Origin of the sequence: Bacillus piscicola, assembly GCF_022458745.1 — a bacterium.
Taxonomy (GTDB): domain Bacteria; phylum Bacillota; class Bacilli; order Bacillales; family Marinococcaceae; genus Alteribacillus_A; species Alteribacillus_A piscicola.
The window spans coordinates 402,828-460,498 of sequence record NZ_JAJJJF010000002.1 but is presented as its reverse complement, the minus strand read 5'-3'; the positions used below and the strand labels follow the sequence as shown (position 1 = coordinate 460,498).

General features: G+C 43.4%; 49 protein-coding genes and 1 riboswitch (2 of these 50 cut by a window edge). Of the genes, 32 read left to right on the top strand and 17 right to left on the bottom strand.

Annotated elements, in window-relative coordinates:
* Positions 1-1,197, top strand: the final stretch of a protein-coding gene (locus LOR49_RS06935; RefSeq protein ID WP_240375551.1) for a dynamin family protein. Its footprint begins 2,382 nt before the window's first position; 1,197 of the gene's 3,579 nt are visible here — the last part of the coding sequence; its start codon lies off the left edge, out of view; the stop codon is at positions 1,195-1,197.
* Between the two features lie 378 nt (positions 1,198-1,575).
* On the opposite strand, the gene LOR49_RS06930 is transcribed toward LOR49_RS06935, so the two are convergent.
* Both LOR49_RS06930 and recU read right to left on the bottom strand, forming a co-directional pair.
* Positions 1,576-4,296, bottom strand: coding sequence for a transglycosylase domain-containing protein (locus LOR49_RS06930; protein WP_240375550.1), 2,721 nt, complete (start codon positions 4,294-4,296; stop codon positions 1,576-1,578).
* Positions 4,297-4,360: 64 nt separating this feature from the next.
* A complete protein-coding gene (gene recU / locus LOR49_RS06925; protein ID WP_240375549.1) occupies positions 4,361-4,945 on the bottom strand; it encodes a Holliday junction resolvase RecU in 585 nt (194 codons plus the stop codon).
* 196 nt (positions 4,946-5,141) lie between these two features.
* Here recU and LOR49_RS06920 point away from each other — a divergent pair, with 196 nt between their 5' ends.
* From LOR49_RS06920 to LOR49_RS06905, 4 genes are all read left to right on the top strand, one after another.
* Positions 5,142-5,405 carry a DUF370 domain-containing protein gene (locus tag LOR49_RS06920; RefSeq protein ID WP_240375548.1) on the top strand — a complete coding sequence of 88 codons (264 nt, stop codon included), beginning with the start codon at positions 5,142-5,144 and terminating at the stop codon, positions 5,403-5,405.
* Between the two features lie 219 nt (positions 5,406-5,624).
* Positions 5,625-6,110, top strand: a complete 486-nt coding sequence (locus LOR49_RS06915) for a helix-turn-helix domain-containing protein (protein WP_240375546.1) — start codon at positions 5,625-5,627, stop codon at positions 6,108-6,110.
* A gap of 52 nt (positions 6,111-6,162) precedes the next feature.
* Entirely contained in the window at positions 6,163-6,528 is a 366-nt protein-coding gene (locus tag LOR49_RS06910) for a YppE family protein (RefSeq protein ID WP_240375544.1), read from the top strand.
* Positions 6,529-6,560: 32 nt separating this feature from the next.
* Positions 6,561-7,397, top strand: a complete 837-nt coding sequence (locus LOR49_RS06905; protein WP_240375543.1) for a sulfurtransferase — start codon at positions 6,561-6,563, stop codon at positions 7,395-7,397.
* Positions 7,398-7,443: 46 nt separating this feature from the next.
* Here LOR49_RS06905 and LOR49_RS06900 read toward each other — a convergent pair whose 3' ends face one another.
* The 4 genes from LOR49_RS06900 to LOR49_RS06885 all read right to left on the bottom strand — a co-directional run bounded on the left by LOR49_RS06900 (position 7,444) and on the right by LOR49_RS06885 (position 10,445).
* Positions 7,444-8,052: a trimeric intracellular cation channel family protein gene (locus tag LOR49_RS06900; RefSeq protein WP_240375542.1), complete on the bottom strand. Its 609-nt coding sequence runs from the start codon at positions 8,050-8,052 to the stop codon at positions 7,444-7,446.
* A gap of 24 nt (positions 8,053-8,076) precedes the next feature.
* Positions 8,077-9,753, bottom strand: coding sequence for an ABC1 kinase family protein (locus tag LOR49_RS06895; protein ID WP_240375541.1), 1,677 nt, complete (start codon positions 9,751-9,753; stop codon positions 8,077-8,079).
* 45 nt (positions 9,754-9,798) lie between these two features.
* Entirely contained in the window at positions 9,799-10,110 is a 312-nt protein-coding gene (locus tag LOR49_RS06890) for a phasin family protein (RefSeq protein WP_240375540.1), read from the bottom strand.
* Positions 10,111-10,268: 158 nt separating this feature from the next.
* Positions 10,269-10,445, bottom strand: a complete 177-nt coding sequence (locus LOR49_RS06885; RefSeq protein ID WP_240375539.1) for a hypothetical protein — start codon at positions 10,443-10,445, stop codon at positions 10,269-10,271.
* A 205-nt stretch (positions 10,446-10,650) separates the two neighbouring features.
* Here LOR49_RS06885 and ilvA point away from each other — a divergent pair, with 205 nt between their 5' ends.
* The 3 genes from ilvA to LOR49_RS06870 all read left to right on the top strand — a co-directional run bounded on the left by ilvA (position 10,651) and on the right by LOR49_RS06870 (position 13,627).
* Positions 10,651-11,898, top strand: coding sequence for a threonine ammonia-lyase IlvA (gene ilvA, locus LOR49_RS06880; RefSeq protein WP_240375538.1), 1,248 nt, complete (start codon positions 10,651-10,653; stop codon positions 11,896-11,898).
* A gap of 120 nt (positions 11,899-12,018) precedes the next feature.
* A complete protein-coding gene (locus LOR49_RS06875; RefSeq protein ID WP_240375537.1) occupies positions 12,019-12,780 on the top strand; it encodes a DUF3891 family protein in 762 nt (253 codons plus the stop codon).
* Between the two features lie 520 nt (positions 12,781-13,300).
* A complete protein-coding gene (locus tag LOR49_RS06870; protein WP_275899544.1) occupies positions 13,301-13,627 on the top strand; it encodes a thioredoxin family protein in 327 nt (108 codons plus the stop codon).
* Between the two features lie 91 nt (positions 13,628-13,718).
* On the opposite strand, the gene LOR49_RS06865 is transcribed toward LOR49_RS06870, so the two are convergent.
* Positions 13,719-14,447: a metallophosphoesterase family protein gene (locus tag LOR49_RS06865; protein ID WP_240375534.1), complete on the bottom strand. Its 729-nt coding sequence runs from the start codon at positions 14,445-14,447 to the stop codon at positions 13,719-13,721.
* A gap of 594 nt (positions 14,448-15,041) precedes the next feature.
* Here LOR49_RS06865 and LOR49_RS06860 point away from each other — a divergent pair.
* The 3 genes from LOR49_RS06860 to LOR49_RS06850 all read left to right on the top strand — a co-directional run bounded on the left by LOR49_RS06860 (position 15,042) and on the right by LOR49_RS06850 (position 18,148).
* Positions 15,042-16,181, top strand: a complete 1,140-nt coding sequence (locus LOR49_RS06860) for a conserved virulence factor C family protein (RefSeq protein WP_240375533.1) — start codon at positions 15,042-15,044, stop codon at positions 16,179-16,181.
* Positions 16,182-16,257: 76 nt separating this feature from the next.
* Positions 16,258-16,737: a PH domain-containing protein gene (locus LOR49_RS06855; RefSeq protein WP_240375532.1), complete on the top strand. Its 480-nt coding sequence runs from the start codon at positions 16,258-16,260 to the stop codon at positions 16,735-16,737.
* Positions 16,730-18,148 carry a PH domain-containing protein gene (locus LOR49_RS06850; RefSeq protein ID WP_240375531.1) on the top strand — a complete coding sequence of 473 codons (1,419 nt, stop codon included), beginning with the start codon at positions 16,730-16,732 and terminating at the stop codon, positions 18,146-18,148. The genes LOR49_RS06855 and LOR49_RS06850 overlap by 8 nt, the downstream gene beginning before the upstream one ends.
* Positions 18,149-18,221: 73 nt before the next feature.
* Here the strand turns inward: LOR49_RS06850 and LOR49_RS06845 are convergent, their stop codons facing one another.
* From LOR49_RS06845 to LOR49_RS06830, 4 genes are all read right to left on the bottom strand, one after another.
* Positions 18,222-19,217 carry a DUF2777 family protein gene (locus tag LOR49_RS06845; RefSeq protein ID WP_240375530.1) on the bottom strand — a complete coding sequence of 332 codons (996 nt, stop codon included), beginning with the start codon at positions 19,215-19,217 and terminating at the stop codon, positions 18,222-18,224.
* A gap of 172 nt (positions 19,218-19,389) precedes the next feature.
* The gene (locus tag LOR49_RS06840; protein ID WP_240375528.1) at positions 19,390-20,331 is read right to left on the bottom strand and encodes an MBL fold metallo-hydrolase; all 942 of its coding nucleotides are present in this window, start codon (positions 20,329-20,331) and stop codon (positions 19,390-19,392) included.
* Positions 20,332-21,279: a hypothetical protein gene (locus LOR49_RS06835; RefSeq protein WP_240375525.1), complete on the bottom strand. Its 948-nt coding sequence runs from the start codon at positions 21,277-21,279 to the stop codon at positions 20,332-20,334.
* A 6-nt stretch (positions 21,280-21,285) separates the two neighbouring features.
* Entirely contained in the window at positions 21,286-22,332 is a 1,047-nt protein-coding gene (locus LOR49_RS06830) for a toxic anion resistance protein (protein WP_240375524.1), read from the bottom strand.
* A gap of 199 nt (positions 22,333-22,531) precedes the next feature.
* On the opposite strand from LOR49_RS06830, the gene LOR49_RS06825 reads away from it, so the two are divergent.
* The 3 genes from LOR49_RS06825 to kapB all read left to right on the top strand — a co-directional run bounded on the left by LOR49_RS06825 (position 22,532) and on the right by kapB (position 24,521).
* Complete coding sequence (locus LOR49_RS06825) at positions 22,532-22,945, top strand: DUF2203 domain-containing protein (protein WP_240375523.1); 414 nt, start codon at positions 22,532-22,534, stop codon at positions 22,943-22,945.
* Positions 22,946-22,959: 14 nt separating this feature from the next.
* On the top strand, positions 22,960-23,736 hold the full coding sequence (locus tag LOR49_RS06820) for an NRDE family protein (protein ID WP_240375522.1): 777 nt from the start codon (positions 22,960-22,962) through the stop codon (positions 23,734-23,736).
* 413 nt (positions 23,737-24,149) lie between these two features.
* Positions 24,150-24,521: a kinase-associated lipoprotein KapB gene (kapB, locus tag LOR49_RS06815; RefSeq protein WP_240375521.1), complete on the top strand. Its 372-nt coding sequence runs from the start codon at positions 24,150-24,152 to the stop codon at positions 24,519-24,521.
* 40 nt (positions 24,522-24,561) lie between these two features.
* Here kapB and LOR49_RS06810 read toward each other — a convergent pair whose 3' ends face one another.
* A complete protein-coding gene (locus LOR49_RS06810) occupies positions 24,562-26,271 on the bottom strand; it encodes a PucR family transcriptional regulator (protein ID WP_240375519.1) in 1,710 nt (569 codons plus the stop codon).
* A gap of 240 nt (positions 26,272-26,511) precedes the next feature.
* Between LOR49_RS06810 and LOR49_RS06805 the strand changes: the two genes are divergently transcribed.
* The 5 genes from LOR49_RS06805 (at position 26,512) to LOR49_RS06785 (ending at position 33,165) form a co-directional block, all read left to right on the top strand.
* On the top strand, positions 26,512-27,723 hold the full coding sequence (locus LOR49_RS06805) for a M20 metallopeptidase family protein (RefSeq protein ID WP_240375518.1): 1,212 nt from the start codon (positions 26,512-26,514) through the stop codon (positions 27,721-27,723).
* An 83-nt stretch (positions 27,724-27,806) separates the two neighbouring features.
* On the top strand, positions 27,807-29,249 hold the full coding sequence (locus LOR49_RS06800) for an aldehyde dehydrogenase family protein (RefSeq protein WP_240375517.1): 1,443 nt from the start codon (positions 27,807-27,809) through the stop codon (positions 29,247-29,249).
* A gap of 76 nt (positions 29,250-29,325) precedes the next feature.
* Entirely contained in the window at positions 29,326-30,567 is a 1,242-nt protein-coding gene (locus LOR49_RS06795; RefSeq protein WP_240375516.1) for a M24 family metallopeptidase, read from the top strand.
* A 229-nt stretch (positions 30,568-30,796) separates the two neighbouring features.
* Positions 30,797-32,161: a TRAP transporter large permease subunit gene (locus tag LOR49_RS06790; protein ID WP_240375515.1), complete on the top strand. Its 1,365-nt coding sequence runs from the start codon at positions 30,797-30,799 to the stop codon at positions 32,159-32,161.
* A gap of 59 nt (positions 32,162-32,220) precedes the next feature.
* Positions 32,221-33,165: a DMT family transporter gene (locus LOR49_RS06785; protein WP_240375514.1), complete on the top strand. Its 945-nt coding sequence runs from the start codon at positions 32,221-32,223 to the stop codon at positions 33,163-33,165.
* A gap of 4 nt (positions 33,166-33,169) precedes the next feature.
* Here LOR49_RS06785 and yidD read toward each other — a convergent pair whose 3' ends face one another.
* Positions 33,170-33,403 (bottom strand): membrane protein insertion efficiency factor YidD, encoded by a 234-nt coding sequence (gene yidD / locus LOR49_RS06780; protein WP_420830407.1) that lies wholly within the window; start codon positions 33,401-33,403, stop codon positions 33,170-33,172.
* A 99-nt stretch (positions 33,404-33,502) separates the two neighbouring features.
* Positions 33,503-34,390, bottom strand: a complete 888-nt coding sequence (gene dapA / locus LOR49_RS06775; protein WP_240375512.1) for a 4-hydroxy-tetrahydrodipicolinate synthase — start codon at positions 34,388-34,390, stop codon at positions 33,503-33,505.
* A 151-nt stretch (positions 34,391-34,541) separates the two neighbouring features.
* Positions 34,542-34,725: riboswitch (Lysine riboswitch) on the bottom strand.
* 786 nt (positions 34,726-35,511) lie between these two features.
* Between dapA and LOR49_RS06770 the strand changes: the two genes are divergently transcribed.
* From LOR49_RS06770 to LOR49_RS06750, 6 genes are all read left to right on the top strand, one after another.
* A complete protein-coding gene (locus tag LOR49_RS06770) occupies positions 35,512-35,778 on the top strand; it encodes an antitoxin (RefSeq protein WP_240375510.1) in 267 nt (88 codons plus the stop codon).
* A gap of 54 nt (positions 35,779-35,832) precedes the next feature.
* Positions 35,833-36,228: a type II toxin-antitoxin system PemK/MazF family toxin gene (locus LOR49_RS06765; protein ID WP_240375509.1), complete on the top strand. Its 396-nt coding sequence runs from the start codon at positions 35,833-35,835 to the stop codon at positions 36,226-36,228.
* Positions 36,229-36,423: 195 nt separating this feature from the next.
* Positions 36,424-37,080: an alpha/beta hydrolase gene (locus LOR49_RS17630; RefSeq protein WP_338021127.1), complete on the top strand. Its 657-nt coding sequence runs from the start codon at positions 36,424-36,426 to the stop codon at positions 37,078-37,080.
* The gene (locus tag LOR49_RS17625) at positions 37,040-37,591 is read left to right on the top strand and encodes an alpha/beta hydrolase fold domain-containing protein (RefSeq protein WP_338021126.1); all 552 of its coding nucleotides are present in this window, start codon (positions 37,040-37,042) and stop codon (positions 37,589-37,591) included. The genes LOR49_RS17630 and LOR49_RS17625 overlap by 41 nt, the downstream gene beginning before the upstream one ends.
* A gap of 249 nt (positions 37,592-37,840) precedes the next feature.
* Entirely contained in the window at positions 37,841-38,497 is a 657-nt protein-coding gene (locus tag LOR49_RS06755) for a hypothetical protein (protein ID WP_240375508.1), read from the top strand.
* Positions 38,498-38,642: 145 nt separating this feature from the next.
* A complete protein-coding gene (locus tag LOR49_RS06750) occupies positions 38,643-38,954 on the top strand; it encodes a hypothetical protein (RefSeq protein WP_240375507.1) in 312 nt (103 codons plus the stop codon).
* A gap of 56 nt (positions 38,955-39,010) precedes the next feature.
* Here LOR49_RS06750 and LOR49_RS06745 read toward each other — a convergent pair whose 3' ends face one another.
* Together LOR49_RS06745 and LOR49_RS06740 are read right to left on the bottom strand one after the other, a co-directional pair.
* Entirely contained in the window at positions 39,011-40,351 is a 1,341-nt protein-coding gene (locus LOR49_RS06745; RefSeq protein WP_240375506.1) for a YjiH family protein, read from the bottom strand.
* 181 nt (positions 40,352-40,532) lie between these two features.
* Positions 40,533-41,321, bottom strand: a complete 789-nt coding sequence (locus LOR49_RS06740; protein WP_240375505.1) for an HAD family hydrolase — start codon at positions 41,319-41,321, stop codon at positions 40,533-40,535.
* A gap of 429 nt (positions 41,322-41,750) precedes the next feature.
* Between LOR49_RS06740 and LOR49_RS06735 the strand changes: the two genes are divergently transcribed.
* The 7 genes from LOR49_RS06735 to LOR49_RS06705 all read left to right on the top strand — a co-directional run bounded on the left by LOR49_RS06735 (position 41,751) and on the right by LOR49_RS06705 (position 56,095).
* Positions 41,751-44,588, top strand: coding sequence for a 2-oxoglutarate dehydrogenase E1 component (locus tag LOR49_RS06735; protein ID WP_240375504.1), 2,838 nt, complete (start codon positions 41,751-41,753; stop codon positions 44,586-44,588).
* 14 nt (positions 44,589-44,602) lie between these two features.
* A complete protein-coding gene (gene odhB, locus LOR49_RS06730; RefSeq protein ID WP_240375502.1) occupies positions 44,603-45,883 on the top strand; it encodes a 2-oxoglutarate dehydrogenase complex dihydrolipoyllysine-residue succinyltransferase in 1,281 nt (426 codons plus the stop codon).
* Between the two features lie 176 nt (positions 45,884-46,059).
* Positions 46,060-49,566, top strand: a complete 3,507-nt coding sequence (gene addB, locus LOR49_RS06725; RefSeq protein ID WP_240375501.1) for a helicase-exonuclease AddAB subunit AddB — start codon at positions 46,060-46,062, stop codon at positions 49,564-49,566.
* The gene (gene addA / locus LOR49_RS06720) at positions 49,556-53,233 is read left to right on the top strand and encodes a helicase-exonuclease AddAB subunit AddA (RefSeq protein ID WP_240375500.1); all 3,678 of its coding nucleotides are present in this window, start codon (positions 49,556-49,558) and stop codon (positions 53,231-53,233) included. The genes addB and addA overlap by 11 nt, the downstream gene beginning before the upstream one ends.
* Positions 53,234-53,703: 470 nt before the next feature.
* Positions 53,704-54,138, top strand: a complete 435-nt coding sequence (locus LOR49_RS06715; RefSeq protein WP_240375499.1) for a hypothetical protein — start codon at positions 53,704-53,706, stop codon at positions 54,136-54,138.
* A 316-nt stretch (positions 54,139-54,454) separates the two neighbouring features.
* Positions 54,455-54,943, top strand: coding sequence for a hypothetical protein (locus tag LOR49_RS06710; protein ID WP_240375498.1), 489 nt, complete (start codon positions 54,455-54,457; stop codon positions 54,941-54,943).
* Between the two features lie 309 nt (positions 54,944-55,252).
* Complete coding sequence (locus LOR49_RS06705; protein WP_240375495.1) at positions 55,253-56,095, top strand: S1C family serine protease; 843 nt, start codon at positions 55,253-55,255, stop codon at positions 56,093-56,095.
* Positions 56,096-56,132: 37 nt separating this feature from the next.
* On the opposite strand, the gene LOR49_RS06700 is transcribed toward LOR49_RS06705, so the two are convergent.
* Positions 56,133-57,671, bottom strand: partial view of an ABC-F family ATP-binding cassette domain-containing protein gene (locus LOR49_RS06700; RefSeq protein WP_240375494.1) — the 3' portion only. 63 nt of this gene lie beyond the right edge of the window; the window shows 1,539 of its 1,602 coding nt (coding positions 64-1,602); its start codon lies off the right edge, out of view; the stop codon is at positions 56,133-56,135.

The following is a 57,671-nucleotide window of genomic DNA, read 5'->3' as shown; positions in this document are numbered from 1 at the left end:
TTTGAACATTTGCGGCAATCTGACGCTATTTTCTACCTAACGTACTACAATCACGCCTTCTCAAAAGCGGATCAAGTCTTTTTACAACAGATTGGTCGCGCCAATGAAAACTTTGAAACAGATAAACTATTTTTTGTAATTAATGCAGCTGATCTTGCTGACACGCCTTATGAGCGTAACGGCGTGAAGCAGCATGTCCGAGAACAACTCCAGAAAAACGGTATTAAAGAGCCGCGCTTATTTGCGCTTTCAAGTAAAGAAGGATTGAAAGCAAAGCAAACAACTGGAGAAGCCCCGTCAGAGACAGGCCAGTTGTTTTTAAACTTTGAAGAATATTTTTCACGGACGACCTGGGATGAATTAAAAGCCTTTCATTTGAACAAGATCCGTTTCTGTTGGGAGAATATGTACAATCAAATGAAAGAGATGCTTGATACACTTCAAGGGGACAAACAGAAACTTGAGGCTCATCTTCAGGCGAAACAACAAGCAGCAGCAACTTTCACCGAGCGTCTCGATTCATTTGATGTATCGTATTTGCTTCCTGCTTTGGAGGAAGAAATTCAGCAGCAATGTTCTTTCTTAATCGAAAGAACGGGCTTCATGGTTCAGGATTACTTCGCCCATGCTATTAATCCGGCTGTACTAACAGGAACAACGAAAAATAAGCAGAAGCAAGAACTACGGGGAGCGCTCCAGGAATTAGAAGGATTTACACGGCAATATATATCCCAGGAGCAAGAAACGATTTTTATTCGGATTGAAGAACGAATCAAACAAGAACTGCACGCCTATACAGAGGATTTTTTACAAAAAGAGCAGCAAGAGGAATTGATTATTATCCCGCCAACCTTTCAACTAGAGTTGCAGGACCAATGGAAAACCTTTGACGATGTGTCGTTTCATAAAGAGAAATTCCTCCAATATTATAAATCAAGCAAGGATTTCTTTGAGAATAATAGATCCGCTTCCTTGAAAGAAGCATTTGTCGAAGAAACGCGTAAAGAGGCACGGCGACTCGTCACCGAATTTGAAGCCACCGCATTCCAGACTCTACAGACTTATTTGGAAGCAGTGACCCAGTCCGGCCGCGACTCCCTTCACAAAGAAGCCGACCGCGAGCTGGAAAAAGCGAAATGGATGTTTGACCCAGCAAGATCAGCCGAACTGGAAGAAGAATTCACGTATTTACAGTAATAGAAGTAGAGTTACAGAAAAAAGAGCATGGAAGATTCCATGCTCTTTTTTCTATGTATGGTTATGGTGTCGCTATTTTCTGCGCCTGCGGATTTTCAATGCGTCATACCCCCGCAATGGTGTCGTTATTTTCCGCCCAACGCAAATTCATAGCCCCATTCAGTCCGTATGGCGTCGCTATTTCAACGCTTGCGAAATTTCACGACGTCATCCCCCCGCAATGGGGTCGATATTTTTCTATTGATAGTTTTTCACGGCGCCATATCGTTTTCTATTCCCAGTAGTGAGGAAAGTGGTCTGGTTTTTAGGTTGACATTCACGAGCATAATATAAAAAGAAGCCATCCCGGAATTAAATTTCCGGGATAGCTTCTTTCGTCTAGTCATTTTCGGATTCATCTACGTTGTTTTGGGAGACGTTCCCTTCGTTGTCTCGATCAGGCCCATTAGGGGGAGCGTTACCATTCCCATTGTTGTTGTTATTGCCATCACCATTGCTTCCGTTGTTTCCGTTATTGTTCCCATTGTTATCCGACCCGCCGTTATCTTGGCCATTACCAGGGGAGGGGTTCTGGCCATTTTCATTGTTTCCCCCACCGTTTCCAGGGGAAGGATTCTCGCCTGGGTTATTGTCGTCATCGATCTCATCTTCATCTGTGTCTTCGTCTGTATCTTCTTCTTCGTCGTCCTCATCTTCATCCTGGCCAGGTACGTTTACTTGTGTTTCGGCAGTCGCGCTTTCCTCGCCACCCCTAACAGTTACTCTAAAGTGATGAGTGGTTCCTTTTTCAGGAGCTGATAGAGTGAATGCCATACCGGCTTGTGTTCCAAGTGTTTCGTACGATCCGTCAGCAACTTTGTGTTCAATCTGGAAGGTAACCTCAGCTGCTTCCTCTCCTTCATAATTCCAACTCAGCTGGATCGCATCTCCTTCTTTGTCGTAATTACCTTGCAATCCGGTAATTTCGGATGATGTTTCTTCTTCAGATGGAGTATATTCCGTTGAGACCGTTTCTGGACCGGTACCTTTCACGAATAGTTCCCTAATAATTTCACTCGCCGGCGTATAAGAACTAGCCCGTTTGCCGGTTCCGCGCTCTAATGCAATTTCTACAACCGAGTCAGGTTTCACAAAATCGGGAGTATCGACTCCCTCCGAGACGTGGCTCATAATTAAGCGGAACACTTCTTTTGAAATATTACTTTGGTTGTTAATTAGATAATTTTTCCCACGGTCTCCGCTGAAGCCGGACCAGACGGAAGCTGTGTACTTCGGCGTATAGCCGGTAAACCACACGTCTGGATCTCCGCCGGGTGGAATGTTGAATTTACGGTGCTCTTCCTCCGTAAAGTTCGTGGTACCGGTTTTGCCGGCAAGCGGCAGTCCTGGTATGTTTACTGCCCGCCCTGTTCCGCGTGGATCAGTCACGACGTCTTTTAACATGTCTGTAATCATATAAGCTGTATAATCTTCCATTGCTTTATGGGACTTCGGTTCAAAATCCATAACCCGGCCGTCAGGAAATTCAACTTTGCGCACGGTATACGGTTTGTTGTACGTACCACCGTTGCCAAAAGCAGCAAAGGCGCCGGCCATATCAAGGCTCGCAACTCCGTTAGTCAAACCGCCTAACGCATAGGCTTCATATACTTCCTCAATCGGCAGTCCTAACCCTCTTGCAAAATCCCCGGCACGATCACGACCCGTTTCTTGCAAGGCTTTCACTGCCGGAATGTTCAGCGAGCGCACGAGTGCTTCTCTCATACTGACATTTCCGGAATACGTGCCGGTATAGTTGCGAATCGGCGTTCCGTTCGAGTACGTGTGCGGCGCATCTTCAATCTGATGATAGGTGGACCATTTGTTGTACTCGATAGCAGGACCGTAATCAAGTACAGGCTTTATCGACGAACCAGGCGATGCCGCAGAACGAGCAGCGTAATTCATTCCTCGAGCAATGTCCTGGCTTTGGCGGTTGCCGACCATCGCTTTAATAGCCCCTGTTTCTGTATCAAGCAGTGTGAATCCAACTTGGAAGTCTTCACTTTCTGGATAATAGTTGATATAATCATTCATTTGGATCACTTGTTCTGCGAAGTCCTGGGCGCTTGTGTCAAGGGTTGTATAAATCTTCAATCCGGCTGAATAAAGGTCGGATGTTGTGATGCCGTCAACTTCCTCCAGCTCCTGCTGAACTTGTGTAATAAAAGAGTCATAGACTACTTTTTCATCGGGAGGATTGTAATCAATTTGGTCTTCTACGGCAACGCTTTTCGCTTGTTCAGCGTCTTCGGCTGAAATAAAGCCGTGCTCCGACATAAGAGTAATGATCGTGTCCCGGCGTTTTTGGGAAGCTTCCGGATTAATCGTCGGATCATAATAGCTCGGACGTCTCGGAATCGCTGCGAGCAGGGCGGCATCTTCAATCGTCAATGCCGAAGCATCGTCTTTATTAAAATATACGCTGGCCGCTTCCCCGACCCCGTAGGCTCCCTTATTAAAATAAATTAAGTTCAGGTACATTTCGAGTATTTGATTTTTGCTGTACTTCTGCTCCAACCGGATGGCGAGATATTGCTCTTGAACCTTTCTTGTGATCGTTTTGTCCTGAGATAAAAAAGCATTCTTTACAACTTGCTGGGTGATGGTGCTCGCACCTTCTGCCCCGAAACCTTCCGTCAAGTTAGCGGCCAGCGCCCCGAACAATCGACGGATATCAATACCGAAATGGTCATAGAAACGGACGTCTTCCACCGCTACAAAAGCAGATTTGACGTGTTCTGGAACGTTATCAATATCAATTAAATCTCGGTTTTCACTCGATTCCAGGCGGGTGACTTGTTCATCATTTTGATCATAAATTTCAGCTGCTTGTGAGAAGACAAGTTGATCCGGGTCGAGTGCAGGGGCACTCGAGATCATGACAGCTGCCGTAACGACACCTGCTGTCATAAAAAGCAGGCCAGCGATCACGAGGGAAAGAAGAACTTTCTTCCATCGGGAACGCTTTGGTTTATTCGTTTTGTTTCCTTGCTTTTTTCGTTTAGACGTTTCCTGCGCTTTTCGTCTTTCTAGTCTCGATTTATATTTATCACTCATCGAATTCTTCCTTTCTATCTAGATGCAGCCGATCAAATCATTAGACGATGCGACTTTACGAAGGTTACAAGAGCTGATCCACTGCCGATAAATAATCAAGGCGCGGCGTCAAGCCACTGCGGATGACGTGACCATCGTTTTCGATGATACTTTTCGGGATTGATTTTCGTTTTGACTGTTCAAAATACCACGTAATAAAAGCAGCGGCATCATACAGATACGTTTCATTGGACAGGGAAAAACGAATGATCAGAAAGGCAATACCGCCATGCTGTAAGACAGACTGCATGTGTTCTACTTGATGGCTGTGAATGTTGCCAAACGGGAATGACGTTTTATTTTTCGTTTCTTTTGCTTCAAAATCGATATACTTTCCACGGTAAATTCCATTATAGTCGGTTGTCGAAGGTTGCTTAAAGTAAGCCTCTGTAATTTTGGCAGCGCTCCGACGCGGATAATCTACGTGGACGACTTGCACAGGGGTAGGTTTTTTGTGAATAACAGCGCGTCCTGTCTCTATATAAAATTGGTTTGTCGCATTCAGATCTTCCTCCAGTGACATTCCCCTATTGGCAAACATGTTTGTAGATTGATTAGCTTGCTTTGAAGGGGAGACATATTTTTTGCCTCCTGGATAACGCAGCGTCATGTTTACGACCTCCATCTGTACCCTATACTTTTATCGTTACCTTTGTTTAGGGAGAATTATAGCATTTGACATCTCTATATAATAGCATATCAACCAGTTGGAAAGAACAGTATAAAAGAACTAGCAAGGGAACGATGGACAGCGTTCCAGGCTCTTATGTTAGAATATAAACAGAAGAGGGGATGGTGGAAAGATAATGAGTAGTAAGCCGATTAATCTTGGATTTGGCAATATGATGATCCCAGACCGGATCATTTCCATTGTCAGTTCAGATTCTGCACCGACAAAACGGTTAGTTCAAGAAGCGCGTGAGAGAAAGATGTTAATTGATGTCACAAATGGAAGAAAGACGCGCAGCATTATTTTAGCGGATAGTGATCATGTTCTGCTGTCGGCCATTCAGCCAGAAACGGTGGCCCAGCGCTTACATGAAAATACAGAAGAAAGTGACAATAATTAAAGAATAGGTTCCCGGCACTGTGTTGCCGGGTTTTTGTTAGGAATCGACAGAAGCGGCAGATCACGAGCAATTTCTCTCTATATTGTTGAAGAAAAGTATTTAGGTTGTTTCTTCATCGAATGCTCACTAGTTCTGTCAAGTGTGAAGGCATTTCCATCTTCCTGCCGAAATAATTTGGGAAACAGAAGTCACCTATTTTCCAAAGGAGGAAGATGGCAGATGGATAAGGTGTGGTACAAAACAAAAGAGGTAGCCGAACGGTTTGAGGTTTCCCCCGGAACGGTTTTAAAGTGGACAAAGAAGTATGAGATTCCGTACACCATTAACAAGAGCGGCCACTATTTTTTTGCGGAAGACCAACTGGAAGCTTTCCAAGGCATAGCTGATCAGGGCAACAATACAATGGAAAACAATCTGGACAGGAAAGAACAACCCATTTCTACCCAAGTCATGCTTAACCGCCTTGAGAACACGGAAGAGAAATTAAAAATGCTTGAAAAAATGATGACCAATAAAGCGGATGACATTATCGGCTTTCAAATGCTCGAACAACGGCAGGAGATTAGAAGAATTAATAAACGACTGCAACAGATAGAAGAACGACTGGAGGCATTTGAAGAACAAAGTCAGAAAGCAGCTGACGAAGGTAGAGATAAGGCTTCCAAAAAAGAGAAACACTTTTTGGCCAGCATCTTTTCGGTTTGATTGCCGTACCTTCCGCTGTTAAGATAGGGCATAGGAACAGGGGGAGAATACGTTGGACAAACATTTGCTCTACGAAAAGACAAAGGAACTGCAAGCTCTTAATCAAGAGGCATTAGCGGTTTTTATCCGTCTGTCCGAAAATGAGGAAGACGCACCTGACTTCTATGAGGAAGTAAAACCGTTTGCAGATAAGGTAAAAGACACGGCAGATGAGTGGAAGCCGCTGGCGGAAGAGTGGGTTGTCGAAGAAAAGCCGCAGTATTTTTATCTCAAGCAAATTGATGACACACATGAAAACTTATTAATTTCTTCGATACTGGCTTTTCAACCAGACACGAAAAAAAAGCGCTTTCGGGAAATGATTCAATCCATTGACTATATTATGAGCGGGATTGAAAACGCCTTAACCAGGGAATAGAGTAATAAACGTCGTGAAAAGAGGGGAAACGGATGAGCAATATCGTAACAGCACAATGGCTGGAAGAGCACTTAGGGAATGATGAAAACATTCGGATTGCAGACTGTAGCTTCTATTTAAACGATTCGCAAAGAGGCAGACAAGAGTATGAGGAGGCTCATATTCCGGGGGCTGTGTATGTTGATCTGGAGAAGGATTTGTCGGGTGAAAAGGACACATACGGCGGCCGCCATCCGTTACCTGATATAGATGTTTTTGCTGAGAAACTCGGCAAATCAGGAATTGATCAGCATACAAAAGTCGTGGCGTATGATAATCAAGGCGGGATGATGGCGGCGAGGTTTTGGTGGATGCTTCGGTACGTTGGGCATGAGGACGTATATGTACTTGACAGACCTTTTTCCCACTGGCGAAAGGAAGACCGGCCAGTTGCGACCGACATTCCGTCAATAGAAGAAAAGCGGTTTGATGTAGATATCGTACCCAACTTAAAAGCACCACTGGAAGAAGTGAAACTTGCGCTCCATGAAGATTCTGTTGCTCTTATTGACGCGCGTGATTATGAACGCTTCGCCGGGAAGTCGGAAAGAATAGACAGAAAAGCCGGCCACATACCGGGCGCATCCCATTATTTTTGGAAACATGTCTTGGATGAAGAGGGCAGGTGGAAAAGCCAATCCTCGCTACAAGAACATTTCCGCCCGTTACTGGACGAAAAAGAAGTGATCTCGTATTGCGGGTCAGGAGTGACGGCCTGTGTGAATATTCTCGGGCTCCAAGAAGCAGGGTATGACAATGCCCGTCTCTACGTGGGAAGTTGGAGTGACTGGTCGTCTTATGATGATCTCCCGGTTGAAAAAGAAGAATAGTACCAATAAAAACTCGAACGCAAGGATGCGCTCGAGTTTTCTGTCGTTAGTTCCTTTTTAAATGGCGGCGCGGTAGTCTCCATTGGTAATGAACGGAGAGCATGCGGCACATCACAATTAAGGCGAGGATGATAAGATAGCCTGCCATCGAATGGATCCAGCCGGTACCGACGAATATACCTGCAAGCGTCGTCCAAGCAATATAGACTTCGTGTTTTAAAAAAAGTGGCTTTCTCCCGGCTAGAAGATCACGGATCATTCCTCCGCCCGTACCGGTAAGCGCTGCGGCGGCAATCGAAGCGCTTAAGGGCAAGTTCATTTCAAAAGCGTAAATGGCGCCTTGAACGGCGAACGCCCCTAAGCCGATCGCATCAAAAAAGACCCCCCATCTGGACCACGTATGCAAGAGCCAGGAGGCTGGCAGCAAAAAGGCGATCGTCATAATGATAAAGGCGATGACAAACAGTGTTCCTTGGTTCCACAGCGTGGTGACCGGAACACCAATAAGAAGATTGCGGACGGCTCCGCCGCCAAAAGCTGTGACAAACCCAAGGATGTAGACACCCATTAAATCATACTTTTCTTCCATCGCAACGAATACCCCGCTTAACGCAAAGGCAATCGTCCCGATGATGTTTAAAATATCCCACGTCAACGAACTGTTCTCCTCCCTGATGAATTAAAACCTTCCTGACCGAAAGATCGCATAAATAAGCCACAAAAACAGAAAAAAAGAGATAATAAAGCTCACTTCAATAACCGGCAATCGTACGAGCAGGGAAGAGGCATCGCCGAACGTGGAACCGATAATGAGACCAACCATGATAATACTGAATGCAAGCAAAATAATGCTGAACGAAAGCCGGTTGCTAATCCGGTCGAGTTTATTAAGAAAGATATCGATCTTCGGAATTTTCATCTCAACCCCAACGTGGCTTTTATTTAACTTCACGAGGGCATTTCGTAGTTCACGAGGGAGGTCAAATAAATATTCTTTTTGTTGTTTTCCCTTGCTCAGCCACTCCTTCAGGGTGGAGGCGGGGTTTAATCGTTCTTTTGCCAGCATCTTTCCGTACGGCTCCGCCACCTCGATAATGCTTAAATCCGGATCGAGAAATTCGACAATGCTCTCAAGAGTGATCATCGCTTTCGCGAGCATCGTGTATTCTTTATAAATTTGTATATCATATCGGTGCGCCGTGAAAAAAACGTCATTGATTGCTTCACCGAAACGGACGTCGTGAAGAGGCCGGTCATAATATTTAAGTAAAAGGAACTCCACATCCTCCACGAATTGATCATGATCGATGGACTCGGGGATATCAGCCATTTCGTAGATAGTCCTTGCGACTTGCAATGGTTGTTGTTTCGTCATCGCAATTACATAATCGACAAATTGCTTGCGCATCGTCTTATTTAAGCGGCCAATCTGGCCAAAGTCAATAAACGATGCGGTGTCCTCGTCAATGAAGATGATGTTACCTGGATGAGGATCGCTATGGAAAAATCCGTGTATCAGTACTTGATGCAGGAAAGCATCCGTCAGGGTACGAGCAAGTGTTTCCCTGTGGAATGTTTTTTCGCTCGAGCGTAATTCATTTAACTTAATGCCCTGTAAAAAGGACATCGTAAGTACACGGCGGCTGCAGTATTCTTCCATTATTTCAGGAATCTCAATGTGAGGGTGATCTTTCATGATGTTGCGCATTTTTTCCGTATTGCGGGCTTCCGTGAAATAATCTACTTCATCACGAATAGCGTCAGCGTATTCCTCAATAATATCCTGAAGACGGTAGTAGCGCGCCCAATGAAATCGCTGTGTCAATAATTTCGCAAGGTCTCGCATTATATCAATATCTTTCTCCACTATTTCTTTTATATGCGGCCTTGAAACTTTGACAGCAACTTCTCGGCCGTCATGAAGCGTTGCTTTGTGTACTTGGCCAATGGAAGCTGCGGCCATAGGCGTTTCCTCGAATTCGAGAAAAAGGTCAGATAAAGAGCCGTTAAGGTCACTTTCAATGATCTGCTGCGCTTCCTTAAATGGGAAAGGCTCCACCTCATCTTGCAATTTTTCCAATTCTTGAATAATGGCGGGTGGAAAAATGTCTTTCCGGGTACTAATTAATTGTCCAAGCTTGACAAATGTAGGGCCCAGCTCCTCAATCACACGCCTCATGCGTTTGCCTATCGAATACAAGTCAGACTCCTTACTGTCGGCAGCCAGACGTTTAGGCAACGATAAGATATGAAACAAGCCGACTTCCTGCAGGATGTAGCCAAATCCATGCCTGGCAAGGGTGGCAGCTATTTTTCGATAACGATTGGCATGTTTCAAGCTTCGAGTAAGTGCCATGTCTATTCCTTCCTTATGCAACCATATTTTAAAAATGTGATGAGATTAGCCTTCCTCTTCTTTCTCGGTTAACTTTTGTTCGATCGCTTGCAGCTTCTCTTCCAAACGTTTCAAGTCCTGTTCCGTTGCCAAGCCCATTTCTTTAAACGATTGCTGCATTTTATTTTTTGTTTGCTCTGTCCATTCTTTCTCCGTGTCTTGGCCCTTCTGCATAAGGTCATTTTTCCATTCTTCTGCTTCACGCGGCGTTAGTTTCCCTTTTGTGACAAGATCATCCACATACTGTTGAATCTTCTCCTTGCCATAAGCAGCTACACCAAGGCCTAAAAAGAACCCTTTTTTTAACCTATCACTCATCGAAATTCCTCCCTGCTTCCTTAACTTTGTCAGGTCCATCTATGGTTATTTTACCAAATGTGTATTCGTTAAACATCAAAAAAAAGCCTTTCTGAATTACCGTAGTACTCAGAAAGGCTTTTAACAACCATATGGCTCACGCTCAATCGTTTTTCATGTTAAACGTTTCGTATCATGGAATAAATAAAGTATACGAGTGCTACAACGGAAATGATCGTTAAAACGGTGATAAACATCGGTTCTGCATCGCTCCATGTCATTTCGGCTGCATAGGCGTTTGCTGGAATAAATAAAGCTGCAAGCATAGTGAAAAACGCTGCCGTCCATTTGTTCATTTCAAAACCACCTCTTTTTAGTATGATAGTATGTAACATAAATGCTATTCTGATGAATCTTTCATCCGTTCTTATTATATATTCTGCCAATCATTTTAGCAATTGTTCGTCGTTATTGTTCACACTCATCGAGAATAATACCCACATTATGTTATAATAGACAAGGTTTTTAGACAGCAGTGTGAAATGGAAAGGATAATGAAACATGCCGAAAGTCCATATTGAAGATATCATTATTGCCAACCAAACTTTAAAAGATGTTGTTACCCACACGCCCCTCCAGAAAAATCAAGTGTTATCTGAACGATACGATGCGAATATTTATTTAAAAAGAGAGGATTTACAAGTCGTTCGTTCTTTTAAACTAAGAGGGGCTTATCATTTAATGCACAGCCTGCCAAAAGCCCAGATGGAAAACGGGGTTGTTTGTGCAAGCGCAGGTAACCACGCGCAAGGAGTGGCATACTCTTGTCGGGCACTCCAAGTTAAGGGCAAAATTTTTATGCCAACCACGACGCCGCGACAGAAAGTAGGGCAAGTCAAGCTGTTTGGCAAGGAGTATGTAGATGTTGTCCTCACAGGCGATACATTTGACGATTCTTACAAAGAAGCCATGTCCTACTGCGAGGAGCATGACATGGCATTCATCCACCCGTTTAACAACGAAAAGGTCATCGCCGGACAAGGTACGGTCGGAATGGAAATTATGAATGACATTGAAGAGCCGATTGATTACGTCTTTTGTGCGATCGGCGGCGGCGGGCTAATCTCCGGGGTTTCGACATACATTAAGTCGATCTCACCTCATACAAAAATCATTGGAACCGAACCGGCGGGAGCCCCAAGTATGAAAGTATCCCTCGATAAAAATGAACTTGTCGAACTGGAGAACATCGATAAGTTTGTTGATGGTGCTGCCGTGAAGAGGGTTGGGGATATCCCGTTTGAGATCTGCCAGACGACAGTCGACGATATTTCGTTAGTTCCGGAAGGGAAAATTTGTACGACCATTTTACAGCTTTATAACGAAAACGCCCTGGTTGCGGAACCGGCAGGGGCAATGTCGATCTCCGCACTGGATTTCTTTAAAGATGACATTAAAGGAAAAACAATCGTTTGTGTCGTAAGCGGCGGCAACAATGACATCGGCCGTATGGAAGAGATGCGGGAAAAATCGCTCCGCTACGAAGGGCTCCAGTATTACTTTATCATTGAATTTCCGCAGCGGGCCGGGGCTCTGCGTGAATTTCTTCATGAAGTTCTTGGGCCAAATGATGATATTACAAGGTTCGAGTATAACAAAAAAAATAACAAACCGAACGGTCCAGCACTTGTCGGAATTGAGCTTGCCGACAGCAAAGATTACCATCCACTGATTGACCGTTTCCATAAAAAAGGATTTCGCTATCACGAAATAAACAAAGAAGAAAGCCTTTTTAACTTTCTGATTTAAAACGTGCAGGGCCGAACATCTCCAGGGGAAACACCGTAAGCACAGCGGTACAAATGGAGAAGTTCGGTCTTGTTTCATGAGGTCCGATCTTATTCCAACAGGTGGATGGAGGGGTAAAGAGTGATTGTGAACGATAGAGGCTCTAATATGGAGTTAATTCCTCAACACGAACACGCTCGGATAGCATTCGAGATAGGAACCGTTTTGGCTGACGACACAAGGAAGCATCATCCTAAGTGGCAACCGCTTCTGACCGCAATCCGCGAACATGACCGGGCTTGGATTCCACTTGATAAAAATCCGATTCTAAATGAAGAGACAAACATGCCGTACGCCTTCACAAACTATCCCGAAACAGAAAAGTTGAATGCGTACCGGCGCGGCATTCAGGAGACCACGGACATACACCTGTACAGCGGCCTGCTCTCAAGCCTTCATTATGCTTCTTTTTTTACGTCCAGTACGACTGCAGAAGGAAAGCAGTTTTTAGCAGAGGAAAGCAAACGACAGCAACAGATGAAGCAGGAACTCGACGATATGTCACAAGCAGCCACTCATTTAGATATCCTCCAATTCTGCGATGATCTTTCGTTATATGCCTGCATGAATGTACCGGGCGTTCAAAAAGAAGAAGAGGTGAGCTGGTTCCGAAACGGATTTCAGTATCAGTTTGATTTTTTGGAAAACGAGTTCATATACCCACAATTTGTATCGGATAAAAATATTATGTTAACTCCCTTCCCGTTAACAGAAACACTAACTGTTCACATTCACGGAACACGGGTATCGAAAAAGGACGTGGCGGCCAAGCCAGCAGAAGCATTTACGCAGTGCGGTGAAAAATTTGTAAGAACTGTCTCGTTCATCCCTCCAGCTATCTAAAAGACCAAGTGCAGGAAAGGGATGAACAGATGCCATCATGAAAGCGCGTATTCAGGAAAATAACGACACCATAGAGCGCGTATGAAGCCTTGAAAAACGGCTTGCAGGAAAATAGGGACGTCATAAAGCATGTATGAAGCCCTGAAAAAATACTCCCGAGAAAACAACGACGTCATAGGAACGATATGACGTCATGAAAAAGCACAGTCGGCAAAATAACAACACCATAGAGGATGAATGATGCTGTAAAAATTACTCCTCGCACAAACAACGACGTCATAGTGGGGCGTTGATGTCATAAAAAAACTAAATACCAAAAATAACAACGTCATAAAGCGTTTATGATGGAATACATGACTTCATAGAAAATGGATGGTCCCATAAAGAATGCGCTACATAAATGGAAAGGTTTTTTGTCCAGTGTTATGATAAGGGAAAAAGTGGGAGATCAAAATTTAGAAAGGTTGGTGCCGGTCATGAATGTGCGTGTAGAACGAGTTAACGTGCCGGCGGATCAAAGATGAGGATAGAGGATAAGACACAACAGGAGATAAAGCAGTTGCTTCAAGAGCGAGAACGTTTTCTGGTATTTTTTTATACGCCGTTATGCGGCACGTGTACCGTTGCGGAAAAAATGCTTCTCTCTCTGCAGATGCTTTGGCCGGAGGAATTGTTCGTAAAAGTAAATGCGAATGTCGTGCCGGAATTATTGCAAGCGGAACAAATAACAAGTGTACCTTGTTTAAAAGTAATAGAGAATGGTGAAACATTGCAGACAATCTATGCGTTTCATTCCGTACCGGCATTATTAAGCCGTCTATCCCCGCTGCTTCGTACTTCAGACTAAAACAGACCTGTCCACTTTGTGAGCAGGTCTGTTTTGTGAATGACAGTTTGCCGCGAACCGTGTCGGCGCAAGCATCGAATGGATGACGTAGCTACGAAGGCTTTTTGCCGGTTCTCACGACAGTTTTCATTTGTTCCCGGTTTGGGTAGTCGTTCGCATCATATTGTCGCATGACCCTTTCATTATCATACGTTACCCGCTCCACAGAAGCAGAGACATCGCTCCCGTGCACTTGAAGTAAAACGTAGGAGGGACGGGGATCGCCATCAAAAGGGAGTCCGACGCTGCCCGTATTAATGAAAAGTTTTTTGCCGATTTTCCGGACGAAAGGAGTATGAATATGGCTGTAGACAATAACGTCAGCATCATACTCCCCGGTTAATTTTTCTTCCAGCACGTCGTCCGGTGCGTCGGCGGGGACAACGTCGAACAGGTTGTCCGGCACCGCATGGAAGGCATGCATCGTGATCGACTCACTTAGTGTTTCTACAAATGAGTCGGGAAGGTTTTCTAAGTAACGGATGTCGTCTTTTGTCAACCGTTCGAGCGTCCACTCCCGTTCCTGATTCATGAGGGCGAGCACTTTGTCCGGCACCTCGCCTTTCTTAACGCCGCGAACGACCCATTCATCCGCGTTTCCCTTTAACACTTTTGCAGGAGAAGAACGAACGGTTTCCAGTGAATTTTTCGGCTCCGGGCCACGGTAACAAATGTCCCCGAGCACGTACAGTTGCTGAATGTTTTTTGTTTTCAGGTCATTTAAAACGGCTTTTAACGCACGGGCATTGCCGTGGATATCTGAAATAAGAGCAATTTGCAACCTAAAAACCTCCTTGTCCTAAGCAGCTTCATTTTGAAAAATCTAACGGTATTCTTTTCATTATACATCATAGGACCAATTGTCGTTAACTTGTTTGTTTTAGAACTACAAACACACTCATGTTACAATAAACATACGCACTTTTACTATAGCTTGCAAAAGCAGTTCTCTTACTGCATGTGTTAAGTTTTTCCCGACATGGTTATGAGGACAGTATTTTTCATCACTCTGTTTTTCTACATCTACACCCGGCTTCCAATCGCTCTGGGCGGATGCTTTCACCTTCAGGCACAAGCACGACATCAGTTCGAAACTTCGCTCACGCTCGTTCTCACTGTGTCTTCCTTAGCCGCGGGCAACGCTTCAGCTTCCTCGTGAGCAAGAAGCGTTCACTGCGGGATCTTCAGCTGTTGCTTTTCCCGCTGGAGTCACCGCCCGACGCTCTTTTCAGTCTGTAAACATGTCAATTTTCTTTTTTGGTTAACGAGTAAAATTTTCACATACTTTCCTACTGTGACAAAGTCTTTTTATTTCTACAAACTCAACCATTCCCCATAAGCACGGTAGTCTACGAAGCGAAAGGAGTATACGCGAATGAAAATAGTATCAATTGAACCAACACCTAGTCCGAATACGATGAAAATAACTCTTAATGAAGTGCTTCCTTCTGGGAAAAGTAATAACTATTCACTGAAAAACAAAGAGGATGCACCTGAGCTTGTTCGTGCGTTGTTAGAGATAGATGGCATCAAAGGAGTCTACCATGTCGCTGATTTTATGGCAGTAGAACGTCACTCGAAAGCGGACTGGAAAGTACTTCTGCCACAAGTCCGCTCTGTTTTTGGAGAAGAAAGTGCGGAACATACGGAGACGTCGAACCACACGAATGAAGCGTACGGAGAAGTTCACGTTCAACTGCAGACGTTTAAAGGGATTCCGATGCAGCTTAAAATTTTCACGGATGATGAGGAAAAAAGACAAGGGCTTCCGAGTCGTTTTCAGGATGCCGTCTTACAAGCGCAAAAAGAAGAGGATAACATTGTTTTTGAACGAAAATGGGAAGATCACGGCGTTCGCTATGGCAGCGATTTGGAGGAGATCGGGATGGAAGTTGCAGAAGAAATAGCGGCTGCATACTCGGAAGCCAGATTGAAACGCCTCATTGAAACCGCGCTCTCCGGAGAAACAGCAGTTTCTGAACAGGTAAGCCGCTACATCAAGGTTACACCGGAAATGCTTGCGCATCCTGATTGGAGAGAGCGTTACGCGGCTCTCGAACAAATGGATCCGAAAGAAGAAGACCTTCCTGTACTGGAGAAAGCGCTGCACGATGAAAAAGCGTCTGTACGGAGACTCGCAGTCGTTAATATCGGGATGATTGAAAACGCTGCTGCTCTACCGCTGTTGCGTCAAGCGCTGCAGGACAAATCAGTAACGGTAAGACGAACAGCTGGTGACTGTTTTTCCGACATTGGTGACAAGGCCGGTATCCCGGCAATGATAGAAGCGCTCGAAGATCCCAGTAAGCTTGTTCGCTGGCGCGCGGCGATGTTTCTATATGAAGTAGGGGATGAAACAGCTGTAGAAGCACTTAGAAAAGCTGCCAAAGACCCCGAATTCGAAGTCGCCATGCAGGCTCAATTAGCGCTTGAGCGGATCGAAGGCGGAGAACAGGCGAAAGGGTCTGTTTGGAAACAAATGACAGAAATGATCGAAGAAAAAAAGAAACAATAAATAGATAGCGTAGTTAAACCGCTTTGTAGCTGTGTGCGCAAGCGGTTATTTATTGAAAAAAGAGAGGGTATCCCTATTGCGACATCAACCTGCTCATCGAATTTCTCAAAAAGCTTTATCAGTCTGGCGTATTAAAGGTGTGATCGAAACCTTTTTTCTTCTCGTAATACCGGCTGGACTTTTCTTCGCCGCATCCCGCTTTGACCTGCCGCTCTGGTACTTCTGGAGCGTGCTTATCGTAGTTTTACTATATGGGGTGTGGAAAACAGTTTTTTTACCAAAGATCAGATGGCGAATATGGCGATATGAGGTGTCCAGCGAAGAAGTTGAACTGCTGCGCGGTATTTTCATTCGCAAACATACGATGATCCCGATGTCGCGCGTTCAGCACGTAGACACGGCACAAGGACCCTTGTATAAAAAATTTAATTTGACGGCTGTTACCATCTCGACTGCTGCCGGTACTCACGAAATACCAGCTTTAACAGAAAACGATGGCATGGAACTGCGTGCTCAAATTGCGGAACTCGCGGGAATGGATGAGAACCATGCATAACTTTCAAAGACTTCATAAATCAGCTGTCATTGTTACGTATGCCGCCAAAATAAAAGATTTCATCATCCCCTTATTCGTTTCGTTATTTGCAGGTGGGACCGGTTCAGCATCGGTTGTGACCCGTTGGCTGTTTCCTGCGATACTTATCTTTCTTCTCGTGTATAGTGTCTTATATTGGTTCTTTTTTCGTTATCATATAGAAGAAAACGAGCTGAAGATTCGTCACGGCATTTTCGTGAAGAAAAATCGCTATATCCGCAGAAACCGGATACAGTCCTTAGATATTACAGCTGGTGTCTTTCACCGTCTATTTGGCGTTGTGAAAATGAAAATAGAAACAGCAGGGGGCGGCTTAGAGCCGGAAGTAGATCTTGCCGCGCTATCGAAGCAAGAGGCTGAACGCTTAAGAAGAGCGCTTGGCGTAGAGGATGTAATAGCAGACGAGAAAGCGGAAGTACGATCAGAGGAAAAAGAATTTGAGTATCATGTTCCCTTTCCGAATATCGTTGCAGCTGGATTAACATCTGGTAAAGTAGGGATCATTTTTTCGGCGGCTGCCGCTTTTCTCAGTCAAATCGAACAGTTCATACCAAGCGACTTCTATGAAAATTCCATTGGTTATTTGCTTGCTACAGGAACGTATTTTCTTGTCCTCTTATGTCTGTTGATTGCCATTATGACATGGCTGCTTGCTGCGCTGTTTACCGTGTTACAATACGGACAGTTTAAAGTGAGAAAAAAGGAAAATGAGCTCATCATTGAACGGGGGATTTTGGAAAAACGGCAATTGACGCTGCAAGTCGATCGGATTACAAGCATCCGTTATGTCACCAATCCGATCCGGCAGCTCTTAGGGATGTGGAGTATATATGTCGACAGTGCCGGCGGGGGGTCGAAGGAAGAAAACTTATCGACGATTTTACTGCCGCTTGCAAAAAAGCCGGAAATCAATGCTTTGATGAAAGAAGTACTTCCAGAAGCACAATTTCCTGAAAGCTTGGAAAAACTGCCAAGAAGAGCCGCCCCCCGCTACATGTTTCGTACTTCCGTGCTCCCGTGGATAGGTGCAATACCGGCGCTTCTTTGGCTCCCAAATGGCTGGCTGTATCTCGTAGTACCAGTCTTCTTTACGTGGTTTGGCTGGCAAAGGTTTAAAGACAGTGGGGTGATGTTAACTGGCCGGCACTGCGTCTTGCAAACGCGGATTTTCAACCTCTGCTGCAGTGTCATCCCCCATACCCATATCCAATCAATCGCAAGCAAACAATCTTACTTTCAACGAAAAAAGGGACTCTACACCCTGTCAGCTGATGTTCTTACAACAACAGGTGGCAGAACCTTTCAAGTAAAAGACACGGACGAGCGTGAGCAAAATATTTTCGACTGGTATGAGGAAGAAAAGAGGGCCTAACTCACAAATAACGACTTTTACAAGGGTTATGACACAAAAGAGACCGTCCCAACTTATGGGACAGTCTCTTATTTTAGGCTTCGTGATCTTTCGGCACCGCGTTTGTGTACGTGGAAATCTGGCGCTCGCCGTCATCACTAGTACATTCAAAGCGATCATAGACATAATCAGGATGGTGCTCATGAAGGGTTCGTTCGTAATGATGCTGAATAAATAGTGTCCGTCCTGGTCGTTGAAGTGTGATAAAGTTGACCCCTTTAAACGAAGTGAGACCGTCAGCTTGCAGAAGTTCATACAGCAGGCGATTATGACAATTAGCAAGGTTTTCTATCGTAAAACCATATGTCTCGATATGGTGTAGGAGGCTTTCCCGAGCAGGATGCTCCAGTTCGTTTAAAAGAATCGTAAACGGTTGAAATTGTTCCGTATGAATTCTAACATATTCACGTTCTTTGACTTTATATTCTTTCCCTTTTTCCGTTTGAAAAATAAATTCTGATACATGTGAGACGGGCACCCAAGTCCCTTTTCGCTCAATCTCAAATTCAAAAGGACAGCCCTCTAATTCTAATACGTCCATACTCACTTCTTCTTCTAAATAAGGCAGGCCCTCGTCATCTTTTCGTATTCTATAATAGACGTAAGGTTCAGGGTCTGTGGGTGTTGCTTCGTCCTCAAAAGCTTTTGGCAACACAACCTCCCCATAAACAGAACCGATTTCAGCCCACTTACGGGCGGCTTCTTCGTTGGCTGCCGTTTTTTCAATTAGTTGATTAATAACGGATTGAATAGAGTGGCGAACCGATTCTGTATAAGTCAGCCCTTCTTCTACGTCTATAGCAAATATTTTAGAACCAGGGACTGTAACATAAGCATCCTTCATTTCACTCAGCATATGCGAAGCCTCAAGATCAGGAACTTCGGCAACTCCGGTAATAAAAACTTTCCCGGACCATGTTTTTTTAGGTGGAGTTAAGACCTCCTCTAAGCGGCCGTAATACATACCCTCCTGGCCCATATCAACAAGGACAATACTACCTTTACGTTTTGTAGCCTCTATACGATTCATGGAAACCCTCACTTTTAAGTTGGTAATAGATATATATGTGGCGATCCGCGGAATTACTCCACAAAGCAATCACTTAAGTATCCGCGGCTCTTTCTACTTTTAAATGATATTTCATTTTATTATACGAGAAAGAGCCGAAGTCAGCAAGCGGAGCAGGGAAGAATGGGCAGGGTTACTTGGAGAAGTAATCGAGGAGCCCCATAGCAGAAATGGAAGCGTCTACTTTTAACATGGACCGAAACGAATGGCCGGCGTCCAGGTCGGTCAGTGAATAGTAGCTCAGTACTTCCTTTTCAATATCACTTGCTGCAAGCGCAACACTTGCCTTGTTGTCGTTTGCTTTTTTACCAATACTTACAAAAATGGGGATCCAGTATTCCAGTTGCCGTTTTATTTCTGCGATGTTTTCCGAGGCGCCAAAGTGACCGAAAAAAATCCGCGTCGGCTGGTAGGACATAATAAGTTCCAGGGAGCGCTGCATCGCATCCGGATCAAACTGATTAGGGGAGGTAGTTGGCACGTATATCTCCTGCCCCAGTTTTTTGGCATCTTCGTATTGGATGCCAATCGTGTCCCCGGTAAATATTCCGCCACTTTTCGAGTCGACGATGCTGAAGTGGTGTTTGGCATGACCGGGAGTATCTAGAAACGTGAAGGTTCTGCCTGAGGCGAATGAGAGGCTGTCTTGATGGTGCTTGACAAGTACCTTTTCTTCGCTGATAGGCACCACAGGGCTGAATAATGAATCAAACTGTTCCCCATACACTGCGCGGGCTCCTTTTACTAACCGTTCTGGATCCACTAAATGTCTTGCCCCACGAGGGTGAATAATGACGTTTGCGTTCGGGCATTCACGGAGGAGCAGTCCGGCCCCGCCGGCATGGTCAAGGTGGACGTGAGTGACAATAATATAAGTGACGTCGGCCAAGCTCCGGTTCAGCCACTCAAGAGACATCTTAATAAAAGGGACGGATAAACTGGGCCCTGTATCAATCAACGTTAACTCTTCTTCGTTTATTATATAGGTGCCTGTACGATTCGGCATCTCCATGTCAAAACCATCAGAGATCCAAATGTCATCGGTAAGGAAGGTTGGTTTTTGCCATTTCAACATCTATCTTCCTTTCTTGTTTTGGGTGGAATAGCGCTTGTCAGTAAGCCGCAGCAATTGTTCTATTTTTTCTACGTTATTTTGCTCCGTCGCCTCCTTGACGGAACGAAGGCGGACTTCCATTTTAGTCAACGCTTCATAGACTTGTTCCGTGCGGCTTTCCTTTTCTTTTTGTGGAAGCAAAAGATAGGTTTCAATTAAATCAGGAATATCTTTTTGCAGCATCCGTTTCAGATTATATTTATCTTCAATGTCCAAATCATCATAAATAGAAGCTGCTTGCCGTGTTTCAACGAGGAGGCGTTCAAGTCGGTTTCGGATTACATTACCGAGTGAGCCCCATTCAGATTGAAAAGCGTCCTCGAGCGGCTGGAGAAGGTTCATGAGTTCTTTCGTATCCGCAGGGGAGTCTTCTTTTTCCGAAGGGGACTGAGAATAAAAACGGGCAGCAGCAGATGGCTGGATCAGTTTTCCCAGCAGGGCATCATCGAGTTGTTCGAGCTTAACAAAGAGAGACTGAAACAGACTTGACCGACGTATGCTCCGCACGAAAGTCTTCCCATTTTTAATATATTGAACGTGCGCCTCTTTAAAACGCTTCTGGCTGCTTTTAGGAACGTAAGCTTTGCGAAGATACTCCACGACAATTCTTTTTTTAATAGCAGCTTCCGATTGTGCCGTATCATAACTTAAGAGGCGCATCCGTTTCTGATTTACTTTTAAACGAAATTGAAACGTTTTCCCGCTTTTCTTGAAGGTTTGCGCGCCTTTTATTTGTTCCCCATGCAGAATTAATCGCTCTAGAGCAGCCTCTGTTTCCTGGATAATGACCAATCCATACGGATCGGAGAAAATATGCTCGTCCACGGGCCGAAGATGGTCGGGGAGGAAGCGTTCAATCCATGGATGTGACAGCCAATCTTTTGTCATGTGCACCACCTTCTTTTCCATTCTTACCTACTCCAAAAGCTTGTGTTTCATTTGTTCATTGAGTTTATCCATTTCATTGATAAACTTTTTCCCGGACGTAACAATGCGTTCATTAGACTCTTCTGTCATCTGGATAGCGGAATACACATCCTCGTATGCTTTTCTAAACGTTTCGATCGCGACGGCAGGCTCTTCTAACGTTCGCAATGTGTCTTCTGTATTTTGTTTTAACATCTCAGCATTGTTCTTGATCATATTTTCTGTCGCTTTATTGACACTTTGTACAGCAGTGATTACTTTGCGCTGATTACCTAAAGCGAGCTGAATGGATGCGGTGACGGTAATAATGTTTTTGGTCATGGTGATCGCATTAAAAATAGCTTCTTCGAGTTTTTCATTGTTTTCAAGGATTAAATCAACAGATGCGAGCGATTGTTGCAGGACCATAACGGCTTGAGTCATATTTTTGACACGTGATATTACTTTTTGTTGTCCTTTTTGTAAGGAGGCAGGATTATCACGCCATTCGTCTTTCGTCATTTCCCGTTCAAGCATTTCATTTAACTGTTTACCGGTTGCGATTTGTCCTTCCAAACTATAAATACGGTCTTTCGCTGTTTCTTTTAGTTGTTCGAGCATGACGTTGTCTTCTTGTAGGTTATCACGGCCTTTAAGCAAACCTTCGATAATATTTTCGACCTGTGCTTCTACCGTTTGATATTTACGCGCGTATTGCTCAATAGGGTTACGGCGCAAAAGTTTGTTCCATGTTTGCTGCCATTTACTTTCTTTTAAATAATGAGGCTCAAGTTCTCCGACTATTTCTTTTAGTTCATGCAGCTTATCGGGAAGATCGTTGTCTTTTTGGTTCATCATCTCGCGCACTGGCTTTTTTAACGCTTCTAAAGAATCACCGGCTTGCTGTTGCTCTGTCTCACCGAGTCCACCAAGCATATTTACTAACTCCTCGGAATCAGCGGCAGACTTAAAACGTTCAAGAAATTGCTGGGCGCGTTCTTTGGCAGCTTGTTCTTGATTCTCATCTTTATTTAAAGTTGGGTGGTGTTCACTCATGCAAGCATTGCCTCCTTTGAATACTCGGGCCTGACCTAGCTATATCGGTAATTTCGTGACTTTATAAATGTAACTTTTTCAATCTATTATAACATTGATCCTCTTATCCCGTCCTTATTTGCTTTCTCTTTATTCTTTCGATTGAATACGCTATCATTTACATACAGGAAAAAAGAGAGTGGAGAAGGGGGAGATACATTTGTTTAACACGTATTATTCACTGAAAGAAGCAAATGCAGAACTCCCAAGAGTGCGAGAGGATCTTGTTCAACTGCAGCTTCTGCAGCGTGAATATCGGAGTGTCTATTATCATTTGCAAGCAGTGAAAAAAGGGAAGCTGGAAGAAGAGATCAATAATAAAAAAGATTTGTTTTTAATGGAAGCTACCATTGATTTTATTGAGATACAGGCAGACAGTCTTATCACCCAACTGGAAAAAGACAGTATTTTCGTAAAAAGCATTTCAGCGGGGCTCATTGACTTCCCGGCAAAGTTAAAAGGAAAAGACGTCCTGTTCTGTTGGAAGCAGGGTGAGGAATATATTGCGCATTACCATGAGGTATTTGATTCGTATAAAAAAAGAAAAAAGATTTATACAGCAAACGACAACTAAAACGGAGGATGGGTATGTGTCTAATTGTGTTTGGTTTTCAAGCGGTACCGGATTATCCCTTAATCGTAGCAGCAAATCGGGACGAGTGGCACCGAAGGCCGGCAGCACCGCTACATGAATGGGAAAATTCCGTGATTATTGCAGGAAAAGATAAAGAAAAAGGAGGCACGTGGATGGGGGCCACCAAGACGGGACGGTTCGCAGCAGTCACGAATGTACGGCAACAAAGCGAATCTGCCCGTGGGCGCTCACGCGGAGAACTAGTCAAACATTTTCTTGAAACAGAGGATGACGATTCGTTTTTGCAACAGTGCCATCAAGAGGGAGATGAGTACGGCGGGTACAACTTTATAGGCGGCGATGTTCACCGTGTCGTCTATGCTACTAATCAAAATACAGCAGTGAAGCACATTTTATCTCCTGGTATTTACGGAGTCAGTAACGCTTCGTTAGATACCCCTTGGCCTAAAACACAAAAAGCGAAAGCACAATTTGCCGAGATCGTAAACCATGCGTCAACCGGCCTGGATAGAGAAGCTCTATTCGAGCTGCTCTCCGATAAGGAGGAAGCGGTGGCGCAGCATTTACCGCAAACAGGTGTCGACCGAGAATGGGAGAAAAAACTATCTCCCATTTTTATAAACATGGAAGAATACGGGACACGCGCCCAAACGGTGTTTTCCGTCCATAAAGACGGCGAGGCGGTAATGACGGAAAGGAGCTTCGGTGAAAACGGTCAATATTTATCCCAAACTACGATAAGCTGGACAATCACGAACGAAAGAGGGTAGCAGGCAAACTGCTTTTCCTCCTGCTCGTAATTTCACGTACCGTATTATAGGTGAAAAATCATAAATATACTGATTGGACATGCATGTAGAATCATATATATTATCTGTTGATTGTAACGAAAGGAGGCGACTCCAACGGGAACAGCACGAGTCCGAAAATCCTGTAAAACGAGATGAAGGAACAAAGGCTAAGATCGCCACGTCCTGTGGCAACGCCTTTGTAACCAACATCCTGTTGGCCCGAGGCCATGCCCGTGGAAAGCGTCCGCCTGCAGTGGAAATCAACTGTTCGATAGCATTTTCGAATTGTTCGTATTTTAACAGCTGTGCTTTGACTCATATCTATAAAAAAACGAAAAGGTCTGCTACACTGTAGAAAAAGCAGGCCACACGGATAGGAGAACAAATAACATATGACTGATAATCGAATTGTACAAGCACCACATAAATCAGGTATTTACATAGGGGAGATTCAACAGTACAAAGGTGAAAATGTTTTACTGAAAGTGCTTGCTGTTTTGAAGCATCCTAATCAGGGGGATTTACATCATCCCAAACAAGCGGATGTCCCTTTTTTCCATGAACGGAAAGCACTTGCCGAAAATGAAAAAGTCTGGGTTCCAGCCGCCATCATTACGGACTACAAAGAAGAAGTCCCTGATTACAAAGACTCGCTAAAAAAAGCTGTCCAGCAATTAGCGGACAACTTGCAAAACCAAAATGATGAGTACGCTAAGAAGGCTCTACGCACGTTAGAAGTAGTCAAAGAAGAATATCGATTCTAAAACAAGCAGGTCCGCTGAGCGGGCCTGCTTGTTAGGTGAGTTACCAATTTGCCGATTCTTGTTTCCCATTTATAATCGTATGAAGACGGACAGATAAATCAATTAAAAATAAGTCATCAGCGTCATCCAGTCGGCATCCTGTTAACGTTTCAATTTTGCGGAGCCTGTATAATAAAGATTGGCGATGGAGGTTGAGATCTCTTGCTGTTTGACTGACATTCCCTTTGTGCCGGTTATAGACAATAAATGTATGAACAAGATTAATATTGCGAGTGTGGGAGTATTGCTGTAAAGGAGCAATGATGACATCGGTGATTTTTCTTAATTCCTCATTTTCTGTGAGGGCAAGTAACGCACGGTCAAACCTGGTATCTGCATAGGTTGTAATAAAACCTTCTCCTTTTTGCCGGCGGCCGATATCAAGAGCGGAGTATGCCTCTTGAAAACCGGTGGAAAAGGAGTGTTTGCCAAATGTTTTGGCAATACCCCAAGACGTAACGAGGCGGGGCAGTTTTTGATTGCAACGATACTGCAGTAGTTCAATGAATGGATAAGCCGCTTCTATGGTGTTGTCAGAAAGCATTTCGATATAAATAATTAATTCTTCGTTTTGGAAAGTGGACATGGTTTGCAGATACAGCGTTCTGCCAGTGTGATACACTTCCTCTTCGATTGTATTGCCAATTTGGGTAAGCCAATTCTCAAATGAAAGGCTGCCAGCTGGTTCCTGTTCGTAGAGGCTATGCAAGTTTTCTGGTTTGGCAATTAAACATAAATACGGAACATGTAAACGGTATCCCAATGATTTTGCTCGAGAAAAGGCGGTATCATCGCGGCTGAATTTCCCCTTGGCAAGACTCCAGACAAAATCATCTTTTAACCTCATTTCCGTTTCTAAAGCTGCCTGATCGTGCAGAAAGCAAAGGGCGGAAGAGGTAACGGCATGCTCGAGTAAAATTAATATATCCTCTTGAAAGGCATCATCTTCCGCTAGATGATCGGGCCATTCTATAACGATAAATCCTTGAATCTCACGAGCACTTTGGACAGTAAGCTGCAGCATGGAAGTACTCTCCCCGGTTATCCAGTGCATATTGTGGGGAAAAGAAACGACTTCTCCGTTGCTATTTTCACGCTCAAAATAAAGCGGATCCCCATTTTGCAGTAAATGAGTGTTCCATTTTTCCTCAAGGGCTTTTGCCCGGCTGCTTTTTGTCTTTACATGGCCGCGGCGGTCTGTAACAAGAACGGGCATTTGTAAAGACCGTTCTAAATAATCTGTTATCTCGTCAAGACCGCTCCCATTTAAAATAATCTCCAACATTTCTTTTCTCACTTTATCTGAATGAATCACAAGACGTTTTTCTTGTTGATGGAGAGCGCTAGATATGGCGTGCGTCACATCGGCGAAACGAACTTCCCACGGTAATTCAATTAAAGGAAAGCCGTACTGTTCACAGAACTGGATAACTTTACGGGGAAGTTCAGAAATATAGCGGCCTGTCGCAATAATGAGTGCCGCCGCTCCCGCTTCCGCCACTTCCTTTGTGAAAGCAAGCAGTTTATTTTTATCCTCTTCGCAGCCAATGCCCATTGTAAGTACTATTTCATTTTTTCTGACAAAGTTCTCGACAGGCATCTCGAGAACAGACACCCACTCCACGGGGTTCTGCAAACCGGTTGTTACTTCAGCATGTAAGGTCGCTGGCTGCATAACAGGAAGTTTTAACATATCAGCTACTGTGAACATAATCCTTCCCCCTCCTGGCAGCAATACACTCACCCCCCATTGTAGCACAATTCCTGCCCTTCTAAAGTAAGCTATTATTCAAGTTGTCTGGTTATGAAACGGAATCTTCATACAAATTGATGGATGGAATATTTTCTATTGTTTAATAGGATGATTATAGAGGGAAAAGAATTACACACGCTGCATAAGTCGACATTCACCTCCATTTTTAGACAAACATTAACTAGGAGGTCGAGGCCAATGGATTCACAACATATTCTATATGAGAAAGCTAAGTCGTTATATTCTCAGTTAGTCGAGTGGCGCCGTCATCTACACCGCTATCCTGAATTAAGCTTTCAAGAAAAGAATACAGCGGCTTTTGTTATCTCTGAACTTAAAAAAATAAACGATATTCACATTTTCTCCGGAAAAGAAGATACAGGAATAGAGACAGCTGTTGCGGCTGTTTTAAAAAAAGGCGATGGGCCAATCATTGCTTTGCGTGCCGACATGGACGCGCTTCCCATCCAAGAGGAAAATGATACGGAATACGCCTCTCGAGAAGAGAACGTTATGCATGCATGCGGTCATGACGCACATACAGCGATACTTCTCGGAGCTGCCCACGTGCTGGCAGAAAGTGATTTTAACGGTACGGTAAAATTTTTATTCCAACCGGCCGAAGAAGATACAGATGAATTCGGAAAGTCAGGGGCACCATACCTGATCGAATCCGGTCTCTTGGACGATGTCTCGACTGCCTTTGCGCTGCACATGGATCCAGAAATAGAACCGGGGCATATTAAACTCCATACGGGTCCGAGTATGGCAAACGTTGATACCTTTCAAGGTGCGATTTACGGAAGTGGAGGGCACGGGGCTTATCCCCATTTAGGTACGGATCCGATCTGGATGTTATCTTTTGTTATTCAAGCTATTCAAGGGATAACCGCGAGACAACTATCACCGCTTGCCCCGGCTGTAGTCAGCATTGGCGAGGTGAAAGCTGGTTCATCAACGAATGTCATCCCCGATAAAGTCACGTTGCAAGGAACGATGCGAAGCTACGATGATGAAACAAGAGATCAGTTAGAAACGCAATTACACCAAGCGTTTTCGACGGTTTCCAATCTGGGAGGCAGCTATGAAGTAGAAGTCGAAAAAGGGGAACCGGCATTAACTAATGACGAAACGGCCGTTCGAATTTATGAACAAACGATTCAAGACGTCTTTCCGACGTTCCGTATTATCGATGAGCCGTACGGATTGGGAGGCGAAGATTTTGGCTATATAGCGAAACACGTGCCCGCAGCGATGATATTTTTAGGTGCAGGCTTTAGTGAAAGCGAAAACCGGGGATTGCACATGCCGAATTTTGACATTCAGGAAGATATTTTGCCGGTTGGTACGTCGCTTCTAGCAGGTGCTGCCTTGCGTGCTTTACAAGCAAAAACGCTTACCAATAGATGAAAAGGATTTGTAGGGCGATAGAGGAACGAGCGTAAGTACTCATTGTATGAATAGGAATTTTTTTCAGAAAGGCGGCGAATACAATGGCGATGAAATTAGCAGGACAAAAGATGCTTCTGGCAGGAGACTGGGTGGAAAGAGAAGATAAGATAGACGTTTGGGATCCGCAAAAAAATGAACGGATTGAATCCGTGCCGGCAGCGTCGAGAGAAGATGTGGAGAGAGCAATCAAGCTTGCTAGAGAAGGCGCACCTATTGCAGCAAATCTTTCCGTACGTGAGCGCATGGATATTTTAAACAAAGCAGCGTCTCTTGTAGAAGAAAATCATGAAGATTTCGCCAGGACGATTGCTGCTGAAGGTGTAAAAACAATTAATGAGGCACGGAGTGAAACAACGAGAGCGATAGAGACCCTTCGGTTGAGCGCGGAAGAAGCGAGAAGGCTGACAGGAGAGTCTATCAATTTTGACCAAATGCCGGGTAATGAAGATCGAATGGGCTACTATTTTCGGTTTCCTGTCGGAGTCGTGGCAGCGATCACTCCCTTTAACGATCCGCTGAATCTCGTGGCACATAAACTTGGTCCAGCGGTAGCAGCCGGGAATGCTGTTATTATTAAGCCGGCTACGGAAACTCCGTTAAGTGCCTTGAAACTCGCGGACGCTTTCATGAAAGCTGGACTTCCAAAGAAAGTTCTCACCGTCATCACCGGCCGGAGCCGGGACATCGGAGATTCATTGATTGAAAGCAAAGATATAAACATGATCAGCTTTACCGGTGGCTACGAAACCGGGGAAAAAATCTCCAAAAAAGCAGGACTGAAGAAGCTGTCGATGGAGCTCGGGTCCAATTCTCCTTTTATTGTTTGTAAAGACGCCGACCTGAAACAAGCAGCTGCCGCCGCCTCGTCCGGTGCTTTTGCCGCCGCCGGGCAAAATTGCCTCAGTGTCCAGCGAATTTACGTGGAGGAAGACGTATATAGCTCCTTTAAGGATTTATTTTTAAAATATGTGCGCGAAGTTAGAACGGGCGATAAAATGTTGGAGTCGACAGATATGGGGCCTCTCATTAATGAAAAAGAAGCCCGTCGGATTGAGGAATGGGTAGAAGAAGCGAAAAACAGCGGTGCCGCTGTGTTAACGGGCGGACAACGGGAAGGTGCCCTTTTTCAGCCTACCGTTCTTGAAAATGTACCGGAGAACGCGCCGATTGTGAAGGAAGAAATCTTTGGGCCCGTCGTATTGCTTTTTAAGGTAGAACATTTAGACGAAGCACTTACACGCTCTAACGATGTTAATTACGGCCTGCAAGCAGGTATATTTACGAACAATGTGAACTCCGCATTAAAAGCGGCAAAATCGCTTCACGTTGGCGGTGTCATGATTAACGACAGCAGTGATTTTAGAATTGATGCTATGCCTTTCGGAGGCGTAAAAGGCTCTGGATTAGGAAGAGAAGGAGTGGCGTTTGCAATAAAAGAAATGTCTGAAGAGAGAATCGTTTGCTTCAAGATGACGGAAGAATAAAAAGAAAACGGGGTGCTGTCCCAGCGTGGGATAGTATCCCCTTTTAGAAAAACGGAAAGCAGGAAGGGGTGTTATCATGTTCAGTAAAGAAGAGTTCCTGACAAGAATGAATAATACGAAACAAAAAATGATGGAGTACGGGGTGGAGGTATTGCTCGTATCGAACCCATCCAATATTTATTACCTTACAGGATACAATGCTTGGTCCTTTTACGTCCATCAAATTTTAGTCGTCATGATTGACGAAGACCAGCCAATTTGGATTGGGCGTCAAATGGATGCCCATAGCGCCCGGGTCACAACGTGGCTTGATGAAAGCCATATCATCCCGTACCCAGACGAATTTGTCCAGTCTACGATTCGGCATCCAATGGATTTCGTCGCCAATATATTAAATGAAATCGGTCAGGGTAACCGAAAAATCGGCTTAGAGATGGATGCTTTTTACTTTACCGCTATGTGTTATGAACGTATTATGCAAGGACTCCCGAATGCAGAATTGAGAAATTTTAGTACGCTCGTGAACTGGGTGCGCCTTATTAAATCTGACCAAGAGATTGAATGCATGCGCAAAGCCGCCCGTATTGTGGAAAATGCGATGCATGCGGCTTATTACACGGCAGACGTAGGTATACGTGAAAATGATATGGCAGCGGCGATTTATCAAGCACAGATCAGCGGTACTTCAGATTATGGCGGGGATTACACGTCGATCGTACCGATGATTCCGACTAGCGAAAATACAGCGAGCCCTCATTTAACGTGGACGGATCGTCGTTACAAGCACGGTGACTATTTAACGATCGAAATAGCCGGCTGCTACCGACGCTACCACACACCGCTCGCTCGCACGATGGCCATTGGTGAGGCTCCTGAAAAGGTGAGGGAGTTGGCGGAGGTAGTGAAAGAGGGGATCGACACGACACTTGACGCCATCGCTCCAGGTATGACGGCTGAAGAAGTAGAAGGTATCTGGAGTAAAACAATCGCAAAGCGTGGCTACTACAAAGAATCACGGCTTGGGTATTCGATTGGCCTCAGCTATCCACCTGACTGGGGCGAGCATACGGTTAGTCTCCGAAAAGGAGATCGTACCATCATGCAACCAAACATGACGTTCCATTTAATGCCTGGTATTTGGCTTGATAATTACGGAGTGGAAATTACCGAATCAATCCGGATAACAGAAAATGGCTGCGAAACATTTGCTTCGGTGCCGCGTGAGCTATATATTAAGAAACCGTCAGCTGTTTCTACCGTCCTTTCTCCTTCCCAAAACCAACCTGCCATCCAAGATCATAAGCATACGGGTTCATAACTAATGTGAAACATCAATCAGTGGAGAACACTCATTCCCCACTGATTTTTATTCTTAGAGAAAGTTTTGCAACCTTAACAAGTATGGAGCCTCGGTTTCATAGCACGCTTGCGTGGAGTCCATGCGTCTCCCCGTATACGTTGCGATTGGTAGTCTTTTGCTGTTCATTCCCTTTACTAGCATGATAGGATAGACGGAGGAAGAATAGGAAGGGAAGGCGAGGACACCAATGACATCCTCATATCTTGGATTCGCATCCTTTACAGCTGTTATTCTTTATCTTGTTAATGTGTTCTATCCCATGGATATTCTCATTTTTATATACAGCTCTATTTCGATGGGGCTGCTTTTTTTTGCATGGGCTAAGATGAACAAAGGGAATCGGATCGTCGTAACACTGCTTCTTTTCTCTGGGATCACGATCTTCCTGACTCATCAAGTACCGGCGTCAGATATTTTGTTTAGTTTTGGACAGAACCTTAATTTGCTAGCTTTGTTTTTGCTTATTCCATTATTCGGCACGTTGCTGTCAGAAGCTGGTTATCTTCACAATTTACAGATGGCTATCCGCAGAAGAGAAACACAAAAGAAGCCTCACCCTTACTTATTTGGTTTTTTATTAACCGCATCAATGGGATGGCTTTTAAACCTTGGTTCCATGCCGCTCGTGTATAAAATTGGATCGGAAAGTTTCACCTCTTTTGAAAACAAACGTTTTGGCTTAACAATCTTAAGAGGATTCGGTTTTTGTATGCTCTGGTCGCCTTATTTTGTAAACGTTGGCCTTATTCTCGTGCTTTACGATCTCTCTTGGCAGCAAATTGGCGGCTTTGGGATTACTCTATCTATTATCTATGCCTTATTAATATGGTTATTTTTTCCACTTTCTGCTTTTAAGAATGGCCAGATGGTGGACAATAACTTAGAGGCGGAAGACAATCAGAATAAAGGCGGGAGGTCTTTAAAACCGCTGTTGCTTTATATCGTTATTTTGTTATGCTTATCATTTTTGCTTGAAGCACTATTACCGGTAAACATGCTAACCGTTGTAGCCATTCTCGCTGTTTTTTATCCGCTTGTGTGGGCGGCAGCGATTAAACACGGGCGTACATATACACAGGAAGCAGCCGGCTATATTAGTTCTTCGTTTGATAGAATCTATAATGAGATGGGCATTTTTATCACTGCAGGGTTTTTCGGAGAAGCATTATCAAGAAGTCAAGCGGGTGAATGGCTTTCAAACGTTATACTGGCATCCTCCAACGGAATCATCCCGCTCTTTATTATTATTTTAATAGGATGTGTCATCTTATTGGCTATGTTTGGGATTCACCCGGTGATCATTGTTTTAGGACTTGGCAGTTCGTTGTCTCCGGCAGCATTTGGCGTATCCCCGGCTTTCATGGGACTTCTCATGCTGGCGGCGTGGATGCTTGCCACCCAAGTAACCCCTTTTTCAGGCTCGATTCTAATGGCATCTCATCTGATGAAAGAAAAACCGTGGAAGATCATGCAAAAAAATGCTCCCTTTATTGTCACGGCTGTTGTGGTAATGACTATTGTGCTGTCCGTTTTTCATAAGCTGCATGTATAAGGCTTGGAAAGACTCCACCTTAAAGAGAACAAAATTGCCTATGCGAGAGAGGAATGAATATGAGACACAACAAAGATCGTTATTGGATCAATCACCTTTTTGTAGTTGTGGTTATGATCCTATGGGGACTCAATGTGGTTGCATTAAAAGTGCTAGTCGAGTATATGCCGCCTGCTACTATGCAGGCATTGCGTATTTTAACAGCCGGGGCTGTGATTGCCCTCATTATGACGCGATTTCAAGAGTGGAGACGGCTAACGGGAAGGGAACTAAAATATTTAATTTTCGCCACCTTCCTTGGCGTAGTGAGCCATCATTTGCTTTTAGCTTTCGGGCTTGCGCACACTTCTGCTGTCAACACGTCTTTAATTCTCGCACTAGTTCCCTTAACGACTTCCGTACTTGCTATGATTATGCTAGGGGATCCTTTTACGAAGTTTCGGTTTTTTGGGGTGATTCTAGGGTTAGCGGGTGTTTTCTTTATTAACATAGCAGGGAAAGATGGACAGATCGGCGGTTTGTCGTTCGGAGATGTCGCTATTTTTCTAGCAATGTTTGTGCAAGCAGCCAGTTTCATCTACGTAAAAAAAGCAACCAAGACGATAGAGCCGCGTGTTTTGACCGGATACATGTTTTTGCTTGGTTCTTTCGGTGTGTTTTTATTTAGTATGTGGAAAGAACCATCCGGCCTAAAAGAGGTGTTCGCAGTACCATCCTTTGTCTGGCTGATTTTTTTCGGCTCTGCAGTCCTGGCTACAGCTTTAGGTCATCAGCTGTTTAATCGCTCCATCCAGAAAATTGGTCCGGGTGAAACAGCTGTTTTTAATAACCTGGTCCCGTTGTTCGGGTTGATTAGTTCTGCCCTTTTGCTCAAAGAAACAGTCAATGGCGGTCAATGGCTTGGTTTTATTTTTATCGTGCTTGGAGTTCTCTTTGGTACGGGATATGTGGAGGAACGGTGGCGGCGCAATCACAAGAAAGACAAACCTACTATTTCTCCATAATGTGTCACCTTCTCTTGTTTTTCTCAGGAACTGGATCAAAACCGCCGGGATGGAATGGGTGGCACTTGCTAATTCTTTTAAGTGTCAGCCACCCCCCCTTCCACGCCCCGAAGCGTTCTACCGCTTCGACTCCGTATTGCGAGCACGTCGGGTAAAAACGACAGGTCGGCGGGGTGAGGGGGGAGATGAATGTTCGGTAAACCTGTATAGCTCCGATGATAATCCGTTTCAACAACATAACCTTCTTTCGGGTACAAATAGGACTGGCTCTTCTTATTTTAAAGAAGAACCAGCCCTTATTACAATACATATTCTTTTAGACCATGTGAACGGATCATTAGCTTACAAAAAAGGTTGTTTTCGGACGAAAGACAGAACGGAGTTGGTTCATTTCGTCTTCGTGCAGGCGAAGCATCGGAAGACGAACATCTCCGGAAATGATTCCTTGAAGTTCAAGCGCTGCTTTGACTGGTACCGGGTTCGGTGCCATAAACATGGACTTCATAATAGGCAGGAGCTCTCGATGCCGCTTGGAAGCGAATTCCGGGTAGCCATTGAAGTAGCTCTGCACCATATCCTGCATCTCGTTTCCAATGACATGAGAAGCGACAGATACGACCCCAGTCCCGCCAATGGACAATACCGGCATGGTCAGGCTGTCATCGCCGCTGTAAAGGTAGAACTGGTCATCGGTGTTTTCAATGATATAGGCCATAGCATCTAAGTCGGCGCTCGCCTCTTTTACTGCCGTAATGTTATCAATAGCAGCTAGACGGACAATCGTTTCCGGAGTAAGTCCTACCGCACTGCGCCCGGGTATATTGTAAAGCATGACTGGAAGACTTGTAGCCTCAGCTACTGTTTTAAAATGCATAAACATGCCTTCCTGGGACGGTTTATTATAATAAGGGGTTACAAGCATGACAGCGTCTACCCCGATTTTCTCGGCTTTCTTCGTCAATTCTTTGGAAGCTCTCGTATTATTACAGCCAGTACCCGCAATAACCGGGACACGACCATTAACAACTTGCACAACATGTTCGAAAAGTGTCAGTTTTTCTTCTGTCGAAAGTGTTGGCGATTCTCCAGTTGTACCTGCCACTACTAAACTTTCTGTGCCGTTTGACAGCAAGTGGTTCACCAGTTTCGTTACCGCACTGTAATCGACTTCACCGTCTTGATCAAAAGGAGTTACCATTGCTGTACTTATTCTTCCAAAATTCATTTTCATCACCCTCTGTTTTGATATTCGATGTTCTCCAACAATGATTGATATGAAATTGAGGGCCGGTTCCTCCCAGAATATTCAACAAAAAATGCAGCAATGAGAGGACTCATTGCTGCATGAACGTTCTAGTATAATAAGAACCGTTAATGCGTGAGATAGCCCTCCATATAGCGAGGCTCGCTATATGACAGTTTCGTATTTATTCAATACAAAACCAGCCTACAACTCTTGAGAAAGTTGTCTGCTTCGGCAAATCCCCCTTCCAGCAATATTCAACGGACCCCATAATCCTCCTATTGCTTACTGATGGTCTTTGCGCCTCTAACCTCACTTCTCGTTACGAAGTAGGATTTATTTAATTGATTAATGCCACCATATCATTTAACAAAAGGGAATGCAATCAACAATTAAAAAAATAAAAACTTTTTTATAGGTGACGTCTTTTAAGGCTCTTTTTGTATCGTTTGTTGTTGTATTCTAAGTGTAAAAAAGGGTCCGCGCAGAGGGATCTTTCATTGACAACTAAAATGAGCCAATTTCATAATTCAGGTACAGTTATTGAACTAAGAACAATTTTGGAAAAGTGTAGAGCGGTTGATTTCCACTGCAGGCGGACGCTTTCACCTACAGGCACAAGCGCGACATCAGTTCGAGACTGCGCTTACGCTTGCTCTCACTGTGTCTTTTTTGCCGCGGGCATGACTTGAGCCCCCTCAGGGCAACACGATGTTGGTCATAAAGGCGTTGCCACAGGACGTGGCGTACTTAGCCATTGTTCCTTACTTAAACTGCGGGGGCTCAAGACTCATGCTATTCCCGCTGGAGCCGCCGCCTTCCGCTACAATCAACAACAACATTATTGTTCGTGTTCAATATCTAAAATAAGTACGTATGAAATGGATTCAAAATATAAATTTATTAAAAAAACTGTAACCAAAAGAAGCCTTCTATGTTACACTCTAAGATGAATAGAAAAAAGGCGTTTTACCTCGGATTTTCCGATCCATTGTCAAAACTTCGAACAAGCAGTAATTTAATATCGAAATCATTATTTATTTCACTTTGGGAATCATCTATAATGATGTGTGGGAATAAACCGTGCATGGGGGTCGTCCAGGATGTCACAATTACAGCAAATTGAAGTTGAACTATCAGAGCACTTGTACTCTGAAATTGAACACCTAAGTAAGGAAGAGAAGGATTCTTTTTTTCGTGAAGCACTGCAAGAAGAGATCCGTCAAAGAAAGGCTGCAGATCTACGGAACCAAATGAAGCAGGGGTATTTAGAAATGGCGCAAATCAATGCCGAGCTTTGCAAAGAATTTGAGAGGGCTGAAGAAGAGGCGTTGCGAACAGGAGAACGCGCAGTTATATCTGCAAAATAAGAATAATATTCTCCTTTTCGGCATATCCTGTTACGGAACCGGTGAAGGAGGTGAATGGATGAGTTGAGTGATACGAATCAAAATCATCACCAGTCCAAGAAAATTGTAAAGCGCGGCGATGTTTATTTTGCTGATCTTTCACCGGTAGTCGGTTCAGAACAAGGCGGTGTCAGACCTGTTCTAATTATCCAAAATGATATAGGGAACAGGTTCAGTCCCACCGTTATTGTGGCTGCTATTACAGCTCAGATCAAAAAAGCAAAGCTACCTACTCATGTAGAGATTAATGCGGCAGAACACCGATTTGACCGGGATAGTGTCATCCTGCTTGAACAAGTACGAACAATTGATAAGCAGCGCCTTACAGACAAAATTACACATCTGGATGATGAAACGATGACGCGGGTAAAAGAAGGTTTGGAAATCAGTCTCGGTTTAAAAGAAGTTTAAGGATCAAAAACTTCAAAGAATAACATACATATCCAAAAAGCACGGGCAGATTCTTTCCGAAGAGAGCTGCTTGTGCTTTTTTGCATGTTTTAACTATGCGAAAATGTCGAAATGGATTGAGAAAATCAAACAGGGAGGCCGCAAAACTTGGTATAATAGAATAGACACCATGAATCTTCCAGGAGGGGAAAAGCAGTGTGGAAGAAAGTCATTAAAATAGTTACGGTTATCTCTTTAGTTATCAGCCTAATCATTGTGTGGTCTATAGATGATTGGTCCCAAACCAGCCAGGGTAAGCTTCCCTCTAAAACAGCGGTAATCTTGCACGCTATTAACAATAATTTGGTATCACTGAATACGAATATTGAGATACCTGATTTTCTTTCTCCTAAGAAAACAAGTACAAATGGAGCGAAGCTTTTGCGGCAGGACCAGACTATCCCGCTTCAGAATGGGAAAGAATTACCGGTGCGTATATATAGATATTCTAATGCAGATAATGCTCCTGTCATCCTCTATTTTCATGGCGGTGCTTTTATGGAAGGATACGGAAGCTTGGAAACGCATGACAATATTATACGAACCCTTGCTGCCAGGACTGGAGCTGTAGTCATTAGTCCCGAATACCGAGTCGCTCCTCAATATGTGTTCCCGGTAGCTGTTAATGACAGTTATCTTACGTTAGAGTGGGCTCATAAAAATGCTGAAACATTCGGTGGCAACCCCAAAAAGATTGCGGTAGCAGGGGATAGTGCAGGGGGTAATCTCGCAGCCGTTACCGCCTTGCAGGCTAGATATAGAAGGGCCCGAATTGTTCGCACAAATACTGTACTACCCATTAACAACATTTGAGGATGCTCCGTTTGCTTCACGGTCTCTTTATGACAGCGGGTATTATTTGCTTTCAAGAGATGTGATGGTAAAGGCAAGAGAAGTCTATACACCCGATGAAAAGATGTGGGTGAACCCATACACCTCACCGCTTGAAGCCGATAACCTTTCGGACCTTCCCCCTGCCCTTGTAATCACCGCCCAATTCGACCCATTGCGGGATGAAGGAGAGTTGTATGGGGAAAAGTTAAATGAAGCAGGTATACCTGTAAAAACGGTACGGTACAACGGAGTTATGCACGGATTCGTCTCGTTCTACCAAGTTATGAAAAGTGGGGATACTGCCTTAAATCAAACCGCCGCCTTTTTGTCCCAGGCGGAGAAAGAAGATTGGCAGAAAAAAGAGCAGTATGAGCTTGTTATTCAAGATACGCCGGAAGGCTGGGGGCGAGTGAAAGAAGAAGTAGAGGCTTTTGCGATTGCTGCCTTCTTGGTTGGTAAAAGTACACTTAATTTTTTCATCAATAAATAAGAACGGATCTGATACATTCAGATCCGTTTTTTCTTTATTTTCGCTTGTAATGGGGTTTTATTGCTCATATAAGCTTTTATATAATCATTACTAGCCGTAAGATCTTTATATATCCAGAATGGTTCCAAAAACTTTTAATTACTCTATTTTATTTTAAGAACCTGTGTGGTACACTCATCAAGGGAGTGAGAGAAAAAAGAAAAAACCTGCCATTGCAGGGATAAATTAGAGATGGAGGGGGGCTTTCAAATGTTGAAGGCATGGAGAGAGAGAATATACGCGAAAAGAAGTGAGTGGTCAAGAGAGAAGCAACAGTGTCCGGAAGAATACGCGGGGATGAATAAGGATGAGGAGATGCTCCATCTTGAGGTGGAGAAGTATCTGTACACGATCCATCCATCTTTTTTATTGAACCCCGATGTGACTCGCGCCCTTCATAATTGGCTGCTTGCCTATTCGCAAGGGAGATCTATTATATCGTTGCATGTTTCAAGTGAGATGAGAATTGCCTTTGATTTTTACAAGACAGACCTTTCAGAGTTTATACGATTGCTTGAGAAAAAGGGTTTTACATTCACAGGCAATGAAGAACGGTTTTTAATGGTACTTCTAAATAAACTGTCTGATAAAAATTATCATAGATACCTTGCACGTTACGGAGATTTTGTTCAAGAAATACGTTCTCTCGAGAAGGCTGTCTTCAGATATTTGGAAGTCGTGGATGATCGTAATAGACTGGAGAGCGGACGGATTGATTTCCTTCACAACTATTTGATCCATCGAGGACTATTGCCTTCTTCCTATACAACGAAGAAAACAAAGAAATTAGTGAAATCATTAAATAAAATGTATGCGGATGATTACAATGTCATCCGCCTCGAAAAAAGTATGCATGAAATCAGCTAGTAAGTGCAGAGAAAAGTCTGTCTTCTATTTAGAAGTACAGACTTTTTTTGCGAGGTATTGAATCAAAATGCTTTGCGTTTTTCTGAATTTATGTCAAAATAAAATCAAGCGTTTACTGCCATTATTTTTTATGGGAGGGATAACAATGGCAAAGGAAATTGCAGGATTTTTTACCGACAAGCTGCTGGAAGCTAAAAATCAGTTTGAGCGGACGATTGATTGTAAGCATACAGAATTCGATGATCTCTACCCTTATATGAGTGAACAGCCGCAGTTTTTTTGGTATAAACGTTATGTAGCTTGGCAGGAACTCTTGACTATCGTGAAACTTGCCGAAGAATTGGATGTTTCGTGGCGGGAAGTTTTTGATGAAACACAACAGCGTTTCATTGAATCTAAAGTAATGGACGCGAAAGTTTTAGACGAATGGTACGGAAAAAAGCGGACAGAAGCATAGTGAAAACCTGGATGCGTAAGCTGCATCCAGGTTTTTTTCCGTTCGTATGGAGATTTTTAAAAAATAAGATGGGCAGCAATTGTAATAATGGGCAGGGTAATGATCGTTCTTTCTAAGAAAATGATAACCAAATCACCGAATGTGACTGGAAGCTTAGAAGCGAGCAGCAGACCGCCAACTTCAGACATGTAAATCAGCTGGGTAACAGACAGGGCTGCGATCACAAATCGGGTTAACTCACTCTCAATGCCTGATCCTAAAATGGCCGGCAGAAACATATCTGCAAAGCCGATCAGTATTGTTTCAGAAGCCGCCGCTGCCTCGGGAATCTGCATGAACTCTAGAAATGGCACAAACGGTGCTCCGATAATGGAAAAGAAGGATGTTGTTTCAGCGATAATCACAGCTCCTGTGCCGAGCGCCATAACAACAGGAATGACACCAATCCACATATCAAGAACATTTTTCAAGCCGCCGCTGACTACAGTTGAAAAACTGCTTTGCGCTGCTCTTTCAGCTGCTTGTTTCAGCCCCCAGCTCAGGGCATTGTACTGGGCCGGCCGTGTTTTCTCAGCTTTTTTTTCTTTTTCATTAAAGAATGTATGTTTCTTCCACGATAATGGAGGGATGCGCGGCATAATCAAGGCGGCGACAAAACCAGCAGCCAGTATCGTTAGGTAGTACGGTACGATGTAAGACGTTAAGTTCATTTTAGTTAAAATAACAATACTAAAAGTAATAGAGACAACGGAGAAGGTCGTTCCGATGACAGCCGCTTCTCTTTTTGAGTAATAGCCTTGTTCGTATTGCTGGTTTGTCAGCAGAACTCCGATTGTGCCATCCCCGAGCCAAGAAGCTGCGCAGTCAATGGAGGATCGCCCTGGTAATGTGAACAACGGACGCATAATCGGAGTTAACAACGCTCCGCACAACTCCAACAAGCCAAAATTCAGCAGCAGGGGAAGCAGAAAACCAGCGAACAAAAAAACGGCAATAAGTACTGGGATTAAATCATATAAAAGCATGCCGCCGGTTGCACTTGATGTTACCCACTCAGGACCAATTTGAAGAAGCGCAAGAATCCCAAACAAAAGACCAAGGATACGTACACACAGCCAAAAGCCTGTTACATCAAATAAGGATGAAGCAAGTGTGGAAGTAGTGCCGGTTACTTTTACAACGAACGAACCGACAACCGCAATGAGCATGAATAGAACAGCGGCGGCTGGCAGGATAGCGGCGGTCCAGGCTTGAAGCCAATCAGCAAGAATAGCGACCGGGATCGTAAACTCCCCGTTGACGGAGATTGGAATCATAAAGAAAAAAACACCAATGACAGAAGGAACTAGAAACCGTAGAAAGGAACCACCTGCCGTTACATTATTATTGTTTTTCATCGTGTCACCTCGTATACAAAAAAATGAATAGATATACTTATTTTCACACAACACATACGTAATTTATCGAACAACATGTATAAAAATAACACTTTTTTAATAAAAATAAAAGCGGAAAATAAAAAATGGAATAAAAAAGAAAGAGATCTATTGTCTCTTTCTTTAAATTTCACGCACCGTACTAAAAATTACTTAACAAATCAAGAACGCCAGTTAAACTGCTTGCCTGCTTCGTATAAGATATGTCTGTTTGAGGATTCTGATCGTCACGGTTAATCCAAATGTTTTTAATACCTGTACGATTTGAGCCTAGAATGTCCGTCTTTAAATTGTCACCGATCATGATAGCCTCTTCTTTGTTAACGTCTAATAACCGAAGAGAATGTTCAAAGATAGAGGTGTCTGGTTTTCCAATCCCGAAAGCTCCTGAAATTACTATGTAATGAAAATAGGGGACTAACTGAGGCGTCATTTTAAGTTTCTCATGCTGTAAGGAAGGAGCCCCGTTTGTTAATAAAAGGAGTTGGTAATTTTCTTTTAGCTTCGCTAACACATCAAATGTATCCTCATAAAGGAAAGGCAGCCGACGGCGGTGATAACGAAATCGAGAAGCTAGTGATTTTCCAAGCTCTTGATCGTAAACCCCGTGATGTTCAAGAGCGTTCGTCCAAGAGTTTTTCTGGTAATCGTAGATCACAGCATGCATACGACGGAAGCCGATATTGATCTCATCCGTGAAATCTCCCCATAAACCTTCGAAAGGATTAATGCCGATTTTTTTCGTGAAGGGAAACACATCATAGCTGGAATATAGCTCGCGAGCCTTTTCGCGTACGGTTTTTTCAAAAGTATGATGGTTGATACCTGTTCGTTCTTCAGCTTCTAGACAGGTTGCTCTAAAAGATTCTTTCACACTTTTTTTGTCCCACAGCAACGTATCATCAAGATCAAATAGTATCGCTTTTATCATGAATAATTCTCCTTTCTATTACCACATCATATTATAACGTCAGAATTTGAATAAAGCATTAAAGAAAATAAACACAAAGCCTTTCATTATGGTGAATTTGTTGTACAATAACAGTTGAAGGCACAAATTCGTCACATTTCGCACGAGGCCTTTTTGATATGATGAAACGATTGTACTTGCTGTCTGTTTTTGAGAATAAATAAGCCAACATATATTGGCAAAGGGTTTTTTTGAGAACGTACTCGCATCGTGTTATTATAGTATGTGCACTCATTCTTTATATATAGTAAACAGATCAAGTACAAATCCTTGAGGGGAGTGGTTGGAAAATTACATCGCAGAGGGCATAGTTAGTTCGCTTAAATAAATGGATGGTACATAACTTTTTCAACCAGGATAAAATCACTTGCAGGTGGAGGTATAAACCAGATGAGCAGAAATTCAGCCAAGCATGAAGAGCCATGGCAAGAATTTTATGGTCCCAACCTTGGGTACTTGATGGACCTTTATGAACAATATAAAAATGACCCGGAATCCGTAGACAATGAAACGAGGCAATGGTTTGAACAATACGGAGCTCCCCTCGAGGAGAAACGGCATATAAATGGGGCCGCCCCGGCTGTGACAAGCGGGAAACCAGATGCATCCTTAGTCAGTAAAATTGCAGCTGCCGTAAAACTTGCTGAGAATATACGGATCCACGGTCATTTGTCTGCAGACATGAATCCGCTACAAGAACCGAGCGATGTAAGTTCATTTTTACAAATAAGTGAGTATGGGCTCACCGAAGCAGATTTAGAACAGCTTCCCGTGGATATCATTTGCCCTGACGCTCCTGATCATATAACGAATGGACTTGAAGCCATCAATCACTTGAAAGATATGCACACCAAATCAATTGCCTTTGAATTTGACCACGTCCATGATGTGGATGAACACCGGTGGTTGAATCGGCAAGTGGAATCTGGTGAGATATATAGCTCCTTGTCCGGAGAAAAACGAAGAAAATTATTACAAAGTTTGACAGAAGTAGAGAGTTTCGAGCAGTTTCTTCATAAAACATTCGTAGGCCAAAAGCGTTTCTCTATTGAAGGATTAGATACCCTGGTTCCAATGCTTGACGGCTTCGCGCAAAGCTCTATCCAATCCGGGGCACGAAATGTCATGATTGGCATGGCACACAGGGGACGACTGAGTGTCTTGGCCCATGTGCTGGGCAAGCCGTATGATTTAATCTTTTCCGAATTTCAACATGCCCCGAGTGAGAATCTGGTCCCATCCGAAGGTTCTGTCAACATTAACTATGGCTGGACCGGAGATGTGAAATATCATTTGGGTGCTCGTAAACGAATCGAACAAGATCAATTTGATGCGAAGATTACACTCGCTAACAATCCAAGTCATTTGGAATTTGTCAATCCTGTTGTCGAAGGATATGCGAGAGCTGCACAAGAAGATCGTTCTCAGGCAGGTTTTCCGCAACAGGACACGTCTAAATCGGTCGCTGTCCTCATTCATGGGGATGCTGCTTTTCCAGGAGAAGGCATTGTTACGGAAACGTTGAATATGAGTCGTATTAAAGGTTACCAAACTGGCGGCACCCTGCATATTATTGCGAATAACCAGCTTGGCTTTACTACCGATACTCATGATTCCAGATCGACAACGTATGCAAGCGACCCTGCAAAAGGTTTTGAAATACCGATTGTACACGTGAACGCAGATGATCCAGAATCCTGTATGGCTGCGATCCAACTTGCCTATGAATACCGCAACCGTTTTAACAAAGATTTTGTTATTGATCTAATCGGCTACAGAAGGTTTGGGCATAACGAGATGGATGAGCCGGCAGCAACACAGCCGCAGCTTTATGAGATTATCCGAAAGCATCCGACTGTCAGAGAGAGTTATTCCCAATCTCTTATGAAAGAAGGTCTGCTGACCGAAGAAGAAGTGAACGAGCTTCAAAAAGAAGTAAATAATAAGCTAAGAGAGCAATATGACAAAGTCTCTGAGTACGCTAAAACTAACACTGTTGCAAAAATAGTAATACCTGATGAGGTTGAGAAAAGGCTTCCGGTTATCGAAACGGGTTATGACGCATCCCAGTTAAAACAAATTAATGAAGAGTTATTAACCTGGCCTGAGGGCTTCAGTGTCTTCCCGAAATTACAGAAGATATTAGAGCGCAGGAAAGGTTCATTTGAAGAGAATGGAAAGATTGACTGGCCTCATGCTGAGACCTTGGCTTTTGCCTCGATTGTCTCGGACGGAACGCCGGTACGATTAACCGGGCAAGATTCACAAAGAGGTACATTCGCGCAGCGCCACATCGTTTTACATGATTACAAAAACGGTGATATTTATTCACCGCTCCATACGCTGTCCACGGCTAAAGCTTCTTTTGCCGTCCATAACAGCCCGCTTTCCGAGGCCTCTATCGTCGGTTTTGAATACGGTTATAACGTTCAAGCGGCAGATACGCTGGTGTTATGGGAAGCACAATTTGGAGATTTTGCAAACGCGGCGCAAGTTTTGTTTGACCAATTTATTTCAGCAGGACGGGCAAAATGGGGACAAAAATCTGGAATGGTATTACTTCTCCCACATGGGTATGAAGGGCAAGGCCCTGAACATTCGAGTGCAAGGCTCGAACGGTTTTTAGCGCTTTCGGCAGAAAATAACTGGAATGTCGCTTATCTATCAAGCTCTGCCCAATACTTCCATTTATTACGTCGTCAGGCTGCTATCCTCGGCTCGGAAGAGGTACGACCGCTCGTTCTTATGACACCAAAAAGTTTGCTGCGTAACCAAAATGTCGCCTCTGCTCCAGAAGAATTTTCGAACAATCGTTTTCACGCTGTATTAGAAGAACCGAAAACTGGGAAAACAGCAGATAAAGTGACCCGCCTTATATTTGCTACTGGAAAAATGGCGATGGATCTTCATGAAGCGGTGGATGAAGAGCAAACAGATTGGCTTCACATTGTTCGAATTGAAGAGTTGTATCCATTCCCAGAGCAAGAGATTAAGGACATCTTGGCAAGATACAAAAATGTAAAAGAATTTAAATGGGTACAAGAAGAACCTGAGAACATGGGAGCATGGAATTATTTGCAGCCGCTGCTTCGAAAAATTGCACCGGCTTCTGTGGAAACGAGCTATATTGGAAGACGTCGTCGCTCCAGTCCGTCTGAGGGAGATCCTACAGCCCATAAAGCGGAACAAAGTCGTATTATTAACGAAGCACTTTCAGGTAAAGAATAAGGAGGATTTTTTTCATGGCAGAGATTAAAGTACCAGAGCTTGCTGAATCTATTACAGAAGGTACGATAGCGGAATGGTTGAAGCAGCCCGGTGAACAAATTGAAAAAGGCGAGAATATCGCAGAACTTGAAACAGATAAAGTGAACGTTGAGATTGCCTCTGAAGAAGGCGGGGTTATTAAAGAACTGCTGAAGGAACCAGGGGATGTTGTAGAGGTGGGAGAAGTCATTGCCATCGTGGATGAAAGCGGTGAAGCCTCTACCCCGGCTGCAGCCGAGAAAAAGCCTGAAGAAGCCACTGCTGAGTCAGCACCAGCTCCAGAAGAGAAGCCTGCTGCTCAGAGTTCGGAAAAAGAGGAGGCAGCACCTCAAGCAGAAGAGTCTGAGCGACCGGTTGCTTCTCCTTCAGCAAGGAAGTTGGCGAGAGAAAAAGGACTCGACCTTACACAAGTCCCAACTAGAGATCCCCTCGGCCGCGTAAGAAAAGAAGATGTAGAAAACTATGAGACGAACAAAGCCGCAGCAGCAAAAAGCGCTGACAAGCCTGCGGAAAGCAAGAAAGGGACTCCGGTATCAAAAGATGAATTTGCCGGAAAACCAGTTATCCGCGAAAGAATGTCTCGTCGTCGTCAAACGATCGCGAATCGTCTCGTTGATGTTCAACAAACTGCTGCAATGCTCACTACCTTTAACGAGATCGACATGACGGCAGTTATGGATGTAAGAAAGCGTCGTAAAGAGTCTTTTCAAGAAATGCATGACGTACGTCTAGGCTTTATGTCCTTTTTCACTAAAGCGGTCATTGCTGCTTTGAAACAGTTCCCGCTCCTTAATGCTGAAATTCAAGGGAATGAACTTATTAAGAAGCAGTTTTACGACATTGGCATGGCAGTATCAACCGATGATGGATTAGTTGTTCCGGTTGTTCGCGATGCGGACAGAAAATCATTTGCCGAACTCGAACAGGAAGTCGTTAATCTTTCGAAGAAGGCGCGTGACAATAAATTGACACTAAATGATTTGCAAGGCGGATCATTTACGATTACAAATGGTGGCGTATTCGGCTCACTCTTGTCGACTCCGATTCTTAACGGTCCTCAAGTCGGGATCTTAGGAATGCATAAAATACAATGGCGTCCGGTAGCTATTGATCAAGAAAAAATGGAAAACCGTCCAATGATGTACGTTGCACTGTCTTATGACCACCGTATCGTGGATGGAAAAGAAGCCGTAAGTTTCCTTGTAAAACTAAAAGAACTGCTTGAAGACCCAGAATCACTTCTGCTAGAAGGATAACCTTACCTATATATGTAGAGAACCAGCTCATCTAATCAAACAGATGAGCTGGTTTTTTGCATGCCTTAGTTTCCAGCAGTCAAGTCTTTCACTTTATCCTCTCTTTCTATACAATAGAAAGAAAGAGCGAACATATGATTTCTAATAGAAAATGAACATACGGGGGAGGAGAGTCCATGAGGGCTGCCTTTTATTTAGGGAGAACGGGTACTGGTAAAACGCATAACATACAGGAGAACATTGTGGATAAACTAGCAGAGCGACCTGCTGATGCAAATTCTATTATTTATCTGGTACCGGACCAAATGACATTTCAAGCAGAACACCAATTGGTTGCAAAAACGAATACCGGGATAACAAGAGCGCATGTTTTAAGCTTTTCACGAATGGCATGGCGGGTTTTGAAAGAAACAGGCGGCATCACAAAAACGCAATTGCAAAGACACGGCGTGTATATGCTGCTTCGCAAAGTGCTCGAAGAGGAAAAGGATAACCTTCGTATCTATCAGAAAGTGATTGATAAACAAGGCTTTATCGAGCATTTCGAACACTTAGTCACCGAGTTAAAACAGCATATGGTGTCAACCGATTATTTCACTGAAAAATTATCTCATTTCGAAAATCAAACAATGAAAACAGCAGAAGAACAAATGCTGTCTGATAAATTGCATGATATCACCAGACTTTGGCAGCGAGTAGAAGATGCACTCGGCGACCGGTATGCCGGAAATGAGGATTATTTAGGGTTATTGGTAGAAAAAATACCCGAATCCGACATTCTGAAAGGAGCAGAAGTGTATGTGGATGGATTTCACTCCTTTACTCCACAAGAATTAAACGTTTTAGAAAGGCTGTTACAACAAACTAGCAAGATAACTTTTTCGCTTACAATCGATCGTCCATACGATGAAGATACCCCCCACCCATTAGATTTGTTTTATCAAACTGCCACCACTTACCGAAAGCTCAGGTCCTTGTGTGAAAATGTTGGGTGTGAAGTCGAGGACGTTGTGTTATTTGATCAAGCAGGCTATTCGAAAAGTCCAGCTCTCGCTCATATTGCCCGTTATTTTGAAAAACGACCACTGATGCCTGCCGACTCAAATGGAGATGTCACGATTCAAGCAGCAGTTAATCGAAGAACAGAAATTGAAGCAGCAGCCAGGTCCATTAGACAAAAAATTTACGAAGGGGAATGCCGGTTTAAAGATATAGCTGTCGTCACCCGTAATATGGAGGAGTATGCAGAAACAGTACGCACAACGTTCGCGGATTATGACATTCCCTTGTTTTTAGATCAGAAACGCCCGATGATTCATCATCCAGTTATCGAGTTTATCCGCTCCGTTTTAGAAACATTTGCGGAAAGATGGAGATACGAGCCGCTTTTCCGGGCATTAAAGACAGATATGCTATTTTCTATTGAAGAAGACTGGGAGTCAGCAAGAGAACAGGTGGATGTGTTAGAGAACTATTGTATTGCTTACGGTTTGAAAGAAAAACATTGGAAACAAAAGGAGCGTTGGACGTATCATTCGAAGCGTACTTCTGCCGGCGAAACAACCGCCAAGCAGCCACAAGACATTCAAATGGAACAAAAAATAAACCAATTGCGCGAAAAATTTGCTTCGGCTCTTTTGCGTTTTGAGAAGCGACTTAAGAAACAAAGTTCCATTCGCGGTTTTTGTACCGCTTTGTTTACATTTTTAGAAGAACAATACATTCCGGAAAAAATAGAGAAATTGCGTGACACAGCTGTGGAAAACAATGACGTGGAAGGCGCTCGGGAGCACGAACAAGTATGGGGGGCACTTGTAGAATTACTTGAACAAGCTGTAGAGATGGCAGGCGAAGAAGAAGTCTCTTTTACAACATTTCATCACATCATGGAAACCGGGTTAGAAACAATGAGCTTTCGGCTCGTACCGCCAGCCATTGATCAAGTTACATTTGCAGATATGGAGCGGTCACGGCTTGCGAATATCAAAGTTGTCTTTCTGCTTGGCGTCAATGAGGGAATTCTGCCCGCTTCGTTTGAAGAGGACGGAATGTTGAATGATCAAGAGCGGCAGTGGTTAGGGGCCGAAGGGATTGAACTTGCAGAGGATTCCAGTAGAAAGCTGTTGAATGAACAGTTTCTTATTTACCGGGCATTGAGCATTGCGAATGAAGAACTGCATATCAGTTATCCATTGGCTGATGAAGAAGGTAAGACGCTGCAGCCTTCTGTCTTGATCAAACAAGTGAAAGATATTTTTCCTGACATAGAGGAAAAGCTGCTTGTGAATGAACCGCAGGAATATCAAGATAACGACCAAGCTCAATTCGTTGGGCCTTATCGAAAAACGGTTTCCTTTCTCATTTATCAGCTGCAACAATGGAAAAGAGGGTATCCCATTTCCCCGATGTGGTGGGATGTCTATAACTGGTATGTCACAAATAATAAAACACCTTCTTTCGTGAACGCGATAGGGAGTTTATTTTATAAAAATGAACCGAAACGACTTTCAGCTGCCACAAGCAAGAGACTGTATGGGGATACGCTGAAAGCAAGTGTGTCTCGTATTGAGCAATTTGCTTCGTGTGCTTTTTCGCAGTTTGCGGCTTATGGGTTGCAGTTGCGAGAAAGAGATATCTATAAATTGGAAGCTCCGGATATTGGCCAGCTTTTCCATGCGGCTTTAAAAGATATGACCGAAAAATTAATGAAAAGCGGGAAGGACTGGGGCACCGTTACAACCGTGGAGTGTCAATCTACGGCTAAAGAATGTGTAGAAAAATACGTACCATTTATTCAGAGGAATATTTTGTTAAGCTCCAACAAATACAAATATTTACAGAAAAAATTGGAAGATACTGTCGTGCGAGCTGCCGAGATATTAAGCCGGCAAGCGAAAGCATCTGGTTTTTCGCCGATCGGCATTGAGCTTGGCTTCGGCAATGGTGCTGAATTACCCCCTTTACAGTTTCAGTTAGAAGACGGAACAAGAATGGAGCTTGCAGGCAGGATTGACAGAGTGGACCAAGCGTCTGGGGCGGACGGGGTATTTGTGAGGATTATTGATTATAAATCAAGTGCTAAAGATGTGAACTTAGCAGATATCTATTATGGACTTGCTTTACAAATGCTCGTCTATATGGATGTGATTTTATCGTTCGCGGAAGAGTGGATCGGGACAAAGGCGAAACCGGCAGGGGTTCTTTATTTTCATATTCATAATCCATTCATCCAAGCAAACCAGCACCTCGAAGCAGAAGAAATTGAAAAAGAACTGTTCAAGCGTTTCAAAATGAAAGGCTTACTGACCGCCAATGAAGAATCAATCCGGTTAATGGACAACACTCTCACAAACGGCCATTCGCAAATTGTACCAGCAGCGATACGGAAAGATGGAACATTTTATTCTCCTTCCGTCATGGAGGAAGATAACTTTAATGAACTCCGTCGTTACATCCGAAGCGTATTAGAAAAGACCGGATCCGCTATCATGGAAGGACAAACAGCTATTCAGCCTTACAAATATAAACAGCGGATTCCATGCACGTTCTGTTCTTTCCGCTCGATTTGCCAATTTGACACTGCTTTTGCCGCAAATGAGTATCGGGTGTTAACCACTGATGAAAAAGACATTGTTCAGCAGCTGTTTCAAAAAGAAGGGGGGAGGAGCGCAAATGACGATTAAACAAGTTCCAAAACCAGAACAAGTGCGGTGGACAGACAGTCAATGGGAAGCGATATCAAGTTCAGGAACGAACCTACTCGTCTCCGCTGCAGCTGGAAGTGGAAAGACAGCGGTTCTAGTAGAGAGAATTATTCACCGTATCACCAATGAGGAGAACCCATTGGATGTAGATGAACTTCTTATCGTTACGTTTACTAACGCCGCCGCAGCAGAAATGAAGAATCGTATTGCGGCAGCCATCGAAACGGAACTTGCTAAAAACCCGGAGTCTCTCCACTTAAGAAGGCAACTTGCTTTATTGAACCGCGCCCAGATTTCAACTCTCCATGCATTTTGCATGTCGGTCATTCGGAAATATTACTACTTGGCTGACATCGATCCTAACTTTCGAATCTTGCACGATGTAGAGGGAGAGTTGTTAAAAGAAGAAATACTGGAAGAAGTATTTGAAGAACAGTACAGTTTAGAGGATAACAGACGCTTTATAGATGCCGTAGATCGCTTCAGTAACGACCGTAGCGATGAGGGATTACGGAATCTTGTTCTGAAACTGTACCACTTTTCACGTTCCCATCCGGACCCGAATCGTTGGCTTATTGAAATGGCTGATACCTATTTGCTTGATAAAGAAACAACCGTTGATCAATTAACGTGGGGGAAAGAAATTTGGGAAGAGGCAAAGGTAAAAATCCAAGCAGCTTTGTTACAAGTAAAAGAAGCTAAAGCGGTTTGCCTTCTTGAAAATGGTCCATTTCCTTACCTGACTACTATAGAAGAAGACGAAAAAATGATAAAATCTATTTTTGATTCTTCCGACTGGGAAACGATGCATGCGCAGTTTAGCAGTTTAACATTTGGACGGTTAAAGACAATTAAGAAAAATGACCCCGTAGATAAATCCCTCAAGGAATATGTAAAAGAACAGCGGGATATCGTTAAAAAGGAAATGAATGAGTTAAAAAGTGAGACATTTTCACAGCCGCCTGCTGCGTATTTACAGGATGTTAAAAGCATGGCTGCGCCGATACAAACGCTTGTTGAAACAGTGCAATTATTTGCCGAGAGATACGAACAGCGTAAGACAGAAAAGACACTTGTTGATTTTTCGGATCTTGAACATATATCCTTGGCGTTACTAAAGCGAGATAATTCAGAAGCGGCGAAAGAATACCGTACACGTTTTCAGGAAATTCTTGTGGATGAATTTCAAGATATTAATCACACGCAAGAAGAAATACTCAAAACGATCGCGAATCACAACAATTTATTTCTTGTCGGGGACGTTAAACAAAGCATTTATCGTTTCCGCCTTGCGGAACCGGGTATCTTTTTGGATAAATATAAAAGTTACAATCGTGATGACGGAATTCCAGGATGGAAAATAAACTTAGACAAAAATTTCCGCAGTCGGAAAGATGTTTTGCACGCAGTGAATTTTATCTTTAAACAAGTGATGGATGAAGAAGCTGGGGAAATTGAGTATGATGAAGCTGCTGAATTAAAAGCAGGGAACCTGGACTATCCTGACTTTCAGAATGATACAGAATTAGTCGTTATAAATAAAGGAGAAGAGCGGTACGAAGCCGGGGAAGAAGCTGCAGAAGAAGTGGAGGAGATAGAAACAGCGCAACTGGAAGCGCGCTTTATGGCACGGCGTATTAAACAGCTGCTCGAAGACAAGCATCAAATAATGGATAAAGAAACGAAGCAAATGCGCCGGATAACGTTTCGGGATATTGTCATTTTAATGCGCTCTCTGTCAGCAACCCCCGCGATCGTGGATGAATTTAAAAAAGAAGGGCTTCCCGTCTATGCTGAATTAAACGAAGGGTATTTTGAGGCAGTGGAGATAAACATCATGCTGTCTCTCTTAAAAACCATCGACAACCCCTTCCAGGACATCCCGCTTGCAGCCGTGCTGCGCTCCCCAATCGTTGATATGAATGAGGAGGAACTTGCGCAAATTCGCTTAATGAATAAGGAAGGTTCGTTTTTTGAAGCGTTAAAAGAGGCGGTCGCAAAAGGACCGGCTTCCTCCTGGGTAGAAAAAGCGACGTCGTTTTACGGACGATTTTGCAAATGGCGGGATCGCGCCCGTAAGGAAGCTCTGTCGGATTTTTTATGGGATCTTATGCAGGAAACAGGTTATTATGATTTTGCCGGTGGGCTTCCTGGAGGAAAGCAAAGGCAGGCTAATTTATTAGCATTGTATGATCGTGCACGGTCTTATGAAAAAACCTCCTTTCGCGGCTTGTTTCGATTTTTGCGTTTTATAGAACGGATACAAGAGAGAGGAGACGACTTAGGAACTGCCCGGGCACTTGGGGAACAAGAAGATGTTATTCGAATGATGACGATTCATAAAAGCAAAGGACTTGAATTCCCGATCGTTTTCCTTGCCGGGCTAAACAAAAAATTTAACATGCAAGATGTCTATTCCCGGGTACTGTTTCATAAAAGTCTCGGTATCGGCACAAAGACGATTGATCCCGACACCCGAATCGTGAAAGATTCACTGCCTCAACTCGCTATTAAGAAGAAAACATACCGCGAACAATTAGCTGAAGAAATGCGAACTCTCTATGTCGCAATGACAAGGGCTAAAGAAAAGCTTATTTTAGTCGGAACGGTGAATAATCCCCAAAAGATGTTTGATAAATGGCAGCGCTCGTTTACTCATTCACAGCAGACTTTGCCCGTGATGGTAAGACTGAAAGCAAAGTCCTATGTAGATTGGATCGGGCCGGCTGTTTTCCGCCATTCGTCTGCAGACACGTTCGTGAAAACGGAAGAAACATGCGGGAATGTGGAACTACACTCTCATCCTTCCAAGTGGATGATTAATGTGGTCGAAAAGTCTTCTTTGCAAGAAGTGGAAGTAGAACAGCAAGCCGAGGATTCAGAAAAAGAAGTCGCATTAAAGCAAGTAAATCCTATTCTAGAAGATCACGGATATACCGATGAAATGGAAAAGAAACTAAATTGGTTATACCCCTTTCAAGATTCGGTAGCCACGCGTTCCAAGCAAACGGTAAGTGAATATAAACGTCACTTTCAGGATGAATATAGTGAACCGGCATTTCCTTTCTCATTTACTTCCTCTTATGCAGAAAGACCAATGTTCTTGCAAGAGGAAACAGTCAACCCTGCGGAAAGGGGAACGGCCGTACACACTCTTTTAGAACACATACCGCTCGATATTGTACATTCTTCTGAAAGAGTCGAATCGTTTATCTACGCTCTCGTCGATAAAGAGCTATTAACTTCCGTGCAGGCACAATTAATTAATGTTCAAGAAGTGTTAGCGTTTTTTAACTCTGAAATCGGACGCAGACTGAAAGAAGCACAGGAAGTGTATCGAGAATTGCCGTTCAGCTATGGCAAAGAAATTACAAGTGGTACGCAAGATTTCATATTAATACAAGGGACAGTTGATTGTGTTTTCCGCGATGGAGACGGAAAGCTTGTGCTGATTGATTATAAAACGGACGCTTTTAGAAGCAGGTTTCCTGCTAATTTGGAAAAAGCTGTTGATATGATGCGAAACCGTTACCAGAAACAAATTGATATGTACGGTGAAGCACTGTCTTCCATTTGGCAAGAACCGATAAGAGAAGCTTATTTATATGCATTTGACGGAGGCTTTGTCATAGACATGGTGAATTAGAATGGTCTTTATTTCACTGTTGCGCAGTCTGACAAACTTTTTTTAAAATCTCTTCTCAAAACGAAAGTACATCCTTTCTTTCTGTCCTTTCCTTACTCGGGAAAACCGCCTCTGGTTTTCCCGTAAATTTGATTATTATTTCTGTGAACAGCATATAATAGGAGAACATAAAAAAGTTTTAGAAGATGTCTATTAGGGTATAGAACTATTACGTCTCTGATGAGTGGGACCACCCCTTTTCTTCACATATTATTCATTGACAATGACGCTTTCTTGGGGTAATATTTAGAATACGGTAAATATCGTCTCATCTTAATTTGTGATAAAAGTTTGAATTTTCATTCTATTAATAGACAGCTTTTACCGTACATGTTATAGTTATTATTGACAGTGTATTTCTACATGACCATGAACCTTGAAGGAGATGATTCATGAGACGGTGTAGATAAAAATTTAAGGAGGGGATTTCATTGCCTGTTACTGAAAATAAGGAAACTTTGGTTCAAACAAAAGCAAAGGAACTCTGCAGCGCAATGGAGCTCAAAGGTTGGGCAAGTACAAAGTTTGTACCAACACCGCCTTACGGGTTAACGCTGATGAGTATAACAGGATGTCGTGCGTGGTTTGGGAAACGGTGGGGTATGATCTGTGATGACATGGACGACCATCTGAAGCTAATTCTGGATATTCCTAATGGTAAAATGACATTAGAAGAACTTAGTGAAAGATTGAATTTGCCAATTGTGACCGGAAATGAAGGCAAGAGCGGCATTGAGCTTATCGATAACCGTGACCGTGACACGATTGTTGTATATTTGTTCACAGACGAGTTAAAGTCTATTACCTTTCGTGACAGTGAAGTGATTGAATTTATTGGAGAAGTTAGACGGATATCCTGCCTGTAATCTGAATAGGAGAACCACCATGGCGTCACCCTCTTTTGGGTGCGCTTTTATTTTTTCTGTTTTTTTCTGTTTGGAATTTTCAACAAAAGGGAAGATGGAAAACAAAACGAAGTAGTAAAAAGAAAGAATGCGTATACTTGTCCTATTTTACACATAGACAAGTAATAGTAGCTTTGATCTTTTTTGTGAAAAGAGTTTTGGGCGAAATGGTGTCCGCTACTGCGGAATGAATGCGTAAAAGGGAATTAGCATTTGCGTTTGTGCTTTCTTATGATACACTATCTAAAACATGAAAAAAGGAAAGACGGGGTGCGGTATGAAGGCGTATCGTCGTAAATTTTACTATTTGGGTTCGAATCACCGAAAAATGGAACCGATTAGTATGGATCGTATTCGGCAAGCAGGCTTTGACGTTAACGTTCTAAAAAAAGATTTGCCATACTTTATTAGCTTTTGCCGTGAATGGCGCTCGTTTTTTAATAATGAAGCTAAAAACATGCATCCGCTTTATCGTCCGTATATTGAAGAAGCTGCAGCTTTTTTCGATGAGCAGATAGAGCAAATGACGCTTTGCACAGCCCCGCAATACGATTCCGATTCGTATATTGTTCCCTTTACGGAATTGGTGTCTGCCTTAATGCTTGCTTATAATGCGTTTGACCGTGTGCTTGATGTGTACCAGAGCATGCCGGTTCATTTTGATAAAGCTCTCACCTATTACCGCCAGTTCAATGTATATTCAGACGTCGATAAGGCGCAATTTATTTTAAACCATTTACCGGACTTAAGATTAAGTATCGAATGACAGGGGCAGGGTTATTTGCTCTTATTAATTGAGAAAATAGTAAATATATAAGGAAAAAAGTTCTGAAATGTAGTTTTCAGGGCTTTTTTTATTTTGGAGCTCTCTGTTATAGTCGACTCACCGAAACAGAAAAAATGGTGTTCACTGGAGAAGGACACTACTTGCTGCTGTTTGGAATGGAACGATAAAGCGCGAAAAACGTTTGCTGTACAATTGTTATATTTATATAGTTGATAAAATATAACAAGAAAATAATCAGCTGTAGTATAGTATAGAAGGGAGTCACCTTAGGTAAAGGAGCTATCCGGCATGACAGATAAAAATAGAACAGATCATTTATATGATGAACAATACGAAGATCTTTCCTATGAAGAATTTCAGGAGTTAGTAGCAGAAGAGGCCGCTGAAGATGGCGATAAATCAAAGAAGAAGGAAACAAAAAGGAAAAAACCCCGTTGGAGCATCCGGATCATTGCTGTTTTTATTTCGTTAATCATGGTATTTCAGGCAGCGTCTATGTTATTTGATACGTTTCGTCTTGATGCTTTAGAATTTTTGCAGACTTCGTACCGCTTGTCGCAAAATGAGACCATTCAACAATGGAAAGAGGCGGTAGTAACGATTAGTGGAGAAGGACCAGAGGGTAGCTCAAAGGGAACCGGCTTTTTTATTAATAAAGAAGGGTATCTACTGACAAATCATCACGTCATTGAAGATCATTATTCAATAGGTGTTACTACCGAGAAAGGGGATGTATTGAAAGGAGAAGTGCTTGCCAGTAATGCTGACCAAGACCTTGCACTTGTGAAAGTAGAAGGAGATCAACCTTATCCTTATCTACCTATAGAAGAGAAAGCGAGCGAAGCGGGAGAGCATATCTATGTCATAGGTAACCCACTCTCTTTTACAAAGATTGCCAATGAAGGCACGGTATTAAAAAAGCAATTAACTAACGGAAGGGCTTTAGGGATTTCTGCGCCGATTTATCGAGGGAATAGTGGGAGTCCGGTCATTTCAGAACAAGGGAAGGTGATTGGCGTCGTCTATGCCAAGAGAAAACTTGCCCGCCCAAATCGTCAAGAATCCATTGGACTCGCAGTACCATTAGCAGAAGTGAACCAATTTTTAGAAGAAGAGTTGCCGGATGAATAAAGGAGCTGTCCCGTATGTGAAGGACAGCTCCTATCTTTTATTGCTTTTGAAGTTTGTATTCCTGAATATATTCATCATATGCCATCTGTTTATCTATTAGACCGTCAGGAGTGAATTCCATAATCCGGTTCGCGATTGTTTGAATGAACTCGTGGTCATGCGATGAAAATAAGATAGAACCATTGAAATCAATTAAGCCGTTATTCAATGCAGTGATAGATTCCAAATCGAGATGGTTGGTCGGTTCGTCAAGAATAAGAACGTTTGCACCACTTAACATCATTTTGGAAAGCATGCAGCGAACCTTCTCACCGCCGGACAATACACTTGCTTTTTTAAATACAGAGTCACCAGAGAACAGCATCCGGCCGAGGAAACCGCGGATAAACGTATCTGTCTGGTCCTCCGGAGAGTACTGACGCAGCCATTCCAGGAGATTTAAATCGACACCTTCAAAGTAACGGGAATTGTCTTTTGGAAAATAAGATTGGGAAGTAGTCAATCCCCATTTATAAGAACCGCTATCGGGCTCTATTTCTCCGCTTAAGATTTGAAAAAGTGTCGTCTTCGCGACTTCCTGATCTCCGACAAATGCTGCTTTTTCGCCGCTGTTTAATGTGAAACTGACATTATCAAGCACTTTTACCCCGTCTATCGTTTTTGTTAAACCTTCCACTGTCAATAAATCTTTACCAAGCTCCCGATCCGGTTTAAATTGCACGAAAGGATAGCGTCGGGAAGACGGCTTTATATCGTCAAGTGAAATTTTCTCCAACGTTTTTTTACGCGAAGTGGCTTGCTTCGACTTGGAGGCATTTGCACTAAAACGGGCAATGAAATCTTTCAGCTCTTTAATTTTCTCTTCTTTTTTACGGTTGGATTCTTTAGCCATTTTCTGAGCAAGCTGGCTTGATTCATACCAGAAGTCATAATTTCCGACATAAAGTTCAATCTTGCCATAATCAAGATCGGCAATATGCGTACATACTTGGTTAAGAAAATGACGGTCGTGCGAAACGACGATAACCGTATTCTCAAAGTTAATTAAAAACTCTTCCAGCCACTGGACAGCTTCAATATCAAGGTGGTTGGTCGGCTCATCCATCAACAGAATATCAGGAGAACCGAATAAGGCTTGCGCAAGCAGCACTTTGACCTTGCCTGAACCTGTTAGCTCTGCCATCTTCTTCTCGTGATGTTCTTCAGCGATGCCGAGACCTTGTAAGAGCTGGGCGGCTTCCGTCTCTGCTTCATACCCGTTCATCTCTGCGAACTCACCCTCGAGCTCAGCCGCTTTGATGCCGTCTTCATCGGAAAAATCAGGTTTCATATAAATGGCGTCTTTTTCTTTCATAACCTCATACAAGCGGGCATATCCCATCATGACAACATCAAGAACACGTTCTTCTTCATACGCAAAATGATCCTGCTTTAAAACGGCGAGCCGCCGTCCTTTTTCAATATGGATATTTCCGGTTTGTGATTCGGTTTCTCCGGATAAGATTTTTAAAAAAGTAGATTTCCCCGCACCGTTTGCGCCGATTAAACCGTAACAGTTGCCGGGGGTGAATTTAAT

Bases quoted from the DNA above. Each gene is read 5' to 3' on its own strand.
- LOR49_RS06705 (WP_240375495.1), top strand. From the start codon at position 55,253: ATGACAGATAAAAATAGAACAGATCATTTATATGATGAACAATACGAA.
- LOR49_RS06755 (WP_240375508.1), top strand. From the start codon at position 37,841: ATGTTGAAGGCATGGAGAGAGAGAATATACGCGAAAAGAAGTGAGTGG.
- LOR49_RS06770 (WP_240375510.1), top strand. From the start codon at position 35,512: ATGTCACAATTACAGCAAATTGAAGTTGAACTATCAGAGCACTTGTAC.
- LOR49_RS06835 (WP_240375525.1), bottom strand. From the start codon at position 21,279: ATGGAAAAGAAGGTGGTGCACATGACAAAAGATTGGCTGTCACATCCA.
- LOR49_RS06790 (WP_240375515.1), top strand. From the start codon at position 30,797: ATGACATCCTCATATCTTGGATTCGCATCCTTTACAGCTGTTATTCTT.
- LOR49_RS06820 (WP_240375522.1), top strand. From the start codon at position 22,960: ATGTGTCTAATTGTGTTTGGTTTTCAAGCGGTACCGGATTATCCCTTA.
- addA (WP_240375500.1), top strand. From the start codon at position 49,556: ATGACGATTAAACAAGTTCCAAAACCAGAACAAGTGCGGTGGACAGAC.
- LOR49_RS06885 (WP_240375539.1), bottom strand. From the start codon at position 10,445: ATGAACAAATGGACGGCAGCGTTTTTCACTATGCTTGCAGCTTTATTT.
- LOR49_RS06915 (WP_240375546.1), top strand. From the start codon at position 5,625: ATGGATAAGGTGTGGTACAAAACAAAAGAGGTAGCCGAACGGTTTGAG.
- LOR49_RS06860 (WP_240375533.1), top strand. From the start codon at position 15,042: ATGAAAATAGTATCAATTGAACCAACACCTAGTCCGAATACGATGAAA.
- yidD (WP_420830407.1), bottom strand. From the start codon at position 33,403: ATGTTGTTGAAACGGATTATCATCGGAGCTATACAGGTTTACCGAACA.
- LOR49_RS06895 (WP_240375541.1), bottom strand. From the start codon at position 9,753: ATGGCACTTACTCGAAGCTTGAAACATGCCAATCGTTATCGAAAAATA.
- dapA (WP_240375512.1), bottom strand. From the start codon at position 34,390: ATGAATTTTGGAAGAATAAGTACAGCAATGGTAACTCCTTTTGATCAA.
- LOR49_RS06795 (WP_240375516.1), top strand. From the start codon at position 29,326: ATGTTCAGTAAAGAAGAGTTCCTGACAAGAATGAATAATACGAAACAA.
- LOR49_RS06785 (WP_240375514.1), top strand. From the start codon at position 32,221: ATGAGACACAACAAAGATCGTTATTGGATCAATCACCTTTTTGTAGTT.
- LOR49_RS06750 (WP_240375507.1), top strand. From the start codon at position 38,643: ATGGCAAAGGAAATTGCAGGATTTTTTACCGACAAGCTGCTGGAAGCT.
- LOR49_RS06920 (WP_240375548.1), top strand. From the start codon at position 5,142: ATGAGTAGTAAGCCGATTAATCTTGGATTTGGCAATATGATGATCCCA.
- LOR49_RS06830 (WP_240375524.1), bottom strand. From the start codon at position 22,332: ATGAGTGAACACCACCCAACTTTAAATAAAGATGAGAATCAAGAACAA.
- ilvA (WP_240375538.1), top strand. From the start codon at position 10,651: ATGCCGAAAGTCCATATTGAAGATATCATTATTGCCAACCAAACTTTA.
- kapB (WP_240375521.1), top strand. From the start codon at position 24,150: ATGACTGATAATCGAATTGTACAAGCACCACATAAATCAGGTATTTAC.
- recU (WP_240375549.1), bottom strand. From the start codon at position 4,945: ATGACGCTGCGTTATCCAGGAGGCAAAAAATATGTCTCCCCTTCAAAG.
- LOR49_RS06805 (WP_240375518.1), top strand. From the start codon at position 26,512: ATGGATTCACAACATATTCTATATGAGAAAGCTAAGTCGTTATATTCT.
- LOR49_RS06745 (WP_240375506.1), bottom strand. From the start codon at position 40,351: ATGAAAAACAATAATAATGTAACGGCAGGTGGTTCCTTTCTACGGTTT.
- LOR49_RS06845 (WP_240375530.1), bottom strand. From the start codon at position 19,217: ATGAATCGTATAGAGGCTACAAAACGTAAAGGTAGTATTGTCCTTGTT.
- LOR49_RS06850 (WP_240375531.1), top strand. From the start codon at position 16,730: ATGCATAACTTTCAAAGACTTCATAAATCAGCTGTCATTGTTACGTAT.
- LOR49_RS06810 (WP_240375519.1), bottom strand. From the start codon at position 26,271: ATGTTCACAGTAGCTGATATGTTAAAACTTCCTGTTATGCAGCCAGCG.
- LOR49_RS06930 (WP_240375550.1), bottom strand. From the start codon at position 4,296: ATGAGTGATAAATATAAATCGAGACTAGAAAGACGAAAAGCGCAGGAA.
- LOR49_RS06735 (WP_240375504.1), top strand. From the start codon at position 41,751: ATGAGCAGAAATTCAGCCAAGCATGAAGAGCCATGGCAAGAATTTTAT.
- LOR49_RS06890 (WP_240375540.1), bottom strand. From the start codon at position 10,110: ATGAGTGATAGGTTAAAAAAAGGGTTCTTTTTAGGCCTTGGTGTAGCT.
- odhB (WP_240375502.1), top strand. From the start codon at position 44,603: ATGGCAGAGATTAAAGTACCAGAGCTTGCTGAATCTATTACAGAAGGT.
- LOR49_RS06710 (WP_240375498.1), top strand. From the start codon at position 54,455: ATGAAGGCGTATCGTCGTAAATTTTACTATTTGGGTTCGAATCACCGA.
- LOR49_RS06800 (WP_240375517.1), top strand. From the start codon at position 27,807: ATGGCGATGAAATTAGCAGGACAAAAGATGCTTCTGGCAGGAGACTGG.
- LOR49_RS06740 (WP_240375505.1), bottom strand. From the start codon at position 41,321: ATGATAAAAGCGATACTATTTGATCTTGATGATACGTTGCTGTGGGAC.
- LOR49_RS06840 (WP_240375528.1), bottom strand. From the start codon at position 20,331: ATGTTGAAATGGCAAAAACCAACCTTCCTTACCGATGACATTTGGATC.
- LOR49_RS06765 (WP_240375509.1), top strand. From the start codon at position 35,833: ATGGATGAGTTGAGTGATACGAATCAAAATCATCACCAGTCCAAGAAA.
- LOR49_RS06870 (WP_275899544.1), top strand. From the start codon at position 13,301: ATGAGGATAGAGGATAAGACACAACAGGAGATAAAGCAGTTGCTTCAA.
- addB (WP_240375501.1), top strand. From the start codon at position 46,060: ATGAGGGCTGCCTTTTATTTAGGGAGAACGGGTACTGGTAAAACGCAT.
- LOR49_RS06905 (WP_240375543.1), top strand. From the start codon at position 6,561: ATGAGCAATATCGTAACAGCACAATGGCTGGAAGAGCACTTAGGGAAT.